Annotated in this window: 44 protein-coding genes, 13 tRNA genes and 1 rRNA gene; 12 read left to right on the top strand and 46 right to left on the bottom strand. The window is 35.0% G+C overall.

The window, feature by feature from the left end; translation table 11 throughout:
- Positions 1-374: 374 nt before the first annotated feature.
- The gene (locus ACFPM4_RS16270) at positions 375-734 is read right to left on the bottom strand and encodes a carboxymuconolactone decarboxylase family protein (protein WP_382354037.1); all 360 of its coding nucleotides are present in this window, start codon (positions 732-734) and stop codon (positions 375-377) included.
- Positions 735-896: 162 nt separating this feature from the next.
- Between ACFPM4_RS16270 and ACFPM4_RS16265 the strand changes: the two genes are divergently transcribed.
- From ACFPM4_RS16265 to ACFPM4_RS16255, 3 genes are all read left to right on the top strand, one after another.
- A complete protein-coding gene (locus tag ACFPM4_RS16265; RefSeq protein ID WP_382354031.1) occupies positions 897-1160 on the top strand; it encodes a transcriptional regulator SplA domain-containing protein in 264 nt (87 codons plus the stop codon).
- Positions 1157-2185, top strand: a complete 1029-nt coding sequence (splB, locus tag ACFPM4_RS16260; RefSeq protein ID WP_382354028.1) for a spore photoproduct lyase — start codon at positions 1157-1159, stop codon at positions 2183-2185. Before ACFPM4_RS16265 ends, splB begins: the two co-directional genes overlap by 4 nt.
- A gap of 267 nt (positions 2186-2452) precedes the next feature.
- Positions 2453-3106, top strand: coding sequence for a YqcI/YcgG family protein (locus ACFPM4_RS16255; RefSeq protein ID WP_382354025.1), 654 nt, complete (start codon positions 2453-2455; stop codon positions 3104-3106).
- Positions 3107-3228: 122 nt separating this feature from the next.
- On the opposite strand, the gene ACFPM4_RS16250 is transcribed toward ACFPM4_RS16255, so the two are convergent.
- The 3 genes from ACFPM4_RS16250 to ACFPM4_RS16240 all read right to left on the bottom strand — a co-directional run bounded on the left by ACFPM4_RS16250 (position 3229) and on the right by ACFPM4_RS16240 (position 6148).
- A complete protein-coding gene (locus ACFPM4_RS16250) occupies positions 3229-4095 on the bottom strand; it encodes an AraC family transcriptional regulator (RefSeq protein WP_382354022.1) in 867 nt (288 codons plus the stop codon).
- A 178-nt stretch (positions 4096-4273) separates the two neighbouring features.
- On the bottom strand, positions 4274-5239 hold the full coding sequence (locus ACFPM4_RS16245; protein WP_382354019.1) for a GGDEF domain-containing protein: 966 nt from the start codon (positions 5237-5239) through the stop codon (positions 4274-4276).
- 12 nt (positions 5240-5251) lie between these two features.
- Positions 5252-6148 carry an EAL domain-containing protein gene (locus tag ACFPM4_RS16240; protein WP_382354016.1) on the bottom strand — a complete coding sequence of 299 codons (897 nt, stop codon included), beginning with the start codon at positions 6146-6148 and terminating at the stop codon, positions 5252-5254.
- Positions 6149-6353: 205 nt separating this feature from the next.
- Between ACFPM4_RS16240 and ACFPM4_RS16235 the strand changes: the two genes are divergently transcribed.
- Positions 6354-6752 carry a nuclear transport factor 2 family protein gene (locus ACFPM4_RS16235; protein WP_382354013.1) on the top strand — a complete coding sequence of 133 codons (399 nt, stop codon included), beginning with the start codon at positions 6354-6356 and terminating at the stop codon, positions 6750-6752.
- A 33-nt stretch (positions 6753-6785) separates the two neighbouring features.
- Here ACFPM4_RS16235 and ACFPM4_RS16230 read toward each other — a convergent pair whose 3' ends face one another.
- From ACFPM4_RS16230 to ACFPM4_RS16210, 5 genes are all read right to left on the bottom strand, one after another.
- Positions 6786-7334 (bottom strand): GNAT family N-acetyltransferase, encoded by a 549-nt coding sequence (locus tag ACFPM4_RS16230; protein ID WP_382354010.1) that lies wholly within the window; start codon positions 7332-7334, stop codon positions 6786-6788.
- A 97-nt stretch (positions 7335-7431) separates the two neighbouring features.
- Positions 7432-8433, bottom strand: coding sequence for an acyltransferase family protein (locus tag ACFPM4_RS16225; protein WP_382354007.1), 1002 nt, complete (start codon positions 8431-8433; stop codon positions 7432-7434).
- A gap of 70 nt (positions 8434-8503) precedes the next feature.
- The gene (locus tag ACFPM4_RS16220) at positions 8504-9400 is read right to left on the bottom strand and encodes a carbohydrate ABC transporter permease (protein WP_382354004.1); all 897 of its coding nucleotides are present in this window, start codon (positions 9398-9400) and stop codon (positions 8504-8506) included.
- On the bottom strand, positions 9401-10276 hold the full coding sequence (locus ACFPM4_RS16215; protein ID WP_382354001.1) for a carbohydrate ABC transporter permease: 876 nt from the start codon (positions 10274-10276) through the stop codon (positions 9401-9403). It abuts the gene before it with no gap.
- Positions 10277-10379: 103 nt separating this feature from the next.
- A complete protein-coding gene (locus tag ACFPM4_RS16210; RefSeq protein ID WP_144923355.1) occupies positions 10380-11678 on the bottom strand; it encodes an extracellular solute-binding protein in 1299 nt (432 codons plus the stop codon).
- Between the two features lie 262 nt (positions 11679-11940).
- Here ACFPM4_RS16210 and ACFPM4_RS16205 point away from each other — a divergent pair, with 262 nt between their 5' ends.
- A complete protein-coding gene (locus tag ACFPM4_RS16205; protein WP_144923358.1) occupies positions 11941-12819 on the top strand; it encodes a DMT family transporter in 879 nt (292 codons plus the stop codon).
- Positions 12820-13029: 210 nt separating this feature from the next.
- On the opposite strand, the gene ACFPM4_RS16200 is transcribed toward ACFPM4_RS16205, so the two are convergent.
- Together ACFPM4_RS16200 and ACFPM4_RS16195 are read right to left on the bottom strand one after the other, a co-directional pair.
- Complete coding sequence (locus ACFPM4_RS16200; RefSeq protein WP_382353996.1) at positions 13030-13338, bottom strand: phage holin family protein; 309 nt, start codon at positions 13336-13338, stop codon at positions 13030-13032.
- A 108-nt stretch (positions 13339-13446) separates the two neighbouring features.
- Positions 13447-14142, bottom strand: a complete 696-nt coding sequence (locus ACFPM4_RS16195; RefSeq protein ID WP_382353993.1) for a copper homeostasis protein CutC — start codon at positions 14140-14142, stop codon at positions 13447-13449.
- Positions 14143-14312: 170 nt separating this feature from the next.
- Between ACFPM4_RS16195 and ACFPM4_RS16190 the strand changes: the two genes are divergently transcribed.
- Positions 14313-14789 (top strand): glutathione peroxidase, encoded by a 477-nt coding sequence (locus ACFPM4_RS16190; RefSeq protein WP_382353990.1) that lies wholly within the window; start codon positions 14313-14315, stop codon positions 14787-14789.
- A 19-nt stretch (positions 14790-14808) separates the two neighbouring features.
- The gene (locus tag ACFPM4_RS16185) at positions 14809-15243 is read left to right on the top strand and encodes a MarR family winged helix-turn-helix transcriptional regulator (RefSeq protein ID WP_382353987.1); all 435 of its coding nucleotides are present in this window, start codon (positions 14809-14811) and stop codon (positions 15241-15243) included.
- Between the two features lie 51 nt (positions 15244-15294).
- Here the strand turns inward: ACFPM4_RS16185 and brnQ are convergent, their stop codons facing one another.
- The 6 genes from brnQ to ACFPM4_RS16155 all read right to left on the bottom strand — a co-directional run bounded on the left by brnQ (position 15295) and on the right by ACFPM4_RS16155 (position 20807).
- The gene (gene brnQ / locus ACFPM4_RS16180) at positions 15295-16644 is read right to left on the bottom strand and encodes a branched-chain amino acid transport system II carrier protein (protein WP_382353984.1); all 1350 of its coding nucleotides are present in this window, start codon (positions 16642-16644) and stop codon (positions 15295-15297) included.
- A gap of 80 nt (positions 16645-16724) precedes the next feature.
- Positions 16725-17333 carry a response regulator gene (locus tag ACFPM4_RS16175; protein WP_144923375.1) on the bottom strand — a complete coding sequence of 203 codons (609 nt, stop codon included), beginning with the start codon at positions 17331-17333 and terminating at the stop codon, positions 16725-16727.
- A 3-nt stretch (positions 17334-17336) separates the two neighbouring features.
- Positions 17337-18419: a sensor histidine kinase gene (locus tag ACFPM4_RS16170; protein ID WP_382353980.1), complete on the bottom strand. Its 1083-nt coding sequence runs from the start codon at positions 18417-18419 to the stop codon at positions 17337-17339.
- Between the two features lie 17 nt (positions 18420-18436).
- A complete protein-coding gene (locus ACFPM4_RS16165; RefSeq protein WP_382353977.1) occupies positions 18437-19123 on the bottom strand; it encodes an ABC transporter permease in 687 nt (228 codons plus the stop codon).
- Positions 19120-19854: an ABC transporter permease gene (locus ACFPM4_RS16160; protein ID WP_382353974.1), complete on the bottom strand. Its 735-nt coding sequence runs from the start codon at positions 19852-19854 to the stop codon at positions 19120-19122. Before ACFPM4_RS16160 ends, ACFPM4_RS16165 begins: the two co-directional genes overlap by 4 nt.
- Complete coding sequence (locus ACFPM4_RS16155) at positions 19854-20807, bottom strand: ABC transporter ATP-binding protein (RefSeq protein ID WP_382353971.1); 954 nt, start codon at positions 20805-20807, stop codon at positions 19854-19856. Before ACFPM4_RS16155 ends, ACFPM4_RS16160 begins: the two co-directional genes overlap by 1 nt.
- Before the next feature lie 182 nt (positions 20808-20989).
- Here ACFPM4_RS16155 and ACFPM4_RS16150 point away from each other — a divergent pair, with 182 nt between their 5' ends.
- Positions 20990-22240, top strand: coding sequence for an amidohydrolase family protein (locus ACFPM4_RS16150; RefSeq protein ID WP_382353968.1), 1251 nt, complete (start codon positions 20990-20992; stop codon positions 22238-22240).
- Positions 22241-22444: 204 nt separating this feature from the next.
- Here the strand turns inward: ACFPM4_RS16150 and ACFPM4_RS16145 are convergent, their stop codons facing one another.
- Positions 22445-23365 (bottom strand): ArsR/SmtB family transcription factor, encoded by a 921-nt coding sequence (locus ACFPM4_RS16145; RefSeq protein WP_382353965.1) that lies wholly within the window; start codon positions 23363-23365, stop codon positions 22445-22447.
- Between the two features lie 143 nt (positions 23366-23508).
- On the opposite strand from ACFPM4_RS16145, the gene ACFPM4_RS16140 reads away from it, so the two are divergent.
- Together ACFPM4_RS16140 and ACFPM4_RS16135 are read left to right on the top strand one after the other, a co-directional pair.
- Positions 23509-25272, top strand: coding sequence for a glycoside hydrolase family 2 protein (locus ACFPM4_RS16140; RefSeq protein WP_382353962.1), 1764 nt, complete (start codon positions 23509-23511; stop codon positions 25270-25272).
- Positions 25273-25286: 14 nt separating this feature from the next.
- Positions 25287-26741: an MFS transporter gene (locus ACFPM4_RS16135; protein ID WP_382353959.1), complete on the top strand. Its 1455-nt coding sequence runs from the start codon at positions 25287-25289 to the stop codon at positions 26739-26741.
- A gap of 352 nt (positions 26742-27093) precedes the next feature.
- On the opposite strand, the gene ACFPM4_RS16130 is transcribed toward ACFPM4_RS16135, so the two are convergent.
- From ACFPM4_RS16130 to ACFPM4_RS16120, 3 genes are read right to left on the bottom strand one after another with little or no spacing between them, the layout of a single operon-like run.
- On the bottom strand, positions 27094-28230 hold the full coding sequence (locus ACFPM4_RS16130) for a zinc-dependent alcohol dehydrogenase (RefSeq protein WP_382353956.1): 1137 nt from the start codon (positions 28228-28230) through the stop codon (positions 27094-27096).
- A 15-nt stretch (positions 28231-28245) separates the two neighbouring features.
- Positions 28246-28605 carry a spore coat protein gene (locus ACFPM4_RS16125; RefSeq protein ID WP_382353953.1) on the bottom strand — a complete coding sequence of 120 codons (360 nt, stop codon included), beginning with the start codon at positions 28603-28605 and terminating at the stop codon, positions 28246-28248.
- A 5-nt stretch (positions 28606-28610) separates the two neighbouring features.
- Positions 28611-28826, bottom strand: coding sequence for a spore coat protein (locus ACFPM4_RS16120; protein WP_382353950.1), 216 nt, complete (start codon positions 28824-28826; stop codon positions 28611-28613).
- 143 nt (positions 28827-28969) lie between these two features.
- Here ACFPM4_RS16120 and ACFPM4_RS16115 point away from each other — a divergent pair, with 143 nt between their 5' ends.
- On the top strand, positions 28970-29176 hold the full coding sequence (locus tag ACFPM4_RS16115; protein WP_382353947.1) for a hypothetical protein: 207 nt from the start codon (positions 28970-28972) through the stop codon (positions 29174-29176).
- Positions 29177-29181: 5 nt separating this feature from the next.
- Positions 29182-29469, top strand: a complete 288-nt coding sequence (locus ACFPM4_RS16110; protein WP_382354034.1) for a spore coat protein — start codon at positions 29182-29184, stop codon at positions 29467-29469.
- A 72-nt stretch (positions 29470-29541) separates the two neighbouring features.
- Here ACFPM4_RS16110 and ACFPM4_RS16105 read toward each other — a convergent pair whose 3' ends face one another.
- From ACFPM4_RS16105 to rrf, 25 genes are all read right to left on the bottom strand, one after another.
- The gene (locus ACFPM4_RS16105) at positions 29542-30084 is read right to left on the bottom strand and encodes a cysteine hydrolase family protein (RefSeq protein ID WP_382353944.1); all 543 of its coding nucleotides are present in this window, start codon (positions 30082-30084) and stop codon (positions 29542-29544) included.
- A gap of 144 nt (positions 30085-30228) precedes the next feature.
- Positions 30229-31032, bottom strand: a complete 804-nt coding sequence (locus ACFPM4_RS16100; protein ID WP_382353941.1) for a hypothetical protein — start codon at positions 31030-31032, stop codon at positions 30229-30231.
- Positions 31033-31430: 398 nt separating this feature from the next.
- On the bottom strand, positions 31431-31901 hold the full coding sequence (gene lspA / locus ACFPM4_RS16095; protein WP_382353938.1) for a signal peptidase II: 471 nt from the start codon (positions 31899-31901) through the stop codon (positions 31431-31433).
- Positions 31902-31949: 48 nt separating this feature from the next.
- A complete protein-coding gene (locus tag ACFPM4_RS16090) occupies positions 31950-34211 on the bottom strand; it encodes an EAL domain-containing protein (protein ID WP_382353935.1) in 2262 nt (753 codons plus the stop codon).
- A gap of 466 nt (positions 34212-34677) precedes the next feature.
- Positions 34678-35781, bottom strand: coding sequence for a DUF4236 domain-containing protein (locus ACFPM4_RS16085; RefSeq protein WP_382353932.1), 1104 nt, complete (start codon positions 35779-35781; stop codon positions 34678-34680).
- A 96-nt stretch (positions 35782-35877) separates the two neighbouring features.
- Positions 35878-36336, bottom strand: coding sequence for a DUF3592 domain-containing protein (locus tag ACFPM4_RS16080; RefSeq protein ID WP_382353929.1), 459 nt, complete (start codon positions 36334-36336; stop codon positions 35878-35880).
- A 225-nt stretch (positions 36337-36561) separates the two neighbouring features.
- On the bottom strand, positions 36562-37299 hold the full coding sequence (locus tag ACFPM4_RS16075; RefSeq protein WP_382353926.1) for an amino acid ABC transporter permease: 738 nt from the start codon (positions 37297-37299) through the stop codon (positions 36562-36564).
- Positions 37300-37313: 14 nt separating this feature from the next.
- Positions 37314-37970 carry an amino acid ABC transporter permease gene (locus ACFPM4_RS16070; protein WP_382353923.1) on the bottom strand — a complete coding sequence of 219 codons (657 nt, stop codon included), beginning with the start codon at positions 37968-37970 and terminating at the stop codon, positions 37314-37316.
- 68 nt (positions 37971-38038) lie between these two features.
- Positions 38039-38836 carry a transporter substrate-binding domain-containing protein gene (locus tag ACFPM4_RS16065; protein WP_382353920.1) on the bottom strand — a complete coding sequence of 266 codons (798 nt, stop codon included), beginning with the start codon at positions 38834-38836 and terminating at the stop codon, positions 38039-38041.
- 22 nt (positions 38837-38858) lie between these two features.
- Positions 38859-39587 (bottom strand): amino acid ABC transporter ATP-binding protein, encoded by a 729-nt coding sequence (locus ACFPM4_RS16060; protein ID WP_382353917.1) that lies wholly within the window; start codon positions 39585-39587, stop codon positions 38859-38861.
- Between the two features lie 336 nt (positions 39588-39923).
- Positions 39924-40406, bottom strand: coding sequence for a GyrI-like domain-containing protein (locus ACFPM4_RS16055; RefSeq protein ID WP_382353914.1), 483 nt, complete (start codon positions 40404-40406; stop codon positions 39924-39926).
- Between the two features lie 648 nt (positions 40407-41054).
- Positions 41055-41136: transfer RNA gene (locus tag ACFPM4_RS16050), tRNA-Leu, on the bottom strand.
- A gap of 11 nt (positions 41137-41147) precedes the next feature.
- Positions 41148-41221: transfer RNA gene (locus ACFPM4_RS16045), tRNA-Cys, on the bottom strand.
- Between the two features lie 9 nt (positions 41222-41230).
- Positions 41231-41302 (bottom strand) — tRNA-Gly (locus ACFPM4_RS16040).
- A 4-nt stretch (positions 41303-41306) separates the two neighbouring features.
- Positions 41307-41378: transfer RNA gene (locus ACFPM4_RS16035), tRNA-Gln, on the bottom strand.
- A gap of 25 nt (positions 41379-41403) precedes the next feature.
- Positions 41404-41478 (bottom strand) — tRNA-His (locus ACFPM4_RS16030).
- A 6-nt stretch (positions 41479-41484) separates the two neighbouring features.
- Positions 41485-41558 (bottom strand) — tRNA-Trp (locus tag ACFPM4_RS16025).
- A gap of 17 nt (positions 41559-41575) precedes the next feature.
- Positions 41576-41660, bottom strand: a tRNA-Tyr gene (locus ACFPM4_RS16020).
- 20 nt (positions 41661-41680) lie between these two features.
- A tRNA-Phe gene (locus ACFPM4_RS16015) sits at positions 41681-41756 on the bottom strand.
- Between the two features lie 15 nt (positions 41757-41771).
- Positions 41772-41848 (bottom strand) — tRNA-Asp (locus ACFPM4_RS16010).
- A 3-nt stretch (positions 41849-41851) separates the two neighbouring features.
- A tRNA-Met gene (locus ACFPM4_RS16005) sits at positions 41852-41925 on the bottom strand.
- Between the two features lie 16 nt (positions 41926-41941).
- Positions 41942-42016: transfer RNA gene (locus tag ACFPM4_RS16000), tRNA-Glu, on the bottom strand.
- A 19-nt stretch (positions 42017-42035) separates the two neighbouring features.
- A tRNA-Ser gene (locus ACFPM4_RS15995) sits at positions 42036-42127 on the bottom strand.
- 4 nt (positions 42128-42131) lie between these two features.
- Positions 42132-42206: transfer RNA gene (locus ACFPM4_RS15990), tRNA-Asn, on the bottom strand.
- Positions 42207-42226: 20 nt separating this feature from the next.
- Positions 42227-42341: ribosomal RNA gene (rrf, locus tag ACFPM4_RS15985) — 5S ribosomal RNA — on the bottom strand.
- Between the last annotated feature and the right edge of the window lie 181 nt (positions 42342-42522).

Below are 42522 nucleotides of genomic sequence, written 5' to 3'. Positions count from 1 at the left end.
CGCTGAAGTCAATGGCAAGCAGCTACGCTGTGGCCGTCCATTTTACTATATAAAGTTGGTTGAAAATGTTGTAATAACTTTTACACAATATTATGGACTTGACTCCGAATAGTGACTTTATTTTTACTTTTAACTCTTTTCGGTCACTATTCCTCCAGAATAGTGACCTCCTTTACGCAATTTCATCTTTTAGGGCTCTATTCAGGCCGAATAGCGACCAATAATTATGAATTTCACTTTTGTGGGATCTATTCCAACAAATTAACGCCCACTTAACATGAACTTAAACATTTATGGGCACTATTCAACGGGAATAGTGCCTACAATTGAGCATTTTTTCAGCACTACTTATCCTTAACAACCGCAGTACTCCATTACTGTTTCAACTGATTCAATTCCTGGATCGATTCTTGAACAAGCGTAACTGCTTGACTCATTGCAGCCCCTCCGCCAAAAGCAGCAGTAACTGCAATTGAATCCAAGATTTCCTCTTCTGAACAGCCTTGATCTAAACAGCCTTTTGTATGATAAATAATACAGTACTCATTTTGCGAATGAATACTGATCCCTAATGCAATTAATTGCTTCTGTTTTTGTGATAGAGCTCCCTCTTTAAAACATTCTTGTGTAAAAGCATTATATTGACTTGCAAAATCAGGCATTTTTTTCGTGAAAGCTCCAATGCCTTCCTTATATTTAATAAGTGATGCTTCAGCAGATGTACCTATATTCATATCCACGTTACCAACTCCATCTATTTAAAATGAAAATCAACGTTATTATAAGCAAACTCCCTCATTGCATTCATGATAAAAACTATTTCCAAAATCAAGTAAACATAATAATAGCAACGAAGGTGAACGCTTAATAATGACTAACTTTATGAAGGTGATAGGATGGAACTATTTAACGACAATCAACGATATCAACCTGGAGATATTGTGTATGTGTTATATCGAAATCCACATACCCAGGATGTTGCAAATATTCAAGCAGCTGCTGTTGTAAATAATCCTGAAAATGCAAATGAACTAGCGTTATTTTTATATGAAACTTATTATCCATTGTCTAATGAAATTGCTGTATATTCTACAGAAGAGGAAGCAAACCAAGCATTCGAGTATATTTATGGTCCTGCTTCAGAAGGGACATGGGAATGAATAAACCATTTAAACCGAAACTCGTTTATTTTGAACCAAAAGCACTTGAGTATCCTCTCGGTAAAGAACTTTATGAGAAATTTGAAAAGCAGGATGTAGAAATACGCTATACTACTTCCCATAATCAAGTAAGAAATTTACCTGGTGATAATGATTTTCAAAAATATCGTGTGGCGAAATCAACATTAGTAGTTGGACTGAGGAAGACTCTTAAATTCGATACATCCAAGCCTTCTGCAGAATATGCCATTCCTTTTGCAACTGGATGTATGGGACATTGTCATTACTGCTATTTGCAAACGACAATGGGAAGTAAGCCATATATTCGGACATATGTGAATGTCGATGAAATTTTGGATGCTGCAGATAAGTATATGGAAGAACGAGCTCCAGAAATAACGAGGTTTGAAGCATCATGTACCTCTGATATAGTCGGCATCGATTATTTAACACATACACTGAAAAGGGCGATTGAGCATTTTGGTGAGTCAGAGCATGGGAGATTACGATTTGTGACAAAGTTTCACTACGTAGACCACTTACTTGACGCCAAACATAACGGGAAAACCCGCTTTAGATTTAGTGTCAATGCAGACTATGTAATCAAATACTTTGAACCAGGAACTTCGCCATTAGAGAAAAGAATTGAAGCCGCTGGAAAAGTAGCACGAGCTGGTTATCCGCTTGGATTTATCGTTGCTCCGATTTATTTACATGAGGGCTGGAAAGAAGGATACTACCATATGTTTGAGCGCCTAGAAGCCGAACTACCTCCAGAAGCAAAGAAGGATCTGACATTCGAATTTATTCAGCATCGCTTTACGAAACCAGCTAAACGAGTAATACAAAAAAACTACCCAATGACAAAGTTAGAATTAGACGAAGAAAAAAGACGATATAAATGGGGTAAATACGGAATCGGTAAGTACATTTACCAAAAAGAAGAAGAAGAAGATATTAAAAGCAATTTATACACCTATATGAAAAAATTCTTCCCAGAAGCGAAACTGGAATATTTTACTTAATAGGGACACGGGGTCAAGGGACACGGGGTCAGGAACACTGTCCCAGGGACACGGGGTCAGGAACACTGTCCCAGTCCTTTTCCTATTCAATATACTATCAGTGCCCATTTTTAACCTCACACATCCCAAATGCCCACTACGCTGAATACAGTGTAGGGAGCATTTGGGGGTGTTTTTACTGTGACAATTTTATATACAGATAGTCCCACTAATAGAAGCAGTCTTTGTGCGTGGCAGGAGGATTTTTTAAAGAAATTTGAGTTGAAAATGAGTGATGTCGAGAATCCCTTTCCATGTATTCCCGCAAAAATTGGATTTGCTACGAATCAACTTCGATACGGCTTTGTTGGTAATCCTAGAGAAGAATCATCTTTATTAAAACTAGCACAGATTTTAAAAACGTATACAGAGGAATCAATCCATATCGGGAACTACACTTCCCTAATTGTTTTCTACCAATTACCAAAGGACATGATGGAGACATACAACGTTAAGGATTATGAGTATTTATTTTGGAAGCAATTAGCTCAACTAGCTTCCGTTGATGGAATTAAATGGCCAGAAGAAATTCCAATGGAACCTCATGATTCACGATGGGAATACTGTTTCCATGGTGAGAGATATTTCATGTATTGTGCAACACCAGCACACCAAAACCGACAAAGCAGATATTTTGTAACTCTTATGCTCGCAATCACACCAAGGTGGGTATTAGAAGCTTTTAATAAAATGGAAAAGCAGGCAAGTAAAATAAAGAAAAGTATACGAGAACGAATAAATAACTATGATGTTGTGAGTGTACATCCTGATTTAAGTAGTTACGGTGATGTAGATAATTATGAGTGGAAGCAATATTTTTTACGAGACGATAACACTACACTTTCTAAGTGTCCTTTCCGTCTCTTCTTTGATGATGATTGAAAAAGGCTGAAAAAAGTTCTGCAATCACAACTTTTCAGCCTTTTTCTTATTTCATTGAGATTTCCGTAGCTGTTTTAATGCACTAGCATAGTTAGTTTATAAAAGTAGCTTCTAGCCACTTTTTAATTCCTCTTCCGAACAGGAATCCAAATCTCACTATATGCATAGTTTTCTTTTTGTGAATCCATTTTCGTAAAGGAGAAAGACGGGGCATTCACAATTTCATAGTCAGAAGTAGGCAGCCACTCTGAATATGTTCTTGCCATCGTTTCTTGTAATGTGGTTGGAAATGGACCTTCATTTGGGAAAATCGCCCACGTGCAAGCATCGACTTTTACTTTATCTAATTGATCACTTACTTGACTCTCGGTCGTTAACACACCTATCAAGTGTGTTAAATCTCCTTCCTCTTTCATAAAATTAGCATCTGCATTGTAAGATGCATTCACAATTTCATATGGCTCTATATTTTGCAATGAACGCATTTCCTTTCTTTGTTCTTCCGTTATGCTTTGTGCTAGCTTTACAATCTCATTATTCACACCTTCAAATTGCATTGGCACACGTTTACTAACACCTACTAAATAAAATGCAGGCTTATCCTCAATACGAAACTCCATTGAGATTCCTCCTTTTACCGTAATGATGAATGAAAGTTTGGGAAATGATTTGCTTATTCGTTTTTTGATAGCATCTGATGGTAAAAATCCGCTCCATTTTTTAAATGCTCTACTAAAACCATCAACTGATTGATACCCATACTTGAACGCAACATCTGTCACTTTTTCTCCATTTAATAAATCCTTATTTGCCTCAGACAGTTTTCTGTTTTTTATATATTCATTTAGTGTCATTCCTGAAAGGTAGAAAAATATCTTCCTAAAATGAAAATCGGAAACTCCCGCATATTCGGAAATATGTTCAAGGGGTAGATTATCAGTTAGATGCTCTTCAATATAATCAACAACTGCGTTCAATTCTTTTAACAAACGATGTCCCTCCTTTCTTGAAACCATCATAACAAAGCAAAAATCGGATTACTCGACCTTTTTTATATAAAATATATCGAATTAAAAATAGGCCAATGCTCGAATTAATTCGAAACAATGACCTATCATCTTATTACAAGAAAATGTACTTCTATCATTATATCCCTATACATTATTGTCATACCTCTAGCGAACTCTCGGACTGGTTATCCAACCAACAACTCCCTTTCCTCTTTTTACAACTTTTTTTCACTCTTGCTGTACACGTGGAAAGTTCCTCCGTATTGGAAAAGGAATCGTATTTGTTTGTAACGACAGCAATGGATAATGAAACTAGAGGAACCTTTTCGATATCGCCTTTTCGATTTTCGACGATAACATATTTTTGTGATAAATGCTCTTCATCATAAAATTGCTTCACTTTTTCATCAAAGTCCTCAATGATGGATTGACATATCTCTTCATATTCATTGTGATCGATAACCGCGACAAAATCATCACCGCCGATATGTCCTAGAAACATACCATTGTTATCACATATTGTTTTCAGCATTTTCGCTGTAAATTTTAGCAGCTTATCACCTTTCTTAAATCCATATGTATCGTTATACGATTTAAAATTATCTAAATCGATATATAGAACACTATATTTCTCTTCATAGATCGTTTCTTTTAGCTTCTTTTCAATATTATGATTACCTGGCAATCTAGTTAGGGGATTTAGATAGCTCGCAAATTCAACTTGAACCTCGACTAACTTCATAAGCAGTCTTTGGATACTGACAATCCCTATATACTTATTCTCCTTTGTAACGATAATATAATCGTACAAATCCTCTTCCTTTCTTTCCATTGCCAATTTACTTACATCTGTAATGGATTGAAAATAATCTACTATTAAAGGTTCATTATTTGCTATTATTTCTATCGGTCTTCCCATATATAGATTATATCCGTATAAATTCCCCATTTTCTCATAAAAATCTGCCCTTGATATTAGGGATAATGGCACATCGTTACTAATGGTCACGACACCAAGTATTTTCGAATTCTCACTAAATATTTTATCGACCGTTTTACTTAGTGTTTTCGGGGAAATACATGGTACTTGTTCCGCAATTTCACCAATATATGTTACCAACATTTCACCGTCTCCCTATTTTGAATGTACATGTATGTTATTCCATATCACTTGGCTGTTTCCATCTTTTATTTCCTCATGTGGTCTTCCTAATGCATAACCTTGTCCATAATCTATTCCCTGTTGCTGAATAAAAGCAAGATCTTCTAATCTTTCAATTCCTTCTGCAATTATTTTTGTGGAAGATTTTTTTGCATAATCTATGATTAATCGGACTAAATGTTGTTGTTCCTTATTTTGATCGATTTGATGAATTAATGATCTATCTAGTTTGATAAATTCAGGTTTTAAATAGATTAACGTTTTTAAACTATTATAACCAGAACCGACATCATCAATCGCAATTCGGTATCCCTGTGATCGATAATTAGACAGCACCTTTTCAAATAGAGCAAAATCTGTGACAGACGTTCTCTCCGTTAATTCAAATACTACTTGATTAGGTTCCACTCCAAGATCAGATAAAAGTTGCAGTGTTTCACCTGAATGATAATTCGAATCCAGTAATACAAATGGATGAATATTTATAAAAATTAAGGGTGGGCATTGCAGTTGATTATTTTTACTTCTTTCGATAAAACGCTTAAGAGATAGATTTCTACAAAAGCATTCAAATAAAAAAACTTGATTCGATTGTCCTACAAAATCATAAAATACTTCTGTATTGGGGAATAAATGAGTTGATTGTGGACGATTAAATGCTTCAAACCCGATTGTCTTCCCTGATTGTAAATCAATAATCGGTTGGAAGAACGTGTTTAAAGCATGGTTATTCATAATTCTTTGCAATTCTTTTAATCTTCGATAGTAGATAATTTCTTTTTTTCCTCGTTCATTCAGATTTCTTAAGTATGATAGAAAAATATTAGTCTTTGAAAGTGACTTTAGTTGCAAAGAATTCTGTCTGTTCATGTCAATACTCCTACTTTTGGATTATTGTATTCATTTTAATGAACGAATGTTTATTTATTGTAAATTTATTGATAAGTTTTTGTATAGATTATTGCTATAAAAGCATCTATTTCTATTAGTAATGTCATCGTTGATCATGAGTCACCCTAATATTGCTTTTATGAAGAATAATTCTGTAAAATTAAAAATAAAAAGGATGTAAGAAATGAACATTAATCAACAGTTTTCAACCACACACTCTCATAAAGAGATAGCAATCAACTTTTTAAAACTTGTAGCAACTGGAAGTGTTCGAGATGCTTTTCAACAATACATTGGGACAAATTTCATTCACCATAATCCATATTTTCCTGGTGATGGTGAAGCACTTATGCTTGCAATGGAGGAAAATGCAAGCATAAATCCGGATAAAATATTTGAAGTGAAACTAGCAATTCAAGAGGATAATATGGTTACCGTCTATTCTCATGTTAAGCAACATAAGGATGATTTAGGGGGAGCAGTTGTTCATATTTTCCGTTTCCAAGAGAATAGAATTGTTGAATTATGGGATATCGGACAACCAGTCCCGGAAGATTCACCAAACGAAAATGGTATGTTTTAGACAATAAAAAGGAGAAGGTACAGGGTACATTTATCATTTCCTCTCCCATTCAGACTTTAAGATAGAGTATTGATATTCGTCGACCCATTTTCCTTTCGTATAATAGTTTTGCAACAGATGTGCTTCACGCCTCATCCCTACCCGCTCCAATACCGCAATTGACTTCTTGTTTCGAACATCGGAGAAGGCAGTCACTTTATGCTTTCCTAATGTTTGGAAAATGAATTTCAATAATCCGTGAACAGCCTCTGTTGCAAATCCATTTCCTTGAAAATTGGGGGACAGAGTAAATCCAATCTCAACGATACGTGGCTCAATAGCTGGTGTATGAAGGGCACAATCGCCTATTAATTCATTCGTTTCAGCTAAAGCTACCGCAAACTGAAACCAGGAACCTTGTATATTGGGATGATGATACATCTGTCCCTCCACAAACGCTTGCGCTTCCTCATATTGATAATCTTGCCAAGATTGAAATTTAGCAACATCAGGATTTGATCGATATACATAAAAAGAATTAATGTCATTCTCATTAAATCTTCGTAGTATTAGGCGGTCTGTTTTTATAAAAATCTGTTCCAATATCAACACCACAATTCATTTTTATCGTCCAATGATTTTAGCATATTAATCTCTATAAAGGTAGTAATGGCCACATCCTCTGACTTCTTCCTATCTTTTATTGATTTAATTTGTGATGTTGTCGGGCAATGATTTTAGTAAAATAAGTAATGATTAAGAGGAGCACTATTGTAAATAGGAGAGCCTCCCAAGGTCCTATTATCCAGAAAGTGAGTTTACTATCTATTGAAAAAATAAATATGTTACTCAAGAGCAAGAAAAACAATACATTCTCACCCATTAAGAGTAAGTAGCCGAAACCCTTCCCCCATTTAGCTAAAACCTTCGAAAAGATAAAATAAAGGTACAGAAATAATGTTGGGCCTACTATCCAATATATACTTGGCGGAAATCTCCCTGGTAGCTGAAAATCACTCGCCACTAAATAATAGATAAATAGTACAGTGCCAAGTCCAGATACCAATAAGTATTTTATACTCCAGCCAATTTGATACTTAGCAAAATAAATTCCGATCAAATAAAACCCTAAATATTGCAGTACCGGAAATGTTGGAAAATCATTCGTACCAATTAACAATCCCATAATCGGTGAACTCACTTGACTATAGTCAATCCAAGTAGTTGCTAAGATTAATAATGTGATGCTCCAAAATAATGCTGGTCGATCCGTTAGATAAGTAAATAATTTAAAGGCAGCAAGTCCTAACAATATAATGAGTGAAAAGGAAACCAAAAACTCCGACCAGCCAGGAATTACTTGTAAAAATATAATCGGCATCATTGTTTCCAAACTAAGTGGTTGATTTCCGATAAATACTTGAAATGCCAGTCCTGAAATATAAAAAGCAATTAACGTTTTCAAACCTGTTATCAACATTTTTTTCCAAACTGATGAGAATGATTTACGATAATAGGCTAGCTGATTTACATAACCAAAGCAAAAGACGAATCCAGAAAAAGTAACTAAATTAAAAAATTGTGTACTGTACTCTATAGAAGGAAAGCGATCATAATCACCAAAAAATTGTAATATATGTGTATACACCATCCCAATTACAAGTAAGGCCTTGAAATAATCCACGGAACGATCTCTATTCATCTCCTTCACACCCCTATCTATACAGAAAGGTTGTCCCGTTACCTGTGGGACAACCTTCTATACTTATTTTTTACCCTTTAATACCTGTGAAGCTAATTCCTTTTACAATCTGTTTCTCAAAGATTAAGAAAGCGATAATAACAGGAATAGACGCAATTGCATTAGCTGTCATCGGTAATACATATGCCTGAGAATATGTTGCATTAAATACTGGTATTCCAACTGGTAGCGTATATAAGTCTTCCGATAAAATCGATAAGTATGGCCATAGGAAGTTATTCCATGAGCCAATAAATGTAAAGATACCAATTGCTGCGACTGCTGGTTTTGCGAGCGGTAACACAATTTTATAAAACAGCTTCCACTTTGAACAACCATCCATTATCGCACTGTCAATGACTTCTTTCGGTACACCATCAAAAAAGCTTTTTAAAATAATCACACCTAATGAGGATGCGATTCCAGGCAAAATAATGCCTGCATACGTATCAATTAAGTTTAAGCTTTTTACAATTTCATAGAGTGGTATGATCGTAGCTTCACCAGGAATCATTAACCCTAGTAAAAAGAATATAAACAATGTCTTTTTAAAACGAAACTTCATTTGTGAAAATGCAAATGCGGCTAATGAAGTGATGATTAGAGTCAATATAGTCGTGATGAGTGCAATAATAAAGCTGTTAAACGTCCAACGTATAATTAGACTATCCACTAGTATATCCACATAGTTGGAAATCGTAAATGGCGGAGTAAACCATTTTATTACATCTGTTGTAGTAAATCCATTCGGCTTGATTGATACAAATATCATCCAAATAATCGGCAATATAAAGGCAAGTGCAATGACAAAACCTATTCCCACTTTTAGCTTTAGTAAAGGATCACGATTTCTCTCTAAAAAAGAAGACCTATTCTTCCCTTTTACAGGTGTTGTCCCATTTGAGTTTGCAGATTGATGATTGCTCATTTAGCTCTCCTCCGATCTATTACTTCGAAGTTGAATAATTGAGAGTACTAACAGAATAAAGAATAATGCATATGACATTGTAGCAGCATAACCTAGATTATTTTGCTTGAAACCAACTTCATATATATATTGGATTAGTGGTCGAGTAGCCCCACCTGGTCCTCCGTTCGTGATTAAGAGAATTTGTGCAAAAACCTTATAGGAAGCTAAAATTTGTAGTAATAATATGACTCTACCGATTGGCATTAGTTGAGGAAGGGTAATGTAAATGAATTGTTGCCATCGGGAGGCACCATCAATTTCTGTAGCCTCATATAAAGATTCAGGTATTTCTTGTAATCCAGCTAGAAACAGAATCATATTAAAACCAACCGTCCACCAAAGTGTAACTACGACAATACTAACCCACGATAAATATTTATCTGCTAGCCAAAATGGCTCCGCGTCAATTCCGATGGCATGCAATAGTGTATTAATAAATCCGTTGTATGGTTGTAACATAAAGATGGCGAGAAATGAGATAACAGCTACGGAAAGAATACTTGGAAGGAAGAACGCTCCTCGAAAGAAAGTTCGGAATCTAGTCTTTAAGTTTGCTAATAACGCCAATCCTAGCGAAAGGAGAAGCATTGTTGGTGTCGTTAAAATAACAAATAACGTTGTATTCCAAAGTGTTCTCCAAAAATATTGATCACTAATCATTTTTTGGTAATTCGCCATTCCAACAAAATCCATTTTTCGAATAAGCGTCCAATCATACAAACTCATTTCCAGCCCTTTTATAATAGGAAAAATAGTAAAGATAACATACACGATAAAAAAGGGTAGCAGAAAAGGCATTGCCTTTAAATCCTGAACCCATAATTTTTTATTCATACAATAGCCTCCTACTATAATCTATGAAAAAAGCAAATGCCCCTAATATCGGAATATGAACGATAAAGGGGCATCGCGTGTATCCAATATTATAAAACTATGTCTATTTACTTATTAATTCTTTCACTTCTTTTTCCATATTTTTAAATGCGTCACTTACCGAAACATCATTGGCCCAAATGGAATCAAGATGGCGAATTACGATTGTTTCAACGCCACGGGCATAGATGTTACTGTCTGCAAAGTTTACATAGTTTGCAACCTCCGCATATTCACTTCGATAAGGAAGATCCTTAAATTCTTGTGATTGTATAACAGTATCATTTGCAGGGATATGACCTGCTTGAGCCCACATTGCACCATTTTCAGCAGCAAACTTCATGAACTCTAATGCTCCTTTTTTATATTTCTCATCGAGTTTTTCATTATGAGGTATGATAAATGTATGTGATGCAGCCCACGCAGCATCTTTACCAAAAATAGGAGGAATAGGCATTGGTGTAAAATCAAGCCCTTCCGTCGTTTCCCAAATACCTGTAGCCCATACTCCTGTACTCATAACAGCAGCATTACCAGCGCCAAATTCACCATAGAAATCAGCGATATTCAATGGAATAATCTCATGTTCATGATATAAACTTTTTACAAACTCAGCAGCTTCCGTTGCAGCTTCTAAGTTAAGATCCCATGTCGGCTTATCTAAACTATCTTCTGTTAGAATGCCTCTACCACCAAGTTGCGTATAGTATGTCCACCAAGTCCAGTATGGATCGGCCCCAGCATTACTAAAGGAGAAAGGTATCTTACCTTCTGGCAATTTCTCTTTCAATGTTTGGAAGAATTCAATGAATCCCTCAGGTGTTTGTTCCATTTTCAATGTTCCATCCGCGTTTAATAGTCCAGCATCGCCAACAAGTTTATTATTTACGTACATAATCTGTGCATGTGTATCAAGAGGTACTGCATAATGGGAACCGTCGAATATAGTTGCATCGAGGACATTCTGATTGAACTCGTCCCAATTAACCCCTACCTCTTCCCCCAACGTATCCAATTCTGTAATTAAACCTTCGTTTATTAACTCAGGTAATACATAGGTGTGGGCAATTCCAAAATCTGGTCCTTTTCCAGCTCCAATACTTGTAAGTAATTTCGTATAATACTCCCCATGTTCCTGCATGATATTATTTACAAAGTAATCCGATTGACTTTCATTAAACTTATCCACAATATTCTTCATGTATTCCGCATCGCCGCCACCAAATAAATTCCACATAACAATTTCTGTTGCACCATCTGGAATTTTTACGTCATTTCCACCACGATTTTTACTTCCAGAACATGCTGCCAGTAAACCTACAATTACCAAAAGACTCAGAGTGACATATAACCATTTCTTCATTGAGCATCCTCCCCCTTCATTCTTTGGTTACAGAAAAAATCTATTGTTCATTAATTCTTATAACTTTCATGAAAGAATATGCTAGTATTTTTTATACTATCTTTAATATATTTTTATTTATTACCCATCTTCTAAGACAAGAAAAGTGCTTTTGTACAGTAAACTTGGTAGCAATAGAAGTCTTTATCATTATGTTATAATCATCCTTGGAGAACTTAATTTACCCTTATGTTTGGGAGAGTTATAGAGTAGGAGAATCATCATGAAACAATACATCGGAGACGGATTACTATTAATTACAGCGATTGTATGGGGAAGCGGTTTTGTAGTTACTGCTATTGCACTAGAATACTTATCCGCTTATCAAGTCATGGCAGGAAGATTCGTTCTAGCAGCAATCATACTTATCTTATTATTTGGAAAAAGGTTAAAAACTCTTTCGAAACAGGTAGTTTGGAAAGGGGCTATTTTAGGAACGATATTGTATATTGGATTCGCATTACAGACAGTGGGGTTAGAATATACAACACCTTCCAAAAATGCTTTTCTAACAGCAGTAAATGTCGTCATTGTCCCACTTATTGCATATTTGGTGTATAAGCGCAAAGTGGACCGCTTTGAAACGACTGGGTCATTGATTGCCATCATCGGCATTGGTTTATTATCGTTACAGGGATCTTTTACAATCAATATTGGAGATTTATTATCACTTGCTTGTGCAGTTGCCTTTGCTTTCGATATTTTTTATACGAATCATTTTGTGAAAAAAGAGGATGCAATTTCTCTAACCATTATTCAATTTATTACAGCAGCATTTATCAGTGTTGTGGTCATTACAATTCAGGGTGATATCCCAACAAGTATGGAGAAAGAGGCTGCATATTCTATCATTTACTTGGCCATATTCTCCACAACAATTGCTTACCTATGTCAAAATATTGCATTTACATATACAACTGCAACAAAGGGTGCAATTATCCTATCATTAGAATCATTCTTTGGGATGGTATTATCCGTACTGATTTTACATGAGGTGCTTACAGTACGAATGATAGTAGGCGCTGCTTTCATTATGATGGCTATCTTCATTACAGAGTTGAAGCCAAACTTGCATAAGAAAAGGATATTAAGGAATTCATAACTAGAATCAAAAAAGGAAAATGGTTGCAAATAAAAACCGAACTATATCTTGATTTCAAACAAGATAGTTCGGTCACTTTCAATTATAATAATTTTTAATTACAAGCGTAGTGTATTTCCGAAGCGGTATAGCAATACTTACATTGTTCGGATTTACATTCAGGTCAAATTGTTTTATCTCAACCTCTATGCTGAATGAAATGGAACAAGATTATTCATTCACTTCGTTTTGTTCTTCTTTTGCCTTTTTATTAGCTGAACGATCATAGAAGTTTGTGAAATGATGATGGATTGTTTCACGCAATATTATTTCCGCACCTGTCACTAATATCCCCTGAATAACAGAACGAATATCCATTCCAAAATATAAAAGACAAGATATAACCGCAAAGATCAACTTTATCCAAGTTTGTAACCAATATGGTATGTTTGGTGTTTGATAAAGGAATAACCCTAAAAAATATAAAGTCGGAATTAATATAAGTGTTTCAGGATAAATGTATATCTTTAAATACTCCATAAAAAGTCTCACCCATTTTTCAACATAAAAAACTGTATACATACTATCGTATGAATAAATAGGTAAGACAATTGTTAATTAGCCTAGACAGGTAGTCCATTTTTCAGATTACTTATTTGTTAATTGGTTTCTTATTTTCTCTATTACTGTCCGATCAAATCCATTCGCAAATGATTGCCCTCTTCTTACAGCTTTACCGAAATGATACTGTTCTGCACCAACGAACTCATGTATATGTTTCAAATTAACACTAGATAAACCAGCCCCAGGCATAATCGAAGGTCCACCATACTCTTGTGATAAATGCACTAACTTCTTAAGGGTAGCCTTACCTTCTTCACAATTTTCTTTTCCCCCAGAAGTTAATACTCGTCGAACATTCTTTTTAAAGGGAATTAAAGAATGATATGCTTCTTTTTGTGAAAGAGCTTCATCAAATGCACGATGAAATGTAATATCTATTTGTTCATAAATTCCAATGATATGCTGAATTGCCTCTATATTAATCGACTTGTCCTGATGTAGTGCTCCGAATACAATCCCCTTTCCTCCAAGTTCAATCACATTTCGGATATCCTCATACATTGTTTCTAGTTCACTTTTTGTGTATTCAAAATGATAACTATGAGTGCGAATCATTATTTGTACAGGAATGGAAACACTTCTTAACACTTGTTTTATCGTTCCATAACTCGGTGTTAATCCCCCTTCACTAATAGCAGAGACTAATTCTAACCTATCTACACCAAGTTTTTCCGCTTCAACAGCTTCCTCTTTCGTTTGAACAATCACTTCTATAAGCATCAATCATCCCCCTATTTACTTTAATCACTATCCTTTATCTTTTCATCATAACGTATCCAATAATGTTTTCACATAAACCCTTCCATTATATAAGTTTATATTTGAATTACTCATTTTAATCGTGTATGATTAAATCGTACACGATCAAAAACTTGTTTGGAGGAATCATGATGCCAACTGTTTATGACTATACCGTGAAGAAAACAAATGGAAATGAACATTCTTTACAGGATTATGAAGGAAAGCTATTAATTATTGTAAATACTGCAAGTAAGTGTGGATTAACGAATCAGTTCCAAGAGCTTCAAGAACTTTATGATAAGTACAAAGATCAAGGATTAGAAATTTTAGGATTCCCATGTGGTCAATTCAATAATCAAGAATTTGATAATATTGAGGAAACAACAGAATTCTGTCAATTAAATTTCGGTGTAACGTTTCCGATGTATGGAAAGATAGATGTAAATGGTAAAAATGAAGAACCTTTATTTACTTATTTAAAATCGGAAAAATCAGGACTTCTTTTAAACGATATTAAATGGAATTTTACTAAATTCTTAGTTAATCGTAATGGACAGGTTGTGAAACGATATGCACCAACAACAAATCCTTCTAAAATAGAGAAAGATATTTTGAAGCTACTTTAATCCAAGGGGAAGATATCTCATGAAAGATTTCTTAACATTAGATAACCAACTTTGTTTTACCATTTATGATGTTAGTAGCCAATTTACAAAACTATATGCTAAAGTTCTTCACCCCTTTGGAATTACGTATCCTCAATACTTAGTTCTACTTGCTCTTTGGGAAAAAGATGGTCTAACAGTGAAAGAATTAGGGGAACGTCTAGACTTAGGAACTGGCACACTAACCCCGATGATTAAAAGAATGGAAGCAAATGGTTGGGTAAAAAAAGAAAGAGCAACTACAGATGAGCGCAAAGTTTCTATCCTTTTACAGCCAAAGGCACTAGAACAAAAAGCAGCAATCAATCATGAGATTGCTAAAGAAGTCATTTCTTGTAATATTGAGCTAACAGAATACGAACAATTATTACGTCAGCTAAAACAACTGAAGGGCAAATTGACTAAACGCCTGTAATTTAACAAAATAAGACCGTGCTTTTTTCTTAAAGCACGGTCTTTCACTATTTTATACAACTTTATTTTTAACACTCTTTGACCACAACAATCCAATAAATGTGCCGACTATACTAGGTAAAAGCCAACCAAGTCCGATGTCATACAAAGGTAAATAATTAAGATAGAAGGTTTTAACAGCATCCAATACCGGGAGTGCAGCAGTTGGAAGACTTTTTATGAGCGTACTATAGCCGTCGAAAAAGCTGACGCAAAACGCAAAAAAGATAGCAATTGCATATACACTCTGTTTATGACCAAATAATGGTGAGAAAAGAGTTAATATAATGAGTACAATCGCTAAGGGATAAAGTAACATTAATACTGGAACAGCATACTCGATAATATTATTCAAACCAAAATTAGCAACAAATAATGATGTAAGGCAAAGTGCGAAAACAAATATTTTATAACTCACTCTTGGAAGAAGCTGATGAAAAAACTCACTACAAGCTATAATTAATCCAATACTAGTCTTCAAACAAGCGAGAATAATTATAATCGCTAATAATATGGAACCAAATGACCCGAAATAATACTGGGCAACGGCAGCAAAGACTAAACCACCATTCTCAAATGCGCCTATCGCTGATACACTAGATGCCCCCATATAAGTAATCAGTCCATAAATAAGCATCATCAATACCATTGCAAAAACTCCAGCTTTCCAAGTTGCATTCGCAATCTCTTTTGTCCTTGTAATTCCTTGTCTTTTTATTGCATTAATAACAACGATCCCAAATGCAAGTGAAGCAAGTGCATCCATCGTGTTATATCCCTCTTTAAAACCAGTCATAAAAGCTAAACTACTGTACGGTTCCACTGGTTTTTCAAAATGCCCCATCGGTTTAATAATAGCAATGACAATTAAACTAAATAAAAACACTAAAAATGTTGGGGTTAAATATTTTCCGATATAATCCATAATCTTTGCAGGATTAAGCGAGAAAAAATAGACAATTACAAAGAAAATAACGCTGAAAATTCCTAAATATAAACTTGCAGATGATTGGTTAATATATGGTTCAAAACCTACAACAAACGGTACGGTTGCTGTTCGAGGAATCGCAAAAAATGGACCAATAGTTAAGTATAGTGCAACAGAAAAGACAACACCAAATAAAGGATGGACTCTAGCTGCTAATTCCCTCAAACTATTGCTTCCCGATAATCCAAAAGCTAAAACTCCGAGAAATGGCAGCCCTATTGCAGTAAAAAGGAATCCTATTAATGCAGGCCAAAAATTTGTACCCGCAAGTTGCCCCATATGGATTGGAAAGATTAAATTGCCTGCACCGAAGAACATCCCAAATAGCATCGTACCGATGATCGCATAGGCTGAAAATGACATTTTTTGTTGCATGTTTTACTCCTTCTAATTGAAATCCAACTATTAATTCTTTACTAATGTATAATATCTTTTTTGTTCCAAGACTTCCATGACTACTTTACTCTTTGCCAATAATAGATAGCTAACTGGGTGCGATCTCGGATTTCTAGTTTGTCTAATATAATCGTTATCATATTACGGACCGTACCAACACTTAAATACAGCTGAGCTGCTATTTCTTTATTTGATAGTCCTTGCGCAATTAATTCAACGATTTCTGTCTCTCGTTCAGTTAGTCCCTCTAATGCAGCCGTATCAGGTTCCGTTATTGTCTTTAATACATCTCCATCTAATATGACAGATCCAGCTTTTAATGCCCTGATTTGCTGCGCCATATTTTCAATTGATGCTGATTTAAGTAAATAACCCTCTGCGCCGGCCTTTAATGCTAGTCTAATATTCCTTTCATCCTGAAACGTAGTTAACATCATAATTTGAATGGTTGGCCAATTTTCTTTAATTCTTTTCGTACTTTCTATTCCATCCATTACCGGCATTTGTATATCCATTAAAATTACATCTGGCTTCTCCCTTTTGCACAATTCAATCGCTTCTTCACCATTAGAAGCTGTACTAATGACTTCCAAATCCCTTTCTTTTCCAAGTAATAGCTGCAAACTTTGACAAACTAATTTATCATCATCAACAATTAACAGCTTCATTATTCACTCTCCTTTTTCTAACGGAATGACACAAACAAGTAAAAACCCATATTCTCTATTTATAGATAAACTTCCTCCCAAGGAACGAGATCGCATTTGTAAACTCCTTAATCCACTTCCTGATTGACTATTTTTATTAATCGTGCCATTATCTTGAATCGATAGACGAACAATCGCTTCTGTTACCTGTAATTCGATATCTACTTTCGTTGCATTACTATGCCTAGCAACATTAGTTAATGCTTCTTTTAAACATGATTCTAACAGCTCCCATATATAAGCCGGAACATTTAGCATATCACCAGACTTGTGATACACAGTTTCAATCTGTTGAAAGTTTTGCAAAATGGTATCTAAGCGTTCACCACCAAACTTGGTGATAGGAGTCATGTCATGAACATAATCTCTCAAGTGTTTTGTACTACGTTGGAGCCGATTTTTAACTTCCTCCAATAATGCGTAAGCTTCTACTGGATCCTTTACATACTCATATGCTTGTAAGGCTAAGGATGCACCAGTTAAATCATGCCCTAAATGATCATGTAACTCTCTTGATATTCGATATCTTTCCATTAGTTCCGCCTGATGAGAAGCGCTTTGAGTTGCTGTCAATAAATCTATTTTAAGGCGTTCTAGCTCATACCTGGCCCTTCGTTGTTCATCTACTTCTAATCTGTACATCTCTTGATTTTTTACGGAAATAAAGGAAAATATTCCAAAAAGCAATGACTGCAGAAAGAACCAAAAAATTAAAGATGAAGAAGGTGATGGAGTAAATAGACTCATAAACAAAAACAGCGAAAATACCCATTTTCCTTTCATTGCAAGTTCAAATATCGGTAGCGCCAAACCAAAATAACTAATATCTGTAATAGGAAAAAACAATATGCAAATTACGACATCGATGACATTACTCCAAATTGGTAATGGAAACCGCCAACGTAGACTAGTCATCATTAATAACAGGAGAATGAGGATAAACGAACTATGAACGAAATCACCGATAATCCATAAATAAATAAGAACAGCTATCATTAGAAAGCGCCAGCTATTTACAAATAACATTGGCTCAACTAGTTTCGTCATCCTATCCCCCCATTTCTTCATTGAATCTTTCTTATACTCCCGATAATCATAAATACGGTTGTATAAAGCCATAGTACTCCATTAATCAATAGAAAATCGAGCATTTCTTCTCCATATACAATCCAATTTAATCCTTCAGCAAGCCAATACGTTGGAAATATAACCGCAATTCTTTTTAATAAATCAGGAAATAATTCAATTGGTATCATTAACCCACCTAGAACAACAATTAGAAAAATAAGTGACATATAAATTAGAAAAGAAATATCTTTCTTTCGGAAAATCGATATCCATGCTAAAGCAATTGCTAAAGAAACAAAACTAAACGATACAAATAAGAAAAAGAGTGAGCTAGGTTGATACAGCTCCTGCCCAAAAAGTACACCACCGTAAACGACAATAGCACACTGAGCGATTAGAATAACGGAATAAGCTAGCTGATTTTGACTTAAATAATGAAAATGACTAATTGGTGCAACGGCTAACCTTTTAAAAACTCCTTTTTCTCTATCTTCTAGTATTATCGTTGCTAACCGGATACCAATAAATAATATTAAAATACCAAAATATTGGTACCCGTAGGGGAGAAAAGGCCAAGGATCTCCTGCAGGTAAAAAAATACATGTCATCGGGAAGAGTGTCAGGAAGACTAAATTGGTTTTGTTACTAAAACTCCTCTTTAATGCAAACCTAAATACCGTCACACCATTCTCCTCCTCCCTAGAACAAGCATCACAATAAATAAGACAATAATTGCACCAAGGAGTGTATTCGCTTGTAACCATGCTTCCCCAGTATTTGATTGACTCATCTCGTGAACCGCACTAATCGATAAAGCGAGCGGATTTCCGTATGACCCTAAAAACTCAAAAACAGCATTTGCAGGCATTGGAAAAAAGAATCCTGCTAAAATAACGAAACCAACCCCATACACTTCACTTAATCGTTCGGCAATTTTATAATTTTTTACAGAGAAAATGAATATTAAACAAACTATAATTGATAAAACTGCTAATAAGAAAAGGATATACAGCATCCATAGCCAACTAGCCCAAACAACACTTAAAACGAGTTGCGCATAAACCATTAATATGACACCTAAGAAAATGGAATAAACGATACCACACATCATGATCGAAAAGGCATACATTGTCTGATTGAAAGGCAAAGCATATATCCTCGTTTTATTTTCTGTAAATAAATCGGTGTGGATAAGATACATTACAATGGAACCGCTAAACAGTTGAAACACGAGAATCATTTGCATTGTATTTACATATATCATTGGTTCTCCTGTATCTGATGCGACAATGCCTGAAAGTATAAAGGAAAAAACTGTGATTAAAATAATTGGAACAACAAGTAATAGTAGCAATACAACATAGTTGCGAAGCATACGTATCGCTGTAAATTTGATTGTGGAAAGAACACGCATTATGCTTCCCCCTTATCTCTTAGCTGCTTTCCAGTTAACGTTAGAAAGACATCTTCCAGATTCGGTTTTGCTGCTTGGATTCCAATTACTCCTACATGTTCCTTCACAAGTGTGATAATACGATCTAAATTTCCGGAATCAAATGCAGAAATAATCGTTATTTCATTTCCAGATACAACAATTTTTTTAACACCGGCAATATTCTCTAATGCTTCTACTGGTACACTTCCTGAATCAGTGACGACAATTTTCACTCTTTCTTCATGCTGAACAGTTTGAATTAGTTCTTCTACTGTTCCTTCTTTAATAATTTGACCTTGATCCATAATCACTACTCTAGATGCAATCGCTTCGACTTCTTCCATGTAGTGAGTTGAATATAAAATAGTCGTGCCATTCTCTCGTAATTTTTTCACTGCTTCTAAAATATAATTCCTTGACTGTGGATCAATCCCTACTGTTGGCTCATCCATTATTAAAAACTTTGGTTTATGAGTCAGTGCACAAGCAATATTTAACCTACGCTTCATCCCTCCAGAAAATTTGCTAGGCAATTTCCCTCCCTTATCTCCTAAGCCCACAAATTCCAACGCTTCCTTTACCCTTCTTTTCTTCACTTCTCCTTTTAACCCATATACACCTGCGAAGAATTGTAGATTCTCTTTCGCTGTTAATTCTTCAAATACCGTAATCTCTTGAGTGACTATCCCGATTTTTTCTTTGTTTTGATTGGAAAAAGGATTTTTCACTGCTCCAAAAATCTCAATCTGCCCACGTTCAATAGGAATAATTCCCGTTAAAGTTCGAATTAACGTTGTTTTACCTGCCCCATTAGGACCAAGTAGTCCAATTATTTCACCATCATTAATATCTAGGTTTATATAATCTAGCGCTACATATGATCCATATCTTTTTACAACGTCCTGCATGGAAACAATTCTCATATCATTCATCCTTTACCGTTATTGTTACTCCCATTATTACAATCTTTATTTTCCTTCGATAGTTACAATTGTCATTAAATAAAGTCCAAGTAAAATTCACAATCAACACAGTAAGTAGCAAATGAGTTAAGTTTATAGAAATTTGATATAATAACTACTTGACAACATGTTGATGCAAAGGAGAACTATGTATGAAAAAATTTATTAATGCGACTATATATGGAGACCCACAATCTCATGAAATTTTAGTAGAAAACAATCTGTTTAAAGCTATAGGGAATGATCTAGGTAACGCTGATGAAGTGATTGATTTAGAAGGTCGTTTAGTGTTACCACCATATGTTGATCCGCATTTACATTTAGATTACATTTTTTCTGGCCTAGGTGAAGGAAATGCTAATGTTTCCGGTACATTATTTGAAGGTATCCAACGTTGGAGTGACAATAAGAAATCACTAACAGAAGAATTAGTACGGGAAAGAGCACTAAAAGGAATTCAAAAAGAAGTTAGTCATGGAGTGCAATATATTCGGACACATGTCGATATTACCGATCCTAATTTAACCGGAATGAAAGCTTTATTAAAAATTCGTGAGGAATTAAAGGATATCGTAACATTACAATTAGTAGCTTTCCCACAAGAAGGGTTTTTCCGCTATAAAGGGGCAGAGCAGTTAATGGAACAAGCTCTTGAAATGGGAGCTGACGTAGCTGGTGGAATTCCCCATTTTGAAATTTCCTATGAGCATGGTGTTGAATCATTAAGACGTATTGTCGATATGGCTATTAAATATAACGTGATGATTGATATTCACTGTGATGAAAATGATGACCCTAATAGTAGATTTTTAGAAGTGTTAAATGCTCTTGTTATGGAAAAAGACTATGGAGAATTCACAACAGCTAGTCATACTTGTAGCTTCGGCTCTGTTGAAAATAGTTATGCCAATAAAATGTTAGGTTTATTTAAAGAATCTAAAATTAACTTTGTTTCCTGTCCAACAGAGAATGCTCATTTACAAGGACGTGGTGATACTTACCCTAAGCGACGCGGTCTAACACGTGTAAAAGAACTATTAGTAAATGGAAATAATGTAGCATTTGCTCAAGATTCAATCGCAGATTACTGGTATCCACTAGGTAATGGAAATATGATGAATATTTTAGATAACGGAATCCACTTAGCACACTACACACATATCGATGAAATTAATAAGGCGTTTGATTTAATTACATACAACGGCGCCAATATTATGAGGGTTAACAACGAGTATGGAATAGAAGCAGGAAAACCTGCCAACTTCATCGTTTTGGATGCGAAAGATCCTTACGAAGCAATCCGTGAGCGTGCAGAAGTACTAGCATCCATTCGCAATGGAGAATACTTATTCAAACGTGAACCAAGAAAAAATGAAATCGAAATTGATTTTTTGAAACAATGAATCTACTCAAAGAAAAGGGCTGTCTAATAAGTCATAATCATCGACTTGTTGACGGCCCCTTTCTTTTTATATCTCTCTTTTACGTTGACTGTCGATTTTGTAAAAGATGACAATTTTACTACCCGAATATTAAGGAATCGTTTACCGATTGTATATTGGAAAGCGCTGATATAATCGCATATTAACTAGGTAGCTAATTTACAGTTACTCGTAAAAGAATTTGATATTAATATCCTGATCATAGTCACCAAAGTGTTTACCAAAAAGGTTAATTCCTCCTGGATAAATAGTATTGCTAGGTGAGGAAATTTTATATTTAATTGCACCTTTATTATCCTTTAATAATTTTTCAAGCGTTAAATCATGAATTTTTACTCCATCTAGAAAAGTACCATTGTGATCAACTTTTATTGTTTTTAGAATTCCATATTCTGTTCCTAATTCCCACCAGTTTGGTGTGAGTCTCCCCTTTCGATCCCCGAAATCACCAGGGCTTGTCCAAGTTGTGAGGAGGATATCATCTAAGTAGAATTCTATATCCGACTTAAAGTTATTATTATATCCCGTATATTCTGAACATATTTCATTGGAAATTTCGATCGTTTTTAATTTACTTAAATCTATATCGTAAATAGGTAAATTATAGGAAATATAGCCTGATGTAAACCATAATAGACTTATTTTTTCACGATCAGGAAAATAAAATATATTTGGATTATCAACATGACCTAATATCTTCTCATTTGATGCAATACCACAAGGAGCTGAGATTTTAAAATCATAATAGGAACCAATCGGAATATTTTTTTCTATATATTTTTTTCTATTCCTTTCTCTATTGCTATTAAAAATTAAAACAACCTCTTCTTTGTTTAATTGACATATCTTCAATCTACCTCTAATTCCCTTTTCCGAAATAGAAGTAATAATACCAGCATCCTCCAGAATGTTGATATGTTTTGTAATAACCGCAGCAGATAAATCTAATTCGCTACTCAGCTCACTAATCGATCTGTCTCTATCTAGTAATAAATTTATTATTTGTAGCCGTGTTTTGGAAGCTAACGCTTGAAAAAAGTCTAAATGAGTTTCATTTACTTTTAAAAAATCTGAATTCTGCGACATCATTATCCCTTTCTATTGGCACTTTTTACTATTATATCATGAAAAAAATTTTATTGACTTGAAGAAAATCTATGTTATATTTAATTCATAAATTAGCTAAACAGTTAATATTAGGAAGAATAAGTTAATGAAAGGGGATTATAATGGAAAAGGTAAAATACCCTAATCCACAAAGAATTAGGAAGAATTGGTTAGATTTAAATGGGAAATGGTTGTTTAAACTAGATAAAATTGAGAGCGCAAACAAAACGGAGCCGATTAAAAAGAAGGATTTTGATTTAGAAATTACTGTGCCTTATAGTTATATGTTTAAAAAGTCTGGTATAGATAATCAAGAATATTTTCCTGTAGTCTGGTATTATCGTGAATTTGAACTAAATAAACAAACGAATAAGAGTTATATTTTAAATTTTGAAGCTATTGATTATAAATGCGATATTTGGATTAATGATGTATTTGTAAAAACTCATGAAGGAGGACATGTCCCTTTTGAAATTAATGTAACTCCTCATGTTAGTACTCATAATACGATAACAATTAGAGTGGAAGATAATAATGATACAAATCAACCGATTGGAAAACAAAGTTGGAAAGATGAGAACTTTTTATGTTGGTATACTCGTACAATTGGAATCTGGCAGAATGTTTGGTTAGAAGAAACCGGAAACACTTACATCACTGACTTTACAATGAAACCTAATATTCATACAGCAGAACTAATGATAGATGCCACTATTAACAATAATAAAAACGCTTTAATTGAAGCTACCGTTAGCTATAATGGTCAATTTATTACTAAAATGATTAGTTCCTTTAAGAATCGTCGAGCTAAATTTTCAATCGATGTTAGTAGTAACTTGCCTAATTTCAGACTATTTTATTGGCATCCAACCGATCCTAATTTATATGATATTGAACTTAATATTATTGATGAGAATAATATACTGGTAGATTCAATCGAGAGTTATTTCGGAATGAGAGGAATCGAGAGCCACGAAGAAAAGATTTATATCAATGATCAAGAATTCTATCAAAAACTAATATTAAATCAAGGTTATTATCCGGATGCTGGTTTAACAGGAACGACCAATGAATTTCTATATGATCTGAAGAAAATTAAGGAAATGGGCTTCAATGGCTTGAGAATACATCAAAAAATAGAGAGTCATAGATTATTATATTTATGCGATAAATTAGGCCTTGTTGTATGGGCAGAAATGCCAAGTTTCTTTGAGTTTAGTCGTATGTCAAACGAAAATATGTTCAAAGAGATTCATCCATTTGTTGATAAACATATTAATCACCCTTCCGTTATTATCTATGTTGTCATGAATGAGTCATGGGGAGTTAATGAAATTTCTCATAATGAAGAAGAACAAAACTTTGTGAATGCATTGTACTACACAGTTAAATCATTAGATAAAACACGTTTAGTTGTTGGAAATGACGGTTGGGAACATACTTTAACTGATGTATGTACTATTCATGATTACAATACCGATGAGCGTACGTTTGAAGCTTCTTATGAAAATAAAGAAATGGTAATAAGAGAAAGCCCTTCCTTAACTAGTGGTAGAAAAACATACTGTAAAGGTTATGAACACCAACAAAAACCCTTTATTATCAGTGAATATGGTGGCTTAGCCTATCAGCAAGATCAAACAGAAGCTTCTTGGGGTTATGGAGAACGTATTCAATCAAAAGAAGATGTATTACTAAAAATAGAGAATCTAACAAAAGCTGTAATGAAGATAGAATTTTGTAGTGGTTTTTGCTATACGCAATTAACAGATGTTGAGCAAGAAGTGAATGGTTTATTAGATCATAACCATCAATATAAATTTGATCCAAAAGAAATTAGAGCTATTCTAGAATCTGATCGTCAATATGGGTTCACATTCAAATGAAATGGGGAGAACAAATGCAGGCTTCAGCAAATAGTGTAGATAATATTAAGATAGATGTAAATCATGAGAAAGTAAGCCTGAAGGAATACTTGGCCTATTTTTCATATGGTTTTGGTCAATGCTTTAGTTTTGGTTTGGTAGGTACGTTCATCTTATTCTTTTATACGGATATTTTAGGTATTTCAGCAGTAGCAGCAAGTATCATTTTCTTAATCGCAAGAATTTGGGATGCAGTTATTGATCCGATTGTAGCTGGATTTATGGATACAAGAAGAACAAAACATGGAAAATTTAGAGGGTATATGAAGTTTACTCCCATATTAATTGTTGTTTCCACCATATTCTGTTTTATGTCCCCTGATATAAGTGTAACAGGGAAAGTAATATATGCTGGTGCTACTTATATTCTATGGGGAACGGTTTATGCTTTTTCTGACATTCCGTTTTGGTCTCTTTCCACAGTTATTTCTAACAAAGGACAAGATCGCACAAAATTGTTAACAGTAGCTAATTTAGGTGTTTATGGTGGAATAGGAATGGTTGGATTTTTAGTTCCAATCTTGCTTGGCATTTTCGATAAAACGAATACTCCACCAATAAGTTATCTGATTACAGTTGGTATCATTATGATAGCAGCATATATCTTAATGTTTCTTGGGTATAAATATACGAAAGAACGTGTATTACCGTCTCATAATGAAAAAGTAACGTTCAAAGATGTGATAGAATCAGCTAAAGCTAATAAGTACATGTTTAAGATTTTACTTGTATTTTTCTTAAATATCTTTATGAATATTGTACAAGGTATCATCCTGTATTTCTTTACCTATAATTTAAATGCTCCTCAACTAATGAGTGTCTTTGGAATAATTGGAACTTTAAGTGCTGTAGGGTTTTTATTTATCCCAATTTTGACAAAGTATTTTAAGAAGAGAAATATCTTAAGAACATTGCTAGCATTGGATATCCTATTGCGCATCGCTTTCTTCTTAATTGGATATGACAGCACAGTATTAGTTATCACATTTTTAGCTATTACTCAATTACTATATTCTGCTACTGGACCAATTATTTCTGCAATGCTTTCAGAAACAGTGGAATATAGTGAAGTAAAGACTGGAAAAAGAACAGAAGCCATCGTTTTTGGTGGACAAACTTTTGCTGGAAAATTATCTGTTGCTCTAGCAGGTGCTTTGACAGGATTTATATTATCGTTAATAGGCTACCAAGCTAATGTTGAACAAACAGAATTCACTTTAAATGGCCTATTTATAGCAGTCTCTATTCTCCCAGCCTTAGGTTCATTCTTACGATTATTATTGCTATCAAAATACGATTACACAGAAGATGAATTTAACGAATGCATCCGAATACTTCAAGACCGAAAATCAAAAGAAGTTAGATTTCGGGACATGGGGTCAGGAAAATTGTCCCACTTTTTACAAGCCGAACAGGATAAAAATATCTGATTTTCGGTACATGCTATCTGCAAAGAAATTAAATATGATTTTTTTTAAAAATCTGCAATGGCATTTTTCAAAACATAAGTTAACTCCCCCTCTAGCATTAGAGGAGGAGTTTTTTAAAAAAACCACTATTGTTTTATCTACGAAAAGTACTAATTCAGGGATGAGCTTCGATGTTACTTTACGATTACATAACTTATCTATTTTTCGGGTGTCTTACTAAACACAAGTCTCCTTCCTATATATCATTGCTCTCCAACCACTATGTAAATTACCCTAAAAGCTTCAATTAAGAAAATAAAAAACCCTAATACTAAGCATAGTCAAAGTGTTAGGGCATCATTTCTATACATATTCATGGTTTCAAAACAACTTTAATACAATTATCTAATTTCGCATCAAATATCTCATAACCATGTTTCGCATCTTCTAACGGCATTGGATGAGTGATGATATCACTTAAGTCCACTTTTCCTGCTGCAATTAAATCATGTAAGTGTGGCATATAGTGGATGACAGGTGCTTGACCTGTACGTAAGTTGACATTGCGCTGAAAAATATCTCCTAATGGAAAACCATTATACCTAGAGGAATAAATGCCTGTTAGTTGAATATTACCACCTTTTCTCACTGCTTGACTTGCAATGACTATTCCCCCCATCGCTCCTCCATGGAGCTTGAGCCCTGATGCTAAAAATTCTAGGTCAGACATTTTTCCACTCATCCCAACACAATCAATGACAACATCAGCACCACCTTTTGTTATTTCATGCAAATACGATCCAACGTTCTCATAATCCTCAAAATTAATAACTTCCACATTATTTGTTCGTTTTGCATGGTCTAAGCGGTAGCCAACATAATCAACAGCAATTACCCTTTTCGCTCCTTTTAACCAAGCAAACTTTTGTGCTAATAAACCAACAGGACCACATCCAAGGATAATGACTGTGTCACCTGCTTTCATGCCGGAATTATCTACACTCCAGTACGCAGTTGTTCCTGCATCTGCTAACATAATGAGGTTATCATCATCTACTTCACTATTTTCTGGCACTTTGAAAGGAGTGAAGTTTCCGAATGGTACACGCATATACTCTGCTTGACCACCGGGATAGCCACCTGCTGTGCCGGAATAGCCAAAATATGCTCCCATTTCCCCGTTATCGTTAGAATTATCACATTGGCTCTCTAATTCATGTTTACAAAACCAGCACTCACCACAACTCACATTAAATGGGATCACTACACGGTCTCCCTTTTTTACCTTTGTAACATCGGGCCCCACTTCTTCGACAATCCCCATTGGTTCATGACCAATAATATAATTTTCTTGCAGGTTAGGAATCATCCCATGAATGAGATGCAAATCAGATCCACAAATGGCGGTACTCGTCAATTTAACGATAATGTCATCTGCTTTCTGTATACTAGGTGCATCAACTTCTTTTACAACTACTTCTTTTACACCTTGAAATGTTACAGCCTTCATTATATATCTCCTTTTCTATTGAGGTGGGGTTGGGTATAACCCTTTTCTGTTATTGTTTTCTGGGAAGAGATTAAGTCCAGCTATATCAATTGCATTTTGAGCTGCTTTCAAATCCAATACTTGTTGTTCACTAACATCGTATGGATGGAACCATTTCTTTTCCATCATTAAATTGATTACTTCAGTTTGATAGTCTATCGCTGCTTCCATTTGGTTACGTATCGTTGTTCGTACTTCTGGGCTAGCTGCTTCTGTCAAAGCAACCGCATAATTTCGAATTGATTCTTTTACTGTGATCAATAAATCGAGTGCGATACCTGAATCTACTTTTTCTGGCATTCCAATAGAATTTATCGGGTCTAAATAGTCATTCATCGAAGTCACCTCTCTTGCTCTGTTCTTGTATATCCATAAAGACGTTGTAATTCTCTAATATCCGTTATCGACATATCCACATTTTTCTGCATCAATCTCCGTAAATCTTGGTCAAAAACAACACCTTGCATTAGCTTTGATTTAAGCAACCCTACTGTCTTCATATTTAATAATTCATGAGTATCTACTGTTTCATGAAAAGCTAATTTCTCTTTGCCCAATGTGGAACCTCCTTACAATTTTCAAACTATGCATAACTTCCCCCCAATCGCTCATCATATTCAGAATATAGTACTGTAGTTGGAAATTTAATGAGAATAACAAGGATTGAAATACACAAGCTATGAAAAAAGAGGTGAGTTAATTGAAAAGCAAAATGGCACTTCATGAACGATTGGAATTACAAGAAATATTAACATTTAAAAATTTATGTTTAACCAAAGCTGCAACGATGCATGGATTAATCAAATGTGACCAATTAAAAAGTATTTTAGAAACTGACGTGGCAGAGGGGAAAAAGCATGTGGAACAATTAAATAACTTATTGGTAAATAGGAGTGTTGTGTCTTGACGAATATGATACAAAAAATTGCTGGTTTAAGTGGGATGACCGATCAAGTTATAGCAACAGACTTTCTAATCTCTACAAAATCAGCAGTTCGCAATCTTTCATTTGCATTAACGGAATCTGTTACACCTGATGTACGAGAGGTTCTAAGAGAACAATTAAGCTATGCCATTGAGGCACATGAAAAAATTAGTCAATACATGATGGAAAAAGGATATTACAATCCTAGCGATTTAGATAAACAGCTGCAGGTTGAACTTAAAGCTTCAAAAGCAGCTTTGAAATTAGCAAGGTAAGTCTATTAACAATTAAAGGCTTAGTACCTATAGACAAACTGTCCATGTACTAAGCCAATTCAGTAAATATTATTATTCAATAATCTCCGTATGGAAGCAACGTTTCATATGATTTAACATCGTTTCACCAAGGTCCGTGAAAGTTGCTACTCCTCGTTGATGAACTACAGTTTTAAACCCTTCTGCATCCGCTCCTGCAACCGTTAAAAAGTCACAAATATCAGTTGTTACTCCTACAATATGAACCTTTTCTACTCCTGCATCTCTCAATGTTTCAGCCAAACCTGTTTGGAAAAATGCATTATAATTTGTCTTTGGAGAATAAATAACATTTTCATGGTCCTTATTTTCTTGATACCATACATTCAAATCTCCATATAATTGTTGACCTGCTGTATCTACCACATTATGTGGTGGCCATAATTCAAAATGCGGGTCATTTGGTTGATGCGCATCCATTGAAACTACGACTACATTCCCATCGGTTAGAAATTTAGTTGCTAAAACCTTAATATAGGGTATTATGTCTTGTGCAGGTTTTCCAACAGTTAGCGGTCCATCATCCGCCACAAAATCATTACTCATATCAACAATTAATAAAGCTTCTTTTACCATTTAAACCAAGCCCCCAATATGTATAGTACTGACTGCTTTTTGACTATTTCATCAAAGTGTTATATGGATGAACACCATATTCTTTACTTATCATTGTACCAAACCAGTCTACCTAAAACGAACAAGATAGCTCTTATGAATTGCTTACGAGCATGACTTTGAATCAGACATTTTTTCTTGAATCAACTGCTCCAGTTTTTTTGTACTATTTTTTTGCTCAGGGGAACCATGCCTCGAATTAAGTTTTGTAATTTCTCTGTAGGATATTTCATCAGTGTTTCCCCATTTTTTCCAAGGTACTTTATCATACTTATGATGCTGGTAATACCTCCAAAGGAGGAAGCTTCCTGGAGCATAATTATATGTGCCCATGTTAATGGGATTATCTACAATCTCTCCAGATTCCGTATGATAGACAACTTCAAAACGGCCACTCTCCGATATAAATTTCACATGATAAGCAGCATCCGATTCTGCTTCTTCATATCTATGAAATCTAGCACTGAACAGTCTCCATTTTCCACAAGCGGCTAATTCCATCATATCCTCCAACCGTTGAGGTGCCTCTCCATATTGATTCAGTACATTGCGGAAATAATGAATTTCCTCTGTTATGTATGTAAGTTTTCTAACATAACGATCAAACGTGTCAAAAAACAAATGATGATTCTCATGTCCAACTAACCGCGCTTTATTTTCTTCCAAATCATTCATCATCTGAAGCAAAATTGCATGGGCTGCAATCGATTTTGATCGGTCCAATCGATACCATTTCCGATGCTGTGAGCGAATCTGGTCATATTGCTCTGAGAGTTCGGTAAAATATGTTTCCGATAAAAACTCAGTTTTCGTATCTACGTCGATATTAGGATATTCATAATCTTCATTAAGAAGATAAGTTCCGTAAATGGACCCTAAAAATAAGATAACAAAAACCAAAGGAAACATTTTCGAAGGTCGAAGAGATAATTTAGCTCTAATTTCCCCCACCCTTTCTACACTATCCTTCTCATTATTATTCTAGTAAACTTCCATTTATCCTTTTTATTAATTATNTTGATTTTCGCTCCTGTACACTCGCTTTCCGCGGGCACGGCCTCAGCTAACTTGGCAAAGAAAACCGCTTTGCCAAGTGGATCTTCGGCTCGTGCTGTTCCCGCAGGAGTCTCGTGTACATCCGCTACAATCTACTAAGTTGTTAACAACAATGAACTTTAACAGAACCAATTATTATCTAAACTATTATCATTATATAGTTAGGAAAATCTAACATTCTAACTGTTTTTAACGTAAAAAACTCACCATTATCGTTGTACCAACCATGGTGAGTTTCCCTAAGTGAAAATTTATTCTATTTCTGTTGTCTTTCTTTTTTTCATTATCTCCGTAATGAATGAATCTATTAGTATTATCAATACACCTATACTGAGTGCATAATCGGCAAAATTAAGAATACCTTGCCGAAATTGAAAATGAATAAAATCTGTAACTTGATTAAACAATACTCGGTCAATGGCATTACCAATTGCCCCACCAACAAAAAAAGCAGTCCCTATTACCAGTAACTTTCCATTTATATAACCTTTTTTAAGCATATAAATGGAAAGTATAGTAACTATGATTGCAACTGGGACAAATAGACGTCCATACCCTTGAAACCAGCCAAAGGCAGCTCCACTATTTTGAATGTGGGTAAAGTGTAATACTCCATTTACAACCTCTATTGTATCCCCTATTTGTAAATGTGTCCGAACCCAATACTTTGATAACTGATCAATTACAATGATTAATATTGTTACACTATAAAAAAGGATCATAATCACACTTTCAGTACTTTGAATTTTTGACTAATTAGATTAGGATACTCAATACGTTACCATAAAGTCTTCAAATGCATCTACATTTAATGGCTTACTGTAATAATATCCTTGTCCAAGAATACATCCATCTTTACTAAGTTCATCCACATGTTCCTCTAGTTCAATTCCCTCTGCAATCACTCTTAATCCAATAGATTTTGCTAATTTAATAATAGCCCTCGCAATTTCTTTACTCTCTTTATTTGTGTGAATATCCCTAATAAATGATTGGTCAATTTTCAAAGTATCAATTGGAAATTCTTTAATATAACTTAATGAACTATAACCAGTTCCAAAATCATCAATAGAAATCTGTACACCTAGTTTTTTTATTTCATGTAAAACTGGAATGGTACTTTTTATATTTGCCAAAACACTTTCGGTTATTTCTAATTCTAGTCTAGTTGGATCAAATTCTGTCTCTTGCAAAATGGATTTTAGCTTAGTGACGAAATGTATATCCTCTAACTGACGAACTGAGATATTTACAGATAAAGATAAATGTGGATAGTCCTTACTTTGCCATGTAGTTGCTTGCCGACAACTTTCTCTAAGTATCCACTCTCCTAATGGAACAATTAATCCTGACTCTTCTGCTAATGGAATAAATTTCCCAGGAGATATAATCCCTAATTCGGGATGCTTCCACCTTACCAACGCTTCCATTCCCATTAACTTATTGGTAATTAAGTTCACTTTTGGTTGATATTCTAAATAAAATTGTTCATTATTAATTCCTTGTCTTAATGCATTTTCAAGTAATCGTCTTTCCAGAGATTGATGTTCCAAATCTTGATTAAATATCTTATAATCACTCTTGCCACGGTCTTTAACATAATAGAGTGCCGTATCTGCATTTTGGATTAAATCCTCTGGCGACTTTCCATGTTCCGGGAAATGTGCTACACCAATACTACAGGTAATCGAAGTTTCTTGATTAGATATGTTTATAGGATATTGAAACTCTTCTAACATCCTATCAACAATTTTTATTACATCATCAACATCCTTAGCATCTTTAATCATGACTATAAATTCATCTCCGCCAAATCTAGCAACCACATCTGATGGACGTATCACTTTTTTGATTCTATCAGCGGCTTCTTTAAGGACAATATCTCCTGCATCGTGCCCCCATTGATCATTAACCTGTTTAAAATTATCCAAATCGATAAAAAGAACAGTCAATTTAGAATCGGAATACCTTCGATCTATGACTTCACTGCGTAGCTCATTCATAAATGAACGTCGATTAGGAAGATTTGTTAGATGATCATTAAAAGCTAGTTGATAAATCGCCTTTTCTGCTTCTTTGCGCTCACTTATCTCCCTCATGACAACTAAAACTAGTTCACTCTCAGAATAAGTATTCAACGTTTCTTTTATAGTACTAATATCCGCTTCAACTTCAAGATAATATCCCTCTGCATGTTGGAGTCGAAACTCACTTTTCAATGACTTTTTGATCGTCCTTCCAGTTATAGAAATAACTTCACTTTTAATGATATCCCTTTCTTCTGGGTGAATATGTTCAAAAAAATTACTATGTTGAATGGAAGTATCGCTAACGGTTTTTAAGGATGGATTCGCATAATGAATAACCCCAGTTTTATCGGTGATTAAAATAAAATCATTTATATTTTCTGCAACCATTCTGTTAATTTGCTCACTTGTCATTAGCTCCGAAATCTTATTATAATTTAATTGCTCCTCCTTATTTTCCTTATTAAGAGGAGCAGCTAGACTTCCATTGTTTAGTTCTAATTCAATAATTATTCTAACCTCTTTACCAACGAGTACACCACCAGTTTCTAACGCTGCATTCCATGTTAAACCAAATTCTTCACGATTAATCAGTGCCTCAGCTTCAAAACCATAAACTTCTATACCATGTAGATCTTTTGCTTTTCCTCCGAACACAACATCAAATGTTACTGGTTTTGTTATATCTTTAATCGTTAAATCACCAGTAACTTTATAACTGTCCTCATTCTTCGTAATGAATGTAGATATAAAATCAATCGTGGGGTAATTATGAACATCAAAGAAGTCAGCTGATTTTAAGTGTTTGTCCCTTAATTGGTTACGAGTGTTGATACTATTCCCATCCAACTTAAACACAACTTTTGCTGTTGTTAAATCCAATAAATTTTCTGCCTTTACTTCTGCTGTAAAGGATAGAAATTGGCCTCTAACCTTTGATACCATCATATGTTGTACTTCAAAACCAATTGTTGAATGAATATGGTCTATAACCCAATTCTTCATGATATGCTCTCCTTGTTCTGACTGTATAATTCAATCTCATCTTCTGAATCGCTTTGTAACTGGAAATCTACTTTAGGAATAATTCATAGATTAAATAAACTAACATTATATAACTTACTTACATTTTAAAACTAAATTAATAGAAAAGCAAAAACAATATCTCGAATTAAGCGTATTATCAATACTTTATCATCTAATAAAAAAAGAAGTTAGGGAAATGGAATATCGTTGCAAATAAAAACCGAACTATAACTAGATTTCCAATCAGGATAGTTCGATTTCTTTGTCAATAATAATAATTTTATAGTTACTAGCGGAGGAAATACACGTAGACTCCTGCAGGTAGCCGGGAGACCCCACAGGCGTGTTCAGCGCAGAGCAGGCTCCCGAACCTTGTCTAGCTCAGTCTGGTAAGTAATTTGATCCTTATCTTCTTCAATCTTCTACACTGCGATAAAGCGTTTTATCAAACTAACATCTTTTCTACAGAATAGAATCCCTTTGTCTTCTTAAAATTCATGTTGTACTCAAAATTAGCTAACGAATCGGAGCAATCGATATTATCTAGATTAAGTGTACTTAACGTATCCCTATCAATCCGTATAGATAGAATGCAAACTCTTTCTACATGGCCAGTTACAGTGGATAAGATTTCTTCATATGCGTGTACATACACATATTTGACAGGAAGTAATGCAAACATGTCACTCGCTATACGTAAAACACAACTACAAACATAATCCTGTTGAAGCTCATAATATCTAGTTTTACTCAATTCTCTTTCAGATAATTTCCCTGTTTTGGTTAATTTCTTCTCTTTCTTCGGAACCATCGATTCTGAATGTACATCAAAATCCACATTTATATAACTGGGATCGTCTGTATAAAATTCAAAACCACCACCAAAATCTGTAATATCTCCAAGCGGATCCATCTCTTGGATGACCTGAAAGTAAGTATCGATATCGCCTTTCAGTATTTTTTCTGCAACCAAATGAAGATCTCTCCACGTCTCCATAGATTTCCTGTCTTCTTCAACTGCATGATCCATTTCACGTTCTAACCTTTTCATCTTTTTCTCATATAAGCTCTTAAATATCCGTTCTATGAATGAAGGCTTATACGTTTCATATTTTTGAATAGCTGCTAACTCGATTGGACCTTTACTGCCTTCTTCAAAGGGAGCAGGAGTATTCTTAATTTGTTGCCAATCAATTGGTTCATCTGCTTCTTTATGAATGGATGTCAATAGTTCTACTTGATTTTCATACATAGCAACTTCATGCTTTGCTCGTTCTAGTTGTTGAAGCTTCTCAATTTCTCGTTGTTGTTTTTGAAGTGCCTGGCGATTAATGTAGGCATTAGACTTTGGTTTGCGAGATTTGCCCGACGAAGTTGCCACATAAGAGATACCTGTTCCTGGAATACCTACACTAGCAGTTCTTCTCCCGCTTGTATTAATACTATAGCGCATCCCTCTCCCACCGAAGCTGACACCTGCACTTTTCTTTCCTACATTCACCCTAACTCCTGGTGCAATTTTAAAACTTTTACGGAAACGTAACCCCATTACGGACACTCCTGTTTACTTTTTTATTTATGGTGCCCAATTACAATCCTTCAATGAATGATCCTTTATCGCTACTTATTGTTTCCTAATCAATTGTCATAGAAAAAAACTGAAGAAAATCGCCAGAAATATGGCTATTACAATCATAACTACACCAGTTGCAAAAAACATGACCGATACGAAAGGCATCCTTTTGTCCCTATAAATCTCATACTCATATGGGTTTTCTTTGTTAAAATGAATCTTTATTCTATCTCCCTCTTTTGTTTTATGAGACCAGGTTTCAGTTTTCAATTCATAGACTTTACCATTGTAAGGCAGTTCAAAAACCGGATAGTAGCTAGGACCATGATAGTTTCCATCTGAACTACTGACATTGCTTGAATCTTCTATCATACGGATAACAGGTAACTCAATAACTTCACCGTTTCTCTTAATTCTTTGGCGTTTTTTTATAAAATAAAGACCTGCTAGAATAAAGCCAATGCCAGCTGGAACCATTATTACAATACATGCAATAGCAGGAATAATCTTCCCGACATCAATAGCTTCCATCGTACCTTTCCTCCTAATCTATCAATCTATTTTATTTGTACTATTATTAGTCTTTTATATTATGCCTTTAGTGTCAACCCAAACGTTGTTCAAAAATATGAATATTCCCACAACTATACTCACACCGTAGTTTGAAAATTCCCCTTTGATAAAAAGAAAAACGATCTACTAAAATAGTAAACCGCCGCACGTAGTAAATTATTAAATAATTTTAACTTACATAAGCTAATAAGAGATATTTTCAGGAACTGTTTCTTTCTTATTTATTAATTTCCTCCTAGAACCAGTACCTCCACTTCTCTTATCTGTATCAAGACGTTTTTCTAATGCTCTTGAAATAAGTGATAGTGCATAATTAACCACAAAATACATCAGTGCAACTAAAATATAAATTGGAATAATATATCGACTACCATTTGGACCAGCATATATTCCTTGAGCGTTGTGTAATAACTCAGGTAAAGCAATAATGATTGCTAGCGACGTATCCTTTAATAAAGCTATAAATTGACTAACTAATGGCGGTATCATTCTTTTCAATGCTTGTGGAAGAATAATATGCCACATCGTTCGTAAATAGGTCAAACCTGAAGCCCGTGCAGCCTCAATTTGTCCCTTATCAATAGAATTTAATCCACTTCTAACGATTTCGGAAATCATCGCAGATTCAAATACTGTTAATGCAACGATAGCAGCTACTTTTACACTCATACTAATTCCTATTTCAGGTAAACCAAAATAGGTAAGAAATATAATTAATATTAAAGGTAAATTTCGTATTGCCTCTACTACAATAGCAACAATTTTAGAAAAGACAGGTATTTTCGAGTACCTTAATATCCCGAGAATGCTACCAAAAATAAAACTCAATACGATTGAGAAAAAAGCAACTTCTAAAGTAACGAGAAAACCCTTTAATAAATAAGTAAGGTTTCCTGCTGAATATGCACCTATAAAGTCCATTATCTATCCCCCCTTTAGTTCTTTCTAGCCAGTCTATGTTCTAGATGATTCACAAATAGACTTAATGGGATAGTTAAGGCTAAAAAGCACAATCCAACTAATATATACGTATCAAAAATACGGTAGTTAATTTGAGAGATGATATCACCAGCATACATTAATTCTCCACCTGCAACGACAGTCAAAATCGACGTGTTTTTCACTAGATTAATAAATTGATTACCGATAGGAGGGATTACTATTTTGATTGCCTGAGGTAGGATGATGAATCTCATCGCTTGTAAATAAGACAGACCTGATGAACGAGCTGCTTCCATTTGGCCTTTATCAATGGATTGTATACCAGCCCGAACTGCTTCCGCTATAAATGAAGAAGTATAGATGGAAAGACCAATTGTTCCTGCCTCAAAACCATTTAAATCTATATAAGAGCTTAATCCAAAATAAAAGAAAAATATGATGATAATGAGCGGTATATTACGTATAAATTCCACGTAACAAGTTCCGAATATGTTTAAAACCTTCACTGGAGCTATTCTCATTACAGCAATGATTACACCTAAGATAAAACTAAATACTAATCCTAAAACACTAATCTTTAACGTATTTAAAAATCCTTGTAAAAAAAGATCAAAATGAGTTGTAAATATGGAGAAGTCCAGCGTTTTCACCACCCTTTGAATTAGAAATGTGATGATGTCAGAAAGGATGAGTAATATCTACCCATCCCTAATAGACATTATTCTTCTTTAATCCATTTTGATTTAATCTTGTCATACTCCCCACTATCTTTTAAATCCTTCAGAAATTCATTTACATAGTCTGTGAATTTATCATCACCTTTAACAATTGCAATACCATATGGTTCCTTTGTAAATGTGCCACCTACTACCTCATAGTTATTGTCCTGTGCTGCCATTCCATAGAGAATAGAGTTATCTGTTGTAAGTGCGTCCCCTTTACCTGCTTTTAATGCTGTAAATGCTTCTGCATAGTTTTCAAATTCTAGTAATTCAATGTCTGGTGCTGCCTCTTTAACATTAGGTCCAGATGTTGCACCTTTAACAACGAGCACTTTAGAACCCTTTCCTAAATCCTCGACACTTTTAATGTCACTTCCTTTTTTCACAAGTAAGGACTGTCCAGCATCAAAATACACGTCTGAGAAATTAACTTCTTTTTTGCGTTCTTCCGTAATCGTCATCGTCGCAATAATCGCATCTATATCACCATTTTTGAGTTTTGGAATACGAGTTTTGGAAGTAATCTCAACTAATTCAATTTTATCTTCATCGCCTAAAATCTCCTTTGCGAGCGCCTTAGCAATATCAATATCAAAACCGGTTACTTCACCTGATGAAGGATCCTTATAGCCAAATAAATACGTATCATATTTAACGCCTACTACAAATTTATCTCTATCCTTTATTTTTTCTAATGTATCTCCTCCTTTAGAATCCTTCCCACATGCAACCATTACAGCTACCATTAATGAGAGCAAGACGACCATAAACAAAATTTTATTTACTCTTCTCATTACATAATCCCCCTCATAAAGTTTAATGATTGAGTACCCTCTTTAAAAAATCACGTGCCCTCTCCGTTTGAGGATTTGCGAAAAACTCTGCTGGTTTTCCTACCTCTACTATTTTTCCTTCGTCCATAAAAATAATCTGATCTGCCACTTCCTTAGCAAATCCCATTTCATGAGTAACAACAACCATTGTCATTCCGTCTTTTGCCAAAGATTTCATTACATCCAACACTTCCCCAATCATTTCAGGGTCCAGTGCAGAGGTAGGTTCATCAAAAAGCATCACATGAGGTTTCATCGCGAGCCCTCTTGCAATCGCTACACGTTGCTGCTGACCTCCTGATAATTGCGATGGATAGGAGTTCGCCTTTTCTGCTATCCCTACCTTATCTAAATAGAACATAGCTGTTTCCTCTGCTTTTTTCTTATCTTCTCCTAGCACATGAATCGGTGCCAACGTAATATTCTGTAAAACAGTTTTATGAGGATAAAGATTAAAATGCTGGAACACCATACCAATATTTCGACGCAGTTCATTAATATTAGTTTTTTTATCATGAACATTTATACCATTGACCACTAATTCTCCATCTGTAATCGCCTCTAAATGATTAATACATCGAAGCATCGTACTCTTTCCTGAACCTGAAGGACCCACAACAACAACTACTTCAGCTTGTTTCACATCTAAATTAATATCTTTTAAAACATGGAAATCTCCAAAGAACTTGTTTACATTTCGAAAAGAAATCACTACAACCACCCCCCAATATGTACAATTTTCATACATATGAAATAATTTGCTTTTTATACAACACTATTAATCATATATATTATGAAAATTTGAACTCAGTACAATTATTGAAAATACCAACGTATTATATTAAATAATCGGTAAAATCTAATTATGTTATATTAATGTCATGGTTCAAATAACCTAATCGCAGATAGACTAATTGGACTAGACATAATTTTTAAATTTAAAATTAATTGAAATACAATAAAAAAACACCTACAAAACATTTATATCTATGTTTGTTGGTGTTTTTTTATCGCGTAACTACTTCGCTGAATCACTCTATGAAGGATTCTATTTTTTTACGATTGGAATGTAAATTTCAAAGTGTGGATCATTTGGATCACGATCTACTGGATAACGTTCATGTTTTATTGGAATTGAATCATAATAATCAACACCCGTTTCTTTATAAGGAAGGTAATCACTTTCGAATAACCACTTATGTAGATTCGTGTATGTATTCTGTATGTCTTCTCCCTTGTTATGTGTTGTCTTTACATACTTTAATGTAGGAACGTTTATTTCAATCATCCCATTTGGAACTTCTTGTTTATTACTTACTTCATAAACAGCATAGTGGACGAAACCATTCTTAATCACATGATAAGATAGACCTAATTGAATATGAGGGTCTAGCCTGTATTCTAACTCAATAGACCGTTCCTCCATTTTTCGAATGGTATCTTTAAGATGCGGTGTAATTTCCGAATATGTACCTTCCCATTTCAATCCCACTGCCCGATAACCTGGTAATGTAATAATTTCATAGTTCACATTAATACCTCCCTACTATATAAAGTAATTTATTACACAAAGTCCAATACTACAATGTTACAAATCTACCTTTTTTATACCATAATAACAGTGATGTTTACTACTAGATTTTTTCTAGATAGCTAATTACTTCTACAATAAAAACACTTCATAAGGAGAGATTTAGGAACAATTAGTCTAAAAGTCTATGAGGAATGACTTGCAATAAACTCTGCCTGTTAAGATCAAGGAAGTATGGATGAGAGGATTTAGGAGTATCTTTATTAGTAAATCACATCAACTATAAACACAGATATTACTGCACGAAAATTGAAATGTGGAACAAGTTTCGGGAGAGCAGATGTGTAATGAAGTTATCTGTTAAGTTTAAGGAGGAAAGACAAAAGAAGTCAAACTTTCTCTATTGCATATATGAAGACAAAAAATCAATTAATTCATTAGAATTGTCTTCATAAGATAAGTAGAATCCTTAGTTATCGAAAAAACTAAATCCTCATTAACAAGCTAATCAAACAACTCCGACATTAATTTAATATCCTACTTATAATATCTAATAAATCTATACAAATAAAAAAACACCCTCAAACATTGAATTAACAATACTTGTTAGTGTTAATATTTCATCATTAGATTCACTTTTTAAAAGAATACCGGTGGTCGGGGTCGAACCGACACTCCGTAAGGAACACGATTTTGAGTCGTGCGCGTCTGCCAATTCCGCCACACCGGCGTAGAAAGTTTTGGAGGCGGCAACCGGATTTGAACCGGTGATAAGGGTGTTGCAGACCCGTGCCTTACCACTTGGCTATGCCGCCGATGTCAAGAGCGGAAGACGGGATTCGAACCCGCGACCCCCACCTTGGCAAGGTGGTGTTCTACCACTGAACTACTTCCGCATTACTGGGCTAGCTGGATTCGAACCAACGAATGACGGAGTCAAAGTCCGTTGCCTTACCACTTGGCTATAGCCCAATGATTTACATTGTATAAAATAAAATGGGGCGACTAATGGGAATCGAACCCATGATGCCGGAGCCACAATCCGGTGCGTTAACCACTTCGCCATAGCCGCCATAATTGGCAGGGGTAGTAGGAATCGAACCCACACTGAAGGTTTTGGAGACCTTAGTTCTACCTTTAAACTATACCCCTATATGAAAATAGTACAATGGTGGTGGGGGACGGATTCGAACCGCCGAACCCGGAGGGAGCGGATTTACAGTCCGCCGCGTTTAGCCACTTCGCTACCCCACCAGAATTTAAAATGATATAAATGGTGGCTCAGGACGGAATCGAACCGCCGACACAAGGATTTTCAGTCCTTTGCTCTACCGACTGAGCTACTGAGCCACAAATGAATTATAATGGCGGTCCGGACGGGACTCGAACCCGCGACCTCCTGCGTGACAGGCAGGCATTCTAACCAACTGAACTACCGGACCAAATTGCGGGGGCAGGATTTGAACCTGCGACCTTCGGGTTATGAGCCCGACGAGCTACCGGACTGCTCCACCCCGCGGTAATAAAATTTATATTGGTGACCCCTACGGGATTCGAACCCGTGTTACCGCCGTGAAAGGGCGGTGTCTTAACCGCTTGACCAAGGGGCCACTATGTATATTTGAAGAATGGCGGAGAGCAAGGGATTTGAACCCTTGAGGCAGCGTTAACCGCCTACACGATTTCCAATCGTGCTCCTTCGGCCACTCGGACAGCTCTCCAATATGGCTCCGCAGGTAGGATTCGAACCTACGACCGATCGGTTAACAGCCGATAGCTCTACCACTGAGCTACTGCGGAATGAAGCTTAATTTGTTACTGCCTGGCAACGTCCTACTCTCACAGGGGCGAACCCTCACTACCATCGGCGCTGAAGAGCTTAACTTCCGTGTTCGGGATGGGAACGGGTGTGACCTCTTCGCTATCGCCACCAGACAGATCATAATCGACATATACTATTATAATATCTTTTATGAATTTGTAAAGAGAAATTTTTCATTCTCTCAAAACTAGATAATATAGAGAAGATATAAACCTTGAAACAATCTATTTGATTAAGTCCTCGATCGATTAGTATCCGTCAGCTCCATGTGTCGCCACACTTCCACACCGGACC

The sequence above is a fragment of the Lederbergia graminis genome (genome assembly GCF_042655485.1).
Classification (GTDB): Bacteria; Bacillota; Bacilli; order Bacillales; family Bacillaceae_C; genus Lederbergia; species Lederbergia graminis.
Note: the sequence above shows the minus strand (reverse complement) of the source record. Positions and strands in the feature narration are given on the sequence as shown.

What these genes read in the sequence shown, in the direction of transcription:
- ACFPM4_RS16270 (WP_382354037.1), bottom strand. Translation starts at nt 734, where the DNA reads ATGAATATAGGTACATCTGCTGAAGCATCACTTATTAAATATAAGGAA.
- ACFPM4_RS16265 (WP_382354031.1), top strand. Translation starts at nt 897, where the DNA reads ATGGAACTATTTAACGACAATCAACGATATCAACCTGGAGATATTGTG.
- splB (WP_382354028.1), top strand. Translation starts at nt 1,157, where the DNA reads ATGAATAAACCATTTAAACCGAAACTCGTTTATTTTGAACCAAAAGCA.
- ACFPM4_RS16255 (WP_382354025.1), top strand. Translation starts at nt 2,453, where the DNA reads ATGAGTGATGTCGAGAATCCCTTTCCATGTATTCCCGCAAAAATTGGA.
- ACFPM4_RS16245 (WP_382354019.1), bottom strand. Translation starts at nt 5,239, where the DNA reads ATGTTGGTAACATATATTGGTGAAATTGCGGAACAAGTACCATGTATT.
- ACFPM4_RS16240 (WP_382354016.1), bottom strand. Translation starts at nt 6,148, where the DNA reads ATGAACAGACAGAATTCTTTGCAACTAAAGTCACTTTCAAAGACTAAT.
- ACFPM4_RS16235 (WP_382354013.1), top strand. Translation starts at nt 6,354, where the DNA reads ATGAACATTAATCAACAGTTTTCAACCACACACTCTCATAAAGAGATA.
- ACFPM4_RS16225 (WP_382354007.1), bottom strand. Translation starts at nt 8,433, where the DNA reads ATGAATAGAGATCGTTCCGTGGATTATTTCAAGGCCTTACTTGTAATT.
- ACFPM4_RS16220 (WP_382354004.1), bottom strand. Translation starts at nt 9,400, where the DNA reads ATGAGCAATCATCAATCTGCAAACTCAAATGGGACAACACCTGTAAAA.
- ACFPM4_RS16215 (WP_382354001.1), bottom strand. Translation starts at nt 10,276, where the DNA reads ATGAATAAAAAATTATGGGTTCAGGATTTAAAGGCAATGCCTTTTCTG.
- ACFPM4_RS16210 (WP_144923355.1), bottom strand. Translation starts at nt 11,678, where the DNA reads ATGAAGAAATGGTTATATGTCACTCTGAGTCTTTTGGTAATTGTAGGT.
- ACFPM4_RS16205 (WP_144923358.1), top strand. Translation starts at nt 11,941, where the DNA reads ATGAAACAATACATCGGAGACGGATTACTATTAATTACAGCGATTGTA.
- ACFPM4_RS16200 (WP_382353996.1), bottom strand. Translation starts at nt 13,338, where the DNA reads ATGGAGTATTTAAAGATATACATTTATCCTGAAACACTTATATTAATT.
- ACFPM4_RS16195 (WP_382353993.1), bottom strand. Translation starts at nt 14,142, where the DNA reads ATGCTTATAGAAGTGATTGTTCAAACGAAAGAGGAAGCTGTTGAAGCG.
- ACFPM4_RS16190 (WP_382353990.1), top strand. Translation starts at nt 14,313, where the DNA reads ATGCCAACTGTTTATGACTATACCGTGAAGAAAACAAATGGAAATGAA.
- ACFPM4_RS16185 (WP_382353987.1), top strand. Translation starts at nt 14,809, where the DNA reads ATGAAAGATTTCTTAACATTAGATAACCAACTTTGTTTTACCATTTAT.
- brnQ (WP_382353984.1), bottom strand. Translation starts at nt 16,644, where the DNA reads ATGCAACAAAAAATGTCATTTTCAGCCTATGCGATCATCGGTACGATG.
- ACFPM4_RS16175 (WP_144923375.1), bottom strand. Translation starts at nt 17,333, where the DNA reads ATGAAGCTGTTAATTGTTGATGATGATAAATTAGTTTGTCAAAGTTTG.
- ACFPM4_RS16170 (WP_382353980.1), bottom strand. Translation starts at nt 18,419, where the DNA reads ATGACGAAACTAGTTGAGCCAATGTTATTTGTAAATAGCTGGCGCTTT.
- ACFPM4_RS16160 (WP_382353974.1), bottom strand. Translation starts at nt 19,854, where the DNA reads ATGCGTGTTCTTTCCACAATCAAATTTACAGCGATACGTATGCTTCGC.
- ACFPM4_RS16155 (WP_382353971.1), bottom strand. Translation starts at nt 20,807, where the DNA reads ATGAATGATATGAGAATTGTTTCCATGCAGGACGTTGTAAAAAGATAT.
- ACFPM4_RS16150 (WP_382353968.1), top strand. Translation starts at nt 20,990, where the DNA reads ATGAAAAAATTTATTAATGCGACTATATATGGAGACCCACAATCTCAT.
- ACFPM4_RS16145 (WP_382353965.1), bottom strand. Translation starts at nt 23,365, where the DNA reads ATGTCGCAGAATTCAGATTTTTTAAAAGTAAATGAAACTCATTTAGAC.
- ACFPM4_RS16140 (WP_382353962.1), top strand. Translation starts at nt 23,509, where the DNA reads ATGGAAAAGGTAAAATACCCTAATCCACAAAGAATTAGGAAGAATTGG.
- ACFPM4_RS16135 (WP_382353959.1), top strand. Translation starts at nt 25,287, where the DNA reads ATGCAGGCTTCAGCAAATAGTGTAGATAATATTAAGATAGATGTAAAT.
- ACFPM4_RS16130 (WP_382353956.1), bottom strand. Translation starts at nt 28,230, where the DNA reads ATGAAGGCTGTAACATTTCAAGGTGTAAAAGAAGTAGTTGTAAAAGAA.
- ACFPM4_RS16125 (WP_382353953.1), bottom strand. Translation starts at nt 28,605, where the DNA reads ATGAATGACTATTTAGACCCGATAAATTCTATTGGAATGCCAGAAAAA.
- ACFPM4_RS16110 (WP_382354034.1), top strand. Translation starts at nt 29,182, where the DNA reads ATGATACAAAAAATTGCTGGTTTAAGTGGGATGACCGATCAAGTTATA.
- ACFPM4_RS16105 (WP_382353944.1), bottom strand. Translation starts at nt 30,084, where the DNA reads ATGGTAAAAGAAGCTTTATTAATTGTTGATATGAGTAATGATTTTGTG.
- ACFPM4_RS16100 (WP_382353941.1), bottom strand. Translation starts at nt 31,032, where the DNA reads ATGTTTCCTTTGGTTTTTGTTATCTTATTTTTAGGGTCCATTTACGGA.
- lspA (WP_382353938.1), bottom strand. Translation starts at nt 31,901, where the DNA reads ATGATCCTTTTTTATAGTGTAACAATATTAATCATTGTAATTGATCAG.
- ACFPM4_RS16090 (WP_382353935.1), bottom strand. Translation starts at nt 34,211, where the DNA reads ATGAAGAATTGGGTTATAGACCATATTCATTCAACAATTGGTTTTGAA.
- ACFPM4_RS16085 (WP_382353932.1), bottom strand. Translation starts at nt 35,781, where the DNA reads ATGGGGTTACGTTTCCGTAAAAGTTTTAAAATTGCACCAGGAGTTAGG.
- ACFPM4_RS16080 (WP_382353929.1), bottom strand. Translation starts at nt 36,336, where the DNA reads ATGGAAGCTATTGATGTCGGGAAGATTATTCCTGCTATTGCATGTATT.
- ACFPM4_RS16075 (WP_382353926.1), bottom strand. Translation starts at nt 37,299, where the DNA reads ATGGACTTTATAGGTGCATATTCAGCAGGAAACCTTACTTATTTATTA.
- ACFPM4_RS16065 (WP_382353920.1), bottom strand. Translation starts at nt 38,836, where the DNA reads ATGAGAAGAGTAAATAAAATTTTGTTTATGGTCGTCTTGCTCTCATTA.